Below are 55,890 nucleotides of genomic sequence, written 5' to 3' on the forward strand. Positions count from 1 at the left end.
GGAGCGACCGCAGGTCGCGATGGGCTGCAACGCAGCCCCAGCGGTATCAGCATCAATCATGGAGTACAGGGGCGCGCTGCGCACCCCATCGCGAGCTTCGGGCCTACAGGCGGGGATAATCGATGTAACCAACCGCACCGTTGCCATAAAAGGTTTCCGGGTGGGCTTCGTTCAACGGGGCATCGGCCGCCAGCCGCGCCGGCAGGTCCGGGTTGGCAATGAACGGCACGCCAAACGCCACTGCATCTGCCTTGCCGTTGGCCAGGGCTGCGTTGGCACTGGCTTTGTCGAAACGCTCGTTGACGATATAGGGGCCGCCGAATGCCTGCTTGATCAGCGGGCCCAGGCTGTCGTCGGCTTCGCGCTCGCGCGAGCAGATGAAGGCAATGCCGCGCTTGCCCAGCTGCTGGGCGACGTAGGTGAAGGTTTCTGCGCGGTCGGCATCGCCCATGTCGTGGGCGTCGGCACGGGGTGCCAGGTGCATGCCCACGCGCTCGGCGCCCCACACCTCGATAACCACATCGGTCACTTCCAGCAGCAGGCGCGCACGGTTTTCGAGTGAGCCGCCGTAGCGGTCGCTGCGCTGGTTGGTGCTGCTCTGCAGGAACTGATCCAGCAGGTAGCCGTTGGCACCGTGAATCTCCACCCCATCAAAACCTGCGGCCTTGGCGTTTTCGGCACCGCTGCGGTAGGCCTCGACGATGTCGCGAATTTCTTCGGTTTCCAGCGCGCGCGGGGTGGGGTAGTCGCTGAGGGGCCGCACCAGGCTTACGTGGCCTTTGGGCTGGATGGCGCTCGGGGCCACCGGCAGTTCGCCGTTCAGGTAGCTGGGGTGGGAAATGCGGCCCACATGCCACAGCTGCAGGAAGATGCGCCCGCCAGCAGCGTGCACCGCCTTGGTGACATTGTTCCAGCCGCGTACCTGCTCATCGTTCCAGATGCCGGGCGTGTCCGGGTAGCCGACGCCCATGGTGCTGACCGAGGTGGCCTCGCTGAGGATGAGCCCGGCACTGGCCCGTTGCACATAGTACTCAGCCATCAGTGCGGTGGGTACGCGGTCGGCGTCTGCCCGGCAGCGGGTGAGAGGGGCCATGATGATGCGGTTGGGCAGTTCCAGGTCGCCCAGGGTGATTGGATCGAAAAGCGTGGTCATAGCGGTTACCTGCTGGTCAGAGGGCTTGGCGCAGTTGTTCGAGAAACGCCTTGATGGTGACTTCGTTGCGCTTGAAGAAGTGCCATTGGCCAATCTTCTGGCTGGTGATCAGCCCGGCACGCTGCAACGTGGCCAGGTGGGCAGAAACGGTGGACTGCGACAGTGCGCAGCGCTGGTCTATCTGCCCGGCACACACACCGTTGTCGGTGCTGTGGTACTGGTCCGGGAAGTGCGTGGCCGGGTCTTTCAACCAACCGAGGATTTCTCGCCTGGCCGGGTGTGCCAGTGCTTTTATGATGTCGTCGAGATCGAGTGGCATGGTGTGGCTCGTGCTGTAGCGGTCTATCGCGATAGGGCGAAACTTACATCGGTATTTCGCGATATACAAATATGAAAGCGTTATCAGCTGATCGCTGATCGGTATATCGCCCTCCAGCGATATACGTGTGCCGGGGTGCTAGACTGCGGCCATGAATTATCTTGCACACCTGCACCTTGGGGGCTCCGAACCCCAGCAAATGCTCGGCAGCCTGTACGGCGACTTCGTCAAGGGCTCGCTGGAAGGGCGTTTTCCACCCACGCTGGAAGCGGCCATTCGCTTGCACCGCCGTATCGACAGCTACACCGACCAGCACCCCTTGGTACTCGCCGCGCTGGCGCGCTTTCCGCGTGAGCGTCGGCGCTTTGCCGGGATTGTGCTGGATGTGTTCTTCGACCATTGCCTGGCGCGGCACTGGCACGATTATGCCAAGCAGCCCCTGGCCGAGTTCACTGCGCAGTTCTATCGGGTACTGCTGGCCGAGCCTGAACTGCCGGGGCGGCTGGGGCGCATCGCGCCTTCCATGGCAGCCGATGACTGGCTGGGGGCATACGGAGATTTTGCGGTGCTTGAGCACGTCTTCAATGGCATCGCCCGGCGGCTGTCGCGCCCGGAAGGCATGGAAGGGGTGATGGGGGAGCTTGAACGGTTGTATGAGCCGTTGTTGGCGGACTTCCGAGCGTTTTACCCGCAGCTGCAGGGTTTTGCGGCGCTGCAGTTGGAGGTGGGCAGGTAGGGGGAATGCGCCACGTTTGCGGCGCATCGCGAGCGACGGGGCGATTTGCTCAAGCGGCCTTTGGCTGGCGGCGTGGGGCTGCTGCTACGACTTCGAAGCCGAACAATGCCACCTGGATGGCTTGTTGTGCCTGCAGGGCCAGCACCGCGCGCTCCTTGCCCGCACTCTGAACCGGTGGTAACAGGTGGATGTGTACCTGGCTGCGTGGCTGTGCGAACAGGCGCATGAGGTGGGACACCAGATCATCATCGCCAATGAACGGGGCAACAGGGTCAGGCTTGCCGTCGCGCAGATACTCGATGGCAACCGGCTGCACCGCCACGCCCTGGTCAATTGCCCCGGCCAGCAAGCGGCCATGGAAGGTGCGCAATTGGGAACCATCCGTGGTGGTGCCTTCGGGGAAAATCAGCAGCGGCCTGGCCTGGCCCAACTGCTCGCTGATCTGCTCGCGCAGGCGCTGGCCATCGCCCCCGCCACGGCGGATGAACAGTGTACCGGCCTGCTCGGCCAGCCAGCCGGCGACCGGCCAGTGCCGCACTTCGGCCTTGGACAGGAACGACAGCGGCAGCAGCATGCCCAGCAGTGGGATATCGGTCCAGGACACGTGGTTGCTGACCCACAGCATCGGCTGGCGCGGCAGTTGGCCGCGTACCTGCACGTCGAAGGGCAGGGCAGCCACCAGGCGCTTCATGAATATGCAGCTCCAGCGCTGGCGGCGTTCAAGGTTGGCTTTTACGCCAAGGCGTTCGCCCACAGCGATCACGCTTGCCATCAGCATGCCCAGTACTACCACCATCAGCAGCCGGCACAGGCGGGCCAGCACCCGCAGCCTGGTCATCAGACTGCCGCCTTGAAGTGGCGGGCATAACGCGGGCACAACTCGTCGCGTTTGAGCAGGATGAACACATCGGCCACCTGGAAGTCCTGGTCCCAGCACGGTTCACCGCAGATCTTCGCCCCCAGGCGCATGTAGGCCTTGAGCAGGGGTGGCATTTCTGCGATCACGTTGCTGGGCAAGGCCAGTTTGGGCAGCGGGTTACGTGGCTCGGCACGCAGGTGCTCGGTGCACAGGTAGCGCTCGCGCAGGCGCTGCATCACCGCGTGAGCCTGGATACCGCCGTCCTGCATGGGAATGCTGGCGCAGCCCATCAGGTAGCTGTAGCGCCCCTCGTTGAGCACTTCGGCCAGTTCACCCCACAACACGGCGATGGTGCCGCCGTTGCGGTAGTCGGGGGCAACGCAGGTACGGCCCAGTTCCAGGATCGGGCCTTGCAACTGCACCAGGCCATGCAGGCTGAACTCTTCTTCGCTGTAGAAGCGGCCCAGGCTGCTGGCGGCCTGGTGGTCGAGCAGGCGAGTGGTAGCCACCAGCTTGCCGGTATTCAGGTCACGCACACCAATGTGGCGGCAGTGAACGTCGTAGTCATCCCTGTCCAGGCCGTGCTCGGCACCTTTGAGCTTGGCTTTGAACTCCGCGCTGAATACTTGATAGCGCAAGGCCTGGGCTTCTTGAAGGGCCGCTTCGCCTACCAGGCGTTCGGCTTGCAGACGGCGTTCGGTGCTGTTGTCGCCAGTGTGAGCGATCCGAGTCATTGCGAGTCTCCATAAGCCAGCCATGGAAGAGCGGCCGGTCGGCTTTGTTGTGCAAGGTCAGCCTAGGTAGACCCGGTGTCACCCCCATGAACCTTTGGTGATGCTTGCATGACACCCGCCAGCACTGCGCAACTGTCACGAAAGGGCCGTAGCCTGCTGCGCACATCATCGATGCCTGCTACAGAGAGCCCGAACCGCAATGCTCAAAGGCCTGTTGCTGTTTCTATGCATCACCACCGCCCAGGCTGAGCCGTGGCCTGATGCGCACTGGCAGCGCGCACCCGATACGCTGGACTGGCAAGCGGTGGACGCCTATGCGTTCCCATCGCGCACCGGTGCCGGGCGTGATGGCGTCCGCACCGATGCCCTGCTGATCGTCCGCGACGGGCTCATCGTTCACGAACGTTACGCCGCGCCAACCACCGCCAGCACTGCACACCTCACCTGGTCGGTGAGCAAAAGCGTGCTCGCCACCGTGCTTGGGGTGGCCTACGGGCAAGGCCGCTTCCATTTGCAGGACCCGCTGGCGCGCTTCTATCCCGCCATGGCCGCGCACCCGGACGTGCGCATGGCGGACCTGCTGCATTGGGCCAGTGGGTTGCAATGGCAGGAGGATTACGAATACGCGCCGCTCAAGTCTTCGGTGGTGGCCATGCTGTACACCCGAGGCCGCAGCGATATGGCGGCCTATGCGGCCAGCCACGAGGCGGCAGCGCCGGCTGGCCAGCAATTTATATACTCCAGCGGTGACAGCAACCTGTTGGCCGCCGGCCTGCGCGGCATGCTGGGCACCGCGCAGTACCCGGATTACCCCTGGCAGGCCTTGTTCACGCCGCTGGGCATCGACAGCGCGGTGTGGGAGCGTGACGCTGCCGGCACCTTCGTTGGCTCCTCCTACCTGTACTTGACTGCCCGCGACCTGGCCCGTATCGGCCTGCTGATGCTGCGCGATGGCCGCTGGCATGGCCGGCAGTTGCTGCCCGCTGACTGGGTGGCGTTCAACCGCACGTCATTTGCCAATGCCCGCCGTGAGCCCGGTGAGCCCAGCCCCGGCGGCCACTGGTGGCTGAACCAGCCAGACGCCGATGACCAACGGCCCTGGCCGAGTGCACCGGCAGGTACCTACGCCGCCTTGGGGCATTGGGGCCAGGCGCTGTATGTGGTACCGGAGCAGAACCTGGTCATCGTGCGCTATGCCGATGACCGTGACGCCAGCTACCGGCATGACGCGTTGCTCAAGCGCGTGCTGGCGGCGTTGGCAGGGCCGGGCGGATGAAGCGGGTAGCATGGCTGTTGGTAGTGGCGCTGTGCGGGTGGGCCTGGAGTGAACGCCAGGCGCTGGGCGATTTCCCGGGTATCCTTGCCGCCTACTCGGCCAAGGAGTACTGCTCGTGTCGCTTCGTCATGGGGTTCACGCCTGAATACTGCGGTGCCTATGTCAAACAGTGGTTGCCCTTGAGCCATCTACAGGAAAACACCCTGCAGCGGCAGATCACTGCCGAGGGCCTGGGCCAACGTGCACAGGCGCGCTGGCAGGGCCCACGTGCAGGCTGCCGCTTGCTGCCATGAAGAGCGGCGCGGTAAGGTTGGCGGCCTGGTTTTACGAGATCCGTCATGTTCAAACTGCCCCGCCTGCTGCCGGCCTTGCTGCTGGCATTCTGCGTACCTGTACAGGCCAACTGGCACCTCGACGGGGAATCGTCACGGTTGTCCTTCATTACCGGCAAGAACGGCGACACGGCTGAAGTGCACCGTTTTCTCGTGTTGCATGGGTCGGTCGACCGCAAGGGTGTTGCAGGGCTGCGCATCGAGATGGATTCGGTCAGCAGCGGCATCCCGTTGAGGGATGAGCGTATGCGCGACGACCTGTTCGAAGTCGGCCGCTTTGCCGAGGCGCAGGTACAGGCGCAACTGGACCTGCGGCCCATCAACGACCTGGCCGACGGTGCGCAGATCGAACTGCGCCTGCCGGTGACGGTGACCTTGCATGGCCAGTCGCACAACTACGATGCCCTGTTGCTGGCAACGCGCCTGGACCAGCGGCGTTTTCAGGTGGTGACCCTGGAGCCGCTGGTGCTGCGTGCCGAAGACTTCGGCCTGCTGCCAGGGCTGGAAACCCTGCGCAAGTTCGCCAAGCTCAAATCCATCAACCCCTCGGTGCCGGTCAATGCGGTGCTGATCTTCACCGCCCGCTGACATGCCGGGGCCAGTCTTCCCCTGGCGGGATGGCAACCAGTTCGAACTGCTGATCGATGGCCCCGAATTTTTCCCGCGCATGCTCGCGGCCATCAGCGGGGCCCAGACCCAAGTCGACCTTGAGTTGTACCTGGTCGAAGCAGGCACCTGCGCCGAGGCCGTGGTCCAGGCCCTTGAACACACCGCCCGGCGCGGTGTGCGGGTGCGCTGCCTGTTCGATGACTACGGCTCCCTGGCCTTCAACAGCGCGTTGCGCCAGCGCCTGGTGGATGCCGGTGTATACCTGCGCTGGTACAACCGCCTGCACTGGAAGCGCGGTTTGCGCAACCTCTACCGCGATCATCGCAAGTTGCTGTTGGTGGACGAGCGCTGGGCGGTGGTGGGCGGCACGGGTGTGACCGACGAATTCTGGCGGCCAGACGCTGCCGCCAGCGATTGGCATGAAGTGATGGTGCAGATACAGGGCCCGGTGGTGAGCGACTGGCAGTTGCTGTTCGACCGCCAGTGGCAGGCCAACCACCGTCGCACGGCCTGGCGCCCTGCCGAAGGGTTTGGCCTGCCGCGCTTGCCCAAAGTGCCGGCGAAGGGGCAGGGTCTGGGCCGGGTAGCCTATGCCGACGCCCGCCAGCACCAGGACATCCTGCACGCGCTGGTGCGCGCGCTTAACAGCGGCACCCAGCGGGTGTGGCTGGCCACGCCATATTTTCTACCTACCTGGAGCGTGCGCCGCTCGTTGCGCCGCGCCGCTGGCAAGGGGGTGGATGTGCGCCTGCTGCTGACCGGCCCGCGTACCGATCACCCGTCGGTCCGCTATGCCGGGCACCGCTACTACCCCCGCCTGTTGCGTGCCGGCGTGCGGATCTTCGAATACCAGCCGTGTTTCCTGCACCTGAAAATGGTGGTGGTGGATGACTGGGTAAGCATCGGTTCGTGCAACTTCGATCACTGGAACCTGCGCTTCAACCTCGAAGCCAACATCGAGGCTCTGGACCCGGCACTGACGGCCGCCGTGGTCGCCAGCTTCGAGCGCGATTTTGCGCAAAGCCAGGAAGTCGACCTGGACCACTGGAATGCGCGGCCGCTGTGGCGACGGGTGAAGCAGCGCGTCTGGGGCTGGCTGGACCGGCTGGTGGCCAACCTGCTCGACCGCCGCGACTGAGAGCGGCTATGGTGGGATGACAGTTCACAGGCAATGGATGGAGCGGATGCGATGACGGCGAAGAAGATTCTCATGCTGGTGGGCGACTACGTGGAAGATTACGAGGCCATGGTGCCGTTCCAGGCGCTGAGCATGGTCGGCCATACGGTGCATGCGGTGTGCCCGGAAAAGGTCGCAGGGCAGACCGTGCGCACAGCCATCCACGACTTCGAGGGCGAGCAGACCTACAGCGAAAAGCCCGGGCACCATTTTGCCCTGAACCACGACTTTGTGCGGGCTCGCCCCGAAAGCTATGACGCCCTGCTGATCCCCGGCGGCCGGGCCCCTGAATACCTGCGCCTGAACGAGAAGGTGCTGGACCTGGTGCGCGCCTTCGACCAGGCCGGCAAGCCGATTGCCGCCGTGTGCCATGGTGCGCAACTGCTGGCGGCCGCGGGGGTGCTCAAAGGCCGCGAGTGCAGCGCCTACCCGGCGTGTGCGCCGGAAGTGCGCCTGGCAGGGGGCACATTCATCGACATCGCGGTCGACCAGGCCCATGTGGATGGCAACCTGGTCACCGCGCCTGCCTGGCCTGCGCACCCGGCGTGGCTGGCGGCCTTCCTGAAAGTGCTGGGCACCCGCATCTCGTAAGCGCGTGGCTCAGGCAACCTGCTCGACCCAGTCGTTGAGGTTGTAGTAGTTGGTCACGCGGGCAATCTTCCCGCAGTGGATGTAAAAGAAGGCTCCGGCCGGTAGCACGTAGGTCTGCCCCTTGGCGGCCGGCAGGCCTTCATCGGCTTCCAGGTACTGGCCGTGCACGGTGAACTCGGCGGCCGCGCGGCTGCCGTCGGCGTTCTGCATGACGACGATGTCGGCCAGGCGCTCGCGGTAGCAGCGGTTCATCTTGCCCATGAAGGCCGCGAAGCTGGCCTTGCCCATCTGCCGCTCACCCTGGTTGATGTCGTGGATCACGTCTTCGCTGAGCAGCGCGAGAAAGGCTGGCATGTCGCCCGCATTGAAAGCGGTGTAGTAAGCATTTACCAGTTCGGTAGCGGTCATGGAACAATACCTGTCGTGTAGGGAAAAGGCGCGTCGTTGGCCCGGATGATAGGGTTTCCCCTCAAGCCCGGCTTAGCCGAGCGCGTCATCCACATCGACAAAACGACCGCCAAGCATGGAAATACGCCTGTTGCACGGCGCCGCTATCGCGCCTTACATCGATGACCTCGCTCGTCTGCGCCTGAACGTGTTCCGCGAGTTCCCCTACCTCTACGACGGCTCGCCCGAGTACGAAGCCGACTACCTCGCCACGTATGCCCGCTCTGGGCGCAGCCTTGTGGTGCTGGCACTGGACGACGGCAAGGTGGTGGGCGCCTCCACCGGCCTGCCGCTGGTGGATGTGGCACCCGAGCTGCAGCAGCCGTTTCTGGCCCAGGGGCGTGACCCGGCCAGCGTCTATTACTTCGGTGAATCGGTGGTGCTGCCCGAGTACCGGGGGCAGGGCCTGGGTGTGCGCTTTTTCATCGAGCGTGAGTCTTACGCGCACAAGCTGGCCGAGTTCGACTACTGCGCGTTTTGCGCCGTCGAACGGCCTGGGGTGCACCCGCGAAGGCCGGCTGACTACAAGCCACTGCATGGCTTCTGGCGCAACCGGGGGTTTCTGCACGACCCATCGTTGCGCACTCGTTACGCATGGCGTGACCTGGATGAACCGGAAAGCTCCGACAAACTGATGTCGTTCTGGCTCAAGGAATTGCCACTGTGATCCGCGTTGCGGCTTGCCAGTATGCAATCGAGCTGCACGAAACCTGGGACGCCTATGCCGGCCACCTGCAGGCGCTGTGCGCCGAGGCCGTGGACGCTGGCGCCCGCCTGCTGCTGTTACCGGAATACGCCGGGCTGGTACTCAGTGGCCAGCTTTCGGCGCGGCAGCGGGGCGACCTGGGCACATCAATTGCTGCCATGGGGCCGCTGATCGAGCCGTGGAAGGCGCTGTGCGCGGGCATCGCCAAGCGCTGGAATGTGTACCTGCAGCCGGGCACGCTGCCGGTGCTGGACGATGACGGGTTGTACCGCAACCGCGCCTGGCTGTTCGGCCCGCAGGGCTGCCTGGGGTATCAGGACAAACTGATGATGACCCGCTTCGAGCGGGAGCAGTGGGGGATTGCCGCCGGGCAGGGTTTGCAGGTGTTCGATACCGAGCTGGGGCGCCTGGGCATTCTGGTCTGCTACGACAACGAGTTCCCCCTGCTGGCCCGTCGGCTGGCTGAACAGGGGGCCGACCTGATCCTGGCGCCGAGCTGCACCGACACCGAGGCGGGTTACCACCGGGTGCGCATCGGTGCCCAGGCGCGTGCGCTGGAAAACCAGATTGCCGTGTTGCAAAGCCCCACGGTAGGCCGTGCGCCGTGGTCGCCGGCGCTGGACGAAAACATCGGCCGGGCAGGGCTGTTCGTACCGCCGGATCACGGCATGCCGGGTGATGGGGTGATGGCTTTGAGTGAAGGGCTTGACCCGGTCGGCAGCCAGTGGCTGGTGTGTGACCTGGACCTGGAAGAGGTGCGGCGGGTGCGGCGGGAAGGGCAGGTTTTTACCTGGCGGGACTGGCCGGAGCAGTTTGAAAGAATGCTGTGATGACCGTGATGCTCGCATCGCAGTCAGGCCCGCTCCCACAGGGGTAACGCAATGGGAGCGGGCTTGCCGGCGAGGCAGGTTTTACTTCACTTCGACTGCCAGGCTCTGGGCAATCTTGCTCTGCCACAGGGCAGGGCCCGTGATGTGCACAGACTCACCGTTACTGTCTACCGCGACGGTAACCGGCATGTCCTTGACCTCGAACTCGTAGATCGCTTCCATGCCCAGCTCGGCGAAGGCCAGCACCTTCGACTTACGGATGGCCTGGGCCACCAGGTAGGCAGCGCCACCCACGGCCATCAGGTACACGGCCTTGTTGTCCTTGATCGCCTCGATAGCGGTCGGGCCGCGCTCGGACTTGCCGATCATGCCCAGCAGGCCGGTCTGCTCAAGGATTTGACGGGTGAATTTGTCCATCCGCGTAGCGGTGGTCGGGCCGGCTGGGCCAACGACTTCGTCACCCACCGGGTCGACCGGGCCCACGTAGTAGATGAAGCGGCCTTTCAGGTCGACCGGCAGCGCTTCGCCACGGTTGAGCATTTCGACCATGCGCTTGTGGGCAGCGTCGCGGCCGGTGAGCATCTTGCCGTTGAGCAGGATGGTTTCGCCCGGCTTCCAGCTGGCGACTTCTTCCGGGGTGATGTCGTCGAGGTTGACGCGGCGAGCGCTTGGGCCAGCTTCCCAGACGATTTCCGGGTAGGCGTCCAGCGACGGGGCTTCCAGCTCAGCCGGGCCCGAGCCATCGAGCACGAAGTGGGCGTGGCGGGTGGCGGCGCAGTTGGGGATCATGCACACCGGCAGCGAAGCGGCGTGGGTCGGGTAGTCCATGATCTTGACGTCGAGCACGGTGGTGAGGCCACCCAGGCCCTGGGCACCGATGCCCAGTTGGTTGACCTTTTCGAACAGCTCCAGGCGAATTTCTTCCAGGCGGTTCTGCGGGCCACGGGCCTTGAGCTCGTGGATGTCGATGGATTCCATCAACACTTCCTTGGCCATGACGGCGGCCTTCTCGGCGGTGCCGCCGATGCCGATGCCGAGCATGCCAGGCGGGCACCAGCCGGCGCCCATGGTCGGCACGGTCTTGAGAACCCAGTCGACGATGGAGTCGGATGGGTTGAGCATGGCCATCTTCGACTTGTTCTCCGAACCGCCACCCTTGGCGGCCACGTCCACTTCAACCTTGTCGCCGGGGACGATGGAGTAATGGATAACGGCCGGGGTGTTGTCCTTGGTGTTCTTGCGAGCGCCGGCCGGGTCGGCCAGGATCGATGCACGCAGCACGTTTTCAGGCAGGTTGTAGGCGCGGCGCACACCTTCGTTGATCATGTCGTCGACGCTCAGGGTGGCGCCGTCCCAGCGCACGTCCATGCCCACGCGCACGAACACGGTGACGATACCGGTGTCCTGGCAGATCGGGCGGTGGCCGGTGGCGCACATGCGCGAGTTGATCAGGATCTGGGCGATGGAATCGCGTGCAGCCGGCGACTCTTCGCGCAGGTAGGCCTCGTGCATGGCCTGGATGAAATCGACGGGGTGGTAGTACGAAATGAATTGCAGGGCATCGGCGACGCTCTGAATCAGGTCGTCTTGCTTGATCACGGTCATGCAGCGCGCTCCTCTTGAAGACGGGAACATTCATTACGGCGCTCGACGGTGCCGACCAGCGTGTCGAAGCGCCTTGCAGGCGCCGGCAGGTCAGGCCGACGTAAAAAGGCGCGGCAGTATAGCGCGCATCAGGGCGTGGCACACCTGCAGCCGATGGGGACCTTGGTCGGTCGCTGGCCGGCATCCTTTTTGCTGCCGTAGAATCGGCCTACACCACCCCATTCACCGGAGACTGTACCGAACATGCCCGAACTCTGCGTGGGGGAGCACCGCTGGACAGTACCGAACGGCAGCAACCTGCTGGACGCCCTGAACGACGCTGGCCTGAACGTGCCCTACAGCTGCAGGGCCGGTAGCTGCCATGCCTGCCTTGTGCAATGCCTGGCCGGACAAGCGCTGGATGCGCTCCCCGAGGCCCTGGCCTTGGACAAGCATGCCCAGGGCTGGCGGCTGGCCTGCCAGTGCCGGGTAGTCGAGAACTTGCAGGTGGCGTTGTTCGACCCGCGCCAGCATGGCGTGACGGCCACGGTGGCCGCGCTGGGCTGGGCAGGCACGGTGCTGCGCCTGCAACTGCGGCCGGAGCGGCCGCTGCGCTACCAGGCCGGGCAGCACGTGGTGCTGTGGCTGGGCGGCGTGGCACGGCCCTATTCCCTCGCCAGTTTGCCGGGTGAGGACGAATGCCTTGAATTTCATATCGACTGCCGTCACCCCGGCGCGTTTTGTGACCTTGCCCGGGCTGTGCAGGTGGGTGACCCGGTGCGCTTGGGCGAGCTGCGCGGCGGGGCCCTTCATTACGACCCGGACTGGCAGGCGCGGCCGCTGTGGCTGCTGGCGGCAGGCACGGGCCTGGCCCCGCTGTGGGGTATCTTGCGCGAGGCGCTGCGCCAGGGGCATCAGGGTGAGATCAGGCTCGTGCATGTGGCGCACGACGGTGCCGGGCATTATCTGGCTGATGCACTGCGCAAGGTGCAGGGGGTGAGTGTGGAGTTGGTGCTGGCAGAGCACATGGACGAGGCGCTTGCCGGCTTGCGCCTGCCGTCGCGGCAGACTGTGGCGCTGGTGTGCGGTGGGCAGGCGCGTGTGGAACGCTTTGCCCGCCGGCTGTTCATCGCCGGGGTGCCACGGGGGCAGGTGTACGCCGATGTGTTTGTGGGGCATGCCTGACGGGAGGCTTGCCTGCGATAGGGCCGCGAAGCGGCCCCTGACGCGTTGCTGGATCAACCGACCAGCGGATCACCCACATGCAGGATCTTCATGCCATTGGTGCCACCGATGGTGTGGTAGCTGTCGCCTTTGGTCAGGATCACCCAGTCACCCTGTTCCACCAGGCCACGCTTGAGCAGTTCGTCGACCGCTGCCTGGCTGACCTTGTCGGCCGGCAACGATGCCGGGTCGAAGTCGATCGGGTACACACCGCGGAACATCGAGGCGCGAGCCTGGGTGGCACGGTGTGGCGACAGGGCGAAGATCGGCACATGCGAGCGCAGGCGCGACATGATCAACGGGGTGTAGCCACTTTCGGTCAGGGCAATGATCGCCTTTACCCCAGGGAAGTGGTTGGCGGTGTACATGGCCGCCAGCGCGATGCTTTCGTCACAGCGCTCGAAGGTGGTGTGCAGGCGGTGGCTGGAGCGCTGGCTGGTCGGGTGCTTTTCAGCGCCCAGGCAGATGCGCGCCATGGCTTGCACGGCCTCGATCGGGTAAGCGCCGGCGGCACTTTCGGCCGACAGCATGACCGCGTCGGTGTTGTCGAGCACGGCGTTGGCCACGTCGGACACTTCGGCACGGGTGGGCATCGGGTTCTGGATCATCGACTCCATCATCTGGGTCGCCACGATCACCGCTTTGTTGTTGCGGCGTGCGTGCTGGATGATCTTCTTCTGGATGGCGATCAGTTCGGCGTCGCCGATTTCCACACCCAGGTCACCGCGGGCAACCATCACCGCGTCGGAGGCAGCGATCAGCTTGTCGAGGGTTTCGTCGTCGGCAACCGCCTCGGCGCGCTCGATCTTGGCGACCAGCCAGGCGCTGCCGCCCGATTCGTCACGCAGCTTGCGGGCGTATTCCATGTCGCTGGCATCGCGCGGGAAGGAAACGGCCAGGTAATCCAGGTCCATCTCGGCTGCCAGCTTGATGTCGGCCTTGTCCTTCTCGGTCAGGGCCGGGGCGGTCAGGCCACCACCTTTGCGGTTGATGCCCTTGTGGTCCGACAGCGGGCCACCGATGATCACCACGCAGTGCAGGGCGTCTGCGGTGGCGGTTTCAACGCGCATGACCACGCGGCCGTCGTCGAGCAGCAGTTCGTCACCTACACCGCAGTCCTTGACCAGGTCGGGGTAGTCGATACCGACGATATCCTGGTTGCCTTCGGTCAGCGGGTGGGCGGTGGAGAAGGTGAACTTGTCACCGATCTTCAATTCGATGCGCTTGTTGGCGAACTTGGCGATGCGGATCTTCGGGCCTTGCAGGTCGCCCAGCAGTGCGACATGGCGGCCGTTCTTGGCGGCGATGTCACGGATCAGGCGGGCGCGGGCCTTGTGCTCGTCCGGGGTGCCGTGAGAGAAGTTCAGGCGTGCCACGTCCAGGCCAGCGTGGATCAGTTGTTCGATCACTTCCGGCGAATTGCTGGCTGGGCCAAGGGTGGCGACGATTTTGGTGCGGCGGATGGTCATGCACAGACTCCTGTATTGAAGCGCAGCGAAAGGCTACTCCTGAATCTTGCTGTAGTCATTTTTCCGTTTCACTACCTGATGCTCTACCCACAGCCCGTCGCGCCATGGCTGAAGAAACGCCGGCAGCGGCCGATAAGCTGGACAGCAAAGGAGACACCCATGCGCACCCTGATCGTTTTAGCCCTGGCCGCCAGCGCCGTCGGTTGTACCCGCTGGTCGATGGACCATCACCTGAACAACGCCTACCGCGCTTACGACCGTGGCGACTGCCAGCGGGTCATGCTCGAGTTGTCCCAGGTCGACCGTGCCAGCCGGGCCCGCCCGTTCATCCACCCCGAGGTTGCATTGCTGCGTGGCCAGTGCCTGGAGCGTCAGGCGCTGTACGTGGATGCTGCTCAAACCTACCAGTACCTGATTCAGCGCTACCCCGGCAACGAATACGCCTACCGGGCGCAAGCGCGCCTGCAGACACTGGAGCGGCTCGGCCATTATCGCAGTGGCGAGCCCGCCATCGCCAAGCCGGCGACGACTGCACCTTGGCGATAATGCCAAGGTGTGTTCTATTTTGTGAGAGTTACCAGGCGCCCTGCGCTAATCTGTAACTCAGCTGTTACAAAAACCGCCAGTTCCACGCATTCCTGGCCAGGAACGGACTGCATCAACCGCCATGTTCAACAAGCGCAATATACAACGCCATCAATTACCCTTCGTTCTTCAGGTCTTCAACCGTTTTACCGGTCAGGAGATCGGCCTTTTGGGGAACGCGTCGGAGGCCGGGTTGATGGTCATCAGTGAGCTGCCCGTGCTGGTAGGCCCTGATTACGAACTGCAATTACGCTTGCCGTTGCAGGGCGGCGGGCACCAGTTCGTCAACCTAACGGCCAGTTGCCTGTGGTGCCGTGAGGACCAGACCCCAGGGCACTACGATTCGGGCTTCATGCTGCTGCAGGCGCCGCGCGAATTCGACGACTTTGTGAATTCACTGCAGGAATACTTCAGCTTTCGCGCCGCCAACGCCCCCGTCTGACCTGCCGTAGGCGCCCTTGAGCCTCGGCATGGGGGAATCGCGTTAGAATCGGGTCGACCCCGCTACAGGACGACCCCGTGACCGCAAGCATTTTCTGGCACGACTACGAAACCACCGGTATCAACCCGCGCTGCGACCGCCCTTTGCAGATGGCCGGGCTGCGCACCGATTTCGAGCTGAACGAAATCGACGAACCCATCAACCTTTACTGTCGGCCGTCCGATGACATCCTGCCGCACCCAGCGGCCTGCCTGGTGACCGGTATTACCCCGCAGCAGCTCGTCGAGCAGGGTCTGTGCGAAGCTGAGTTCATGTCCCGGGTGCATGCACAGCTGGCTCAGCCCGGCACCTGTGGGGCTGGCTACAACACCCTGCGGTTCGACGATGAAGTGACGCGCTATAGCCTTTACCGCAACTTCTTCGACCCCTACGCCCGTGAATGGCAGGGGGGTAACAGCCGCTGGGACCTGATCGACGTGGTGCGCACCGCTTATGCGCTCAGGCCTGAGGGGATTGAATGGCCGCAACAGGAGGGGCGTACCAGCCTGCGCCTCGAGTTACTGACCAAGGCAAACGGGATTGACCATGGCCATGCCCACGAAGCGCTTTCCGACGTACGGGCCACCATCGCCCTGGCGCGCTTGATTCGCCAGCAACAGCCAAAGTTATATGAATGGCTTTTCCAGCTGCGCAGCAAGCACAAGGTGATGGAGCAGATACGCTTGTTGCAGCCGCTGGTGCATATATCGGGTCGCTTTTCTGCCGCCCGTAATTATTTGGGGGTGGTGTTGCCACTGGCGTGGCATCCGCACAACCGCAATGCACTGATTGTGTGCGACCTGCATCAGGAAACCTCACCGCTTGTGTGGGAAACTGCTGAAACTTTGCGCCAGCGCTTGTACACCCGGCGTGATGAATTGGTAGAGGGTGAATTACCGGTCCCGCTCAAACTAATACAGATCAACCGTTGCCCGGTAGTGGCGCCGCTTTCAGTGTTGCGCCCTCAGGACCAACTACGGCTGGGCCTGGATGTGCCGATGTTACAACGCCGTGGCGAAGACTTGGCCAACCAGCAGGCGCAATGGCAGGAAAAGCTTCAACTCATCTATGGCAAGGAAGCGTTTGCACCGAGTGCAGACCCTGAGCAGCAACTGTACGACGGTTTTCTGGGCGAGCGTGACCGCCGCCTGTGCGAACAAGTGCGTACCTCGGAACCTGCCCAGCTGGGGCGTGGGCAGTGGATGTTCGATGACCCACGGTTGCCCGAATTGTTGTTCCGTTACCGGGCGCGTAATTTTCCGGATACCTTGAATGGGCAGGAACAGCAACGCTGGCAGGATTTCTGCCGACAGCGCCTGCTTGACCCGCAGTGGGGCGCGCCGAACACCCTTGGCGATTTCGCCAAGGCCCTGGAGCTCGCATGGCCGGGGGGGGACGCAGCAGGGCAGCAGGTGTTGCAAGCCTGGCAGTTGCACGCCCGGCACTTGCAAGCGCAATTGGCCATCGCTTAAAACCGCCCAATAAAAAAACGCCGGTAATATACCGGCGTTTTTTATTGGGCAAGCGTGCGGTGCAGGACAATCAGTCCAGCAAGGTGGCCCAGCTTTCAACCACATCACCACCCCAATTGGCTTTCCATTCTTTCAGGGTTTTGTGGTTGCCGCCTTTGGTTTCGATGACTTCACCGTTGTGCGGGTTTTTGTATTGCTTGACCTTGCGGGCACGCTTGGTAGCGGTTGGCTTGACGGCGCCACGCGGTGCTTTGCTCAGTTTGGAATCCGGGTCGAGCAGGGCAATGATGTCACGCAGCGACTTGGAATATTCACCCATCAAGGTGCGCAGTTTGCCTTCGAACTCCAGTTCTTTTTTCAGCTTGTCATCCTGGGACAGGTTGGCCAGGCGGGCCTGAAGTTCCTTGATGGCTTCTTCGGTGGCGCGGTACTCGTTGATCAGGGACATGGAGTGTTCCTTAATGCGTGTTCGGAAATGTGTGGGGCAATAATAGACAGGCGATACTCGCAAGTAAACATGTTATTGCGGCATTAACTGTTAATTAAGCTGTGACAACATATCTCTGGGTGAACAAAAATTTACATTAAGCGACGGTCTCGTCTGCCCACCTTGTCAGACAATGCCTTGATTCACGTGGTCAACGATTCGGGCCCGCCCCGTCAATCATTACTGCGTTTTTTCTGGCGGGCCGCTAGAATGTGCGCCTTTGCGAAGTTCTGGAGTCTTATTCATGCGCACCTACCGTCTGGTGATCGCTTGCCCCGACCGCGTCGGCATCGTGGCGAAAGTCAGTAATTTCCTGGCGTTGTACAACGGCTGGATCAACGAAGCCAGCCACCACTCCGACGTGCAGAGTGGGTGGTTCTTCATGCGTCATGAAATCCGCGCAGAATCCTTGCCCTTTGGTATCGACGCCTTCCGCGAAGCCTTTGCGCCGATTGCCGAAGAGTTTTCCATGATGTGGCGCATTACCGATTCGGCGCAAAAGAAACGCGTCGTGTTGATGGCCAGCCGTGAGTCCCATTGCCTGGCCGATTTGCTGCACCGCTGGCACACGGATGAACTCGATTGCGATATCCCCTGTGTCATCTCCAACCATAACGACCTGCGCAGCATGGTCGAGTGGCACGGTATTCCATTCTTCCATGTGCCTGTAGACCCTGCGGACAAGGCGCCAGCGTTCGCCGAAGTGTCGCGCCTGGTTCAGGAGCACGCGGCCGATGTGGTGGTGCTGGCCCGCTATATGCAAATCCTGCCGCCACAGCTGTGCCAGGATTACGCCGAGAAGGTCATCAACATCCACCACAGCTTCCTGCCGTCCTTCGTGGGTGCCAAGCCGTATCATCAGGCTGCTCTGCGTGGTGTGAAGCTGATCGGCGCCACCTGCCACTACGTTACCCAAGAGCTGGACGCCGGCCCGATCATCGAACAGGACGTGGTGCGGGTGAACCATGCCGACAGCATCGAGGATATGGTCCGCTTCGGCCGGGACGTAGAAAAGATGGTGCTGGCCCGCGGCTTGCGTTATCACCTGGAAGACCGGGTACTGGTGCACGGCAACAAGACTGTCGTGTTCGATTGAGTCTGGCAGGGGAGCGGTGACACATGGCCCGGCAGCGCAATGCCCCGACCGCCTCGTTACCGCCCACACTGGGTGAGGGTTGCCTTGCCCGTTTCGACCCCGAGGCTCTGGAACCAACCGACGGCACCGATTTTCCCGGTGCCGCGGCGCTCTGGCAGCAGCTCAACCCGCCTGACGGCGCCAGCGCTCCAGCAGCGGGCGAGCCAGTAGAGCCACAAACACCGGCCCTCCCGCCAACAGGTAAAAGTAGTACGTGACAGCCCGCCACAGCAGGATGGCCGCCGCTGCCGTCGAGCTGCCCAGCATCGGCGTCAGCAGGCTGGCCGACGTCAGTTCGGCTGCCCCGGCACCACCGGGCATCATGCTGAACTGGCCGGCACTGAGTGACAGCATCTGCACCAGAAAGCTGGGGATCCAGCCCAGGTCCGTGCCCAGGCCCTTCACCACTAGGTACAGCACACTGTAGCGCAGGCCCCAATGGGCACAGGTGAGGGTGAATACCAGCGCAAGGGTGCGCTTGGGCAACTGCCAGGTCTGCGCCAGGGCCTGAGTGAAGTGCAGCAGCTTGCGGGCCCAGCGCCGCTTGCGTGGGGCACTGACGCCCAGCCGCTGTATCAGCCTGCCATTGGCGCGCATTACCGGGCGCCTATAGCGCAACAGCACTACCACAGCGGCCAGCGCCGCACATAACAGCGCAGCGCTGCCCAACAGCATGCTCAGCTGGCTGCGGCCCAGGCTGTGGAACAGTGCATAGCCGGCAATCGCCAGCATGGCGCAGAAGAAGAACACCAGGTCATTCAGTTGGTCGGTGGCGAAGACTGCGCCGCTGCGTGCGGGGCTGATGCGGTCCCGGGCGAGCAGGGCCATCAGCGTCAACGGGCCGCCACTGCCCCCGGGAGTGGTGCAAATGGCAAATTCGGTGGCCATCACCACGCCCAGGGTGCGCACAGGGGTAACGTGCCGGGCTTGTTCGCCCAATAGCAGGCGCAGGCGTAGTGCATTCAGAACCCAGCACAGCACGATCATGCCAACCAAGGTCAGCAGCAATTGCGGGTCGAAACGGCTGAGCCTGGGCAGCAGTTCGGTGCCGCCCAGCAGTGCCGGTACCAGCGCTGCGCCCAGCAACGCCAGCGCCAGCCAGACCCAGCGGTTCATGCGGCTACCTGGCGCTCCAGCCAGGCGGATTTGGTCAAGGGCTGGCGCCCGTCTTCAAGCAGCTTCTGCAACGTGCGCAGCCAGTACTCGCGGGACGAACGGTGGCGCATGTCCACCGGGTGCAGCCCCAGCCGCAGCGTGTTGGCGCCCTGCCAACGGCGGCACTGCCAGTTGCAGAGCACGCGTGACAATTCCCGGCGCCAGGCACTACGTGCGCTCCACACCAGCCCGGGTGAATCTATCGCGGTGAAGTCCGGCAACCGGTAGAGGTGTTGAGGCGTGCTGGTGTACTTGAGGGGCAAGCGACGCAGTGCCTGGCGCGTGCCTTCACTCATGAGCCACGCCGGGGCCACGAACCCTGCCACTGGCCAGCCCTGCTGTGCAAACAGGGCCAGGCCATCTTGCAGGCGGGCCAGGGCCTGCTGCTCGTCCAGCCCATAGAACTCACCCTCGTGGGTATAGATACGGCGCATGAAGTACTCGACGGGCGTGCGCGGCAGGGGCCCTTCGTCGGCATGTGCATAACCGTGCAAGGCCAGTTCGTCGCCCGCCGCCAGGCGATGTTCAAGCATCTGGCAGAACGCAGGTGCCTGGTGCAGCGGGTTGCGTCGATGAAAGTCCGGCACTACCAGCCAGGTCATGGGTACATCACCCAGCGCGTCCACGGCCTGTACGAACGGCTCGTAGTCTGGCCAGGTTTCTGGCGCTACGTCATGCAATACCAGCATCAGGCTGCGAGGGTTGGCAGACGCTTCAGGCATGGGCGCGCACCTGCAACGGGTGGCCGAGTACGGCGTGATAGTGTTGCAGCAGGCCACTGACCACGCTGTCCCATGAGTAGCAGGTTTCCACGTGTTGACGGGCCTGGGCGCCGAGTTTACGCACGCCGGCCTCAAAGGCTTCACGCACAGCGGCGGCCATGGCTAGCGCATCGTTGGGCTGGCACAGCCGGCCGCACTGGTCGTTGACGATTTCCCCGAACGCACCGGCGCGTACCGCGACCACTGGCGTGGCGCTGGCCATGGCTTCAAGGATCACCAGGCCGAAGGTTTCCTGGTCCCCTGCATGCACCAGCAGGTCGGCACTGGCCATCAGCCGCGCCACCTCGTGTGCCGGGCAGAACTGGCCAATCACGCTAACGTTGTCGGGCACGTTGCTGGGCATGTTCGAGCCTACCAGCAGCAGGTGGTAGCCACGCCCAAGCTGGCGCATGCACTCCAGCAGCACCGGCAGGTTCTTCTCCCGTGAGCCACGGCCTGCGTAGATCAACAGGCGGCTGGTGTCGGCGATACCCAACTCGGCGCGTACCTGTGGGTCGCGCCGTGAAGGGTTGAAGGTGGCCAGGTCTACCCCTAGGGGCTGGACGTGCACATCGCGCACGCCCAGGCGCTTGAGCTTGTCGGCCATCACCTTGCTTGGGGCGAGCACCCGGTCGAAATTGCCATACAGCTTGCTGACGTAGGCTTCCACATTAGGGGTAAACCAGTTGCCCATGCGGTTGCTTACCAACAGGGGCAGGTCGGAGTGGTAGAAGCCGATGACAGGCACATCCAGTTTACGCCGCGCCTCCAGGGCCGCCCAGGCGGTGAGGTAGGGGTCGCCCACTTCGATCAGGTCAGGTTGCAGGTCGCGCAGCACATTGCACCAGGGCGCCAGGCGTACCGGGAAACGGTAGCCCTTGCCGAATGGCAGGGGTGGGGAGGGCACGTGGTACACGCCGTCTGCGTGGGTGGCGCTGGCGCCGGGTATCAGCAGGCTGTGGCGCACACCCTGCAGTGCGTCCAGGCGATGGTGTTTGGCATCAAGGTACGTCCGTACGCCGCCGCTGGCCGGGGCGTAGAACATGGTGATGTCGGCGATGTGCACGATCAGCATCCCTCCGGGATCGTATTCGGGTCTGTCATCCGGCAGTGATTAGCCGGCGATGACACGCCTAAAGTTGACCTTGTGGAAGGATGGTTTGTTCGATCGGCCGCTGATGGGCTGATGGCCAGCAGCAGGCCACATGCCTGCCGCTGGTGGTTGGCTGTCAGATTCTGAACGTGCCGACCAGGTGCTTGAGGCGGCTGGCTTGTTGCTCCAGGTCGGAGCAGGCGCGCAGGGTGGCCTGCAGGTTTTCCACGCCTTCCTGGTTGAGCATGTTGATCTCGTTGATGTCCATGTTGATCGCCTCGACGACGGCAGTCTGCTCCTCGGTTGCAGTGGCAACCGACTGGTTCATGCCGTCGATCTCGCCGATACGAACAGTAACGCTGTCCAGGCGCTCGCCGGCCTGGTTGGCGATCTGCACGCTTTCGGTGCTGTGCCGCTGGCTCTGGTCCATGGTGTCGACCGACTCACGGGCGCCCACTTGCAGTTCCTCGATCATGCCCTGTACCTGCTGCGCCGATTCCTGGGTGCGGTGGGCCAGGTTGCGCACCTCATCGGCTACCACCGCAAAGCCGCGGCCGGCTTCACCGGCACGGGCCGCTTCGATGGCCGCGTTCAGAGCCAGCAGGTTGGTCTGCTGGGAAATGCTGGTGATCACCTCGAGAATCTGGCCGATATTCACCGTCTTGCCGTTCAGCGTTTCGATGTGGCCACTGGAGGTGACGATCAGGTCGGACAGGCGGTTCATGGCGGCAATGCTGCGCTCCACCACCTGCTGGCCCTCTTCGGCCAGCAGCCTGGCCGAGCTGGCGTGCTGCGAGGCCTGGGCGGCATTGCCGGCGATCTCCTGGGCGGCTGCGCCCAGCTCGTTGATGGCGGCGGCCACGCTGTTGGTGCGGTTGGATTGCTCGTCGGAGTTGGTCATGGACGAGTTGGAGGCGCTGATCACCCGCAATGCCACTTCGTTGACCTGCTCGGTGGCCGAAGACACCTCGCGGATCGAGGCATGGATGCGTTCGACGAAGCGGTTGAAGGCGGTGCCCAGAATGCCGAATTCATCGTGGTTGTGAATGCGCAGGCGTTTGGTCAGGTCGCCTTCGCCTTCGGCGATGTCTTCCATGGCGCGGGTCATGGTGTGCAGCGGCTGCAACAGCACGCGGATCAGCAGGCCAAGCAGGCCGATGATAATGACCACCGCCACCACCGTGGCGATCACCGCCGAGGTGCGGAAGGTGGTGAGCATGGCGAAGGCCTTGTCCTTGTCGATCGACAGGCCGATGTACCAATTGGCCGACGGCAGGCCGGTCACCGGGGTGAAGGTGAGCAGGCGGGTCTGGCCCTCGCTCTGTACCTCGGTGAGGTCTGCGGTCAGTTTGGGTGCGTGTTCGGGGAACAGGTCCGACAGCGACTTCATCACCAGGCCCTGATCAGGGTGCACCAGGATCTTGCCCTGGTCGTTGACCAGGAAGGCATAGCCCATGCCGCCGAAGTTCAGCGAGTTGATGATCTGCACCAGGCCGTCCAGGGCCAGGTCACCGCCCACCACACCAATGTCGTTGGCGACCTTGCTGAGGATGCCAATGACCATCTTGTTGGTGGTCATGTCGATATAGGGCTCGGTCAGCATGGCCCCGCTGGCGTTCATGCCGTCCTTGTACCAGGGGCGGGTGCGGGGGTCGTAGCCGTCCGGCATCTTCGCGTCCGGGCGCACGCTGAAGCCACCGTCTACCTTGCCCAGGTACACCGTGAGAAAACTGGACACCAGGGCATTCTGCCCCATCAGCGTTTCGGCACTGGCCGGCTGCTGGGCAATGTTCTGTGCCAGGTTTTCCACCAGTTTGATACGGCCCTCGAACAAACTGCGGATGTTGGTCGACGTGGATGCGCCCATTTCAGCCAGGTAGTTCTGAAGGTCCTCGCGAATCGCATTACGCTGCAGGTAATCGTTGTAGAGGGTAAAAAGGCTGAAGGCGAGTATCACGATCAGTGAGGCTGCCAATAGAATCTTGTGGCTGAAACGAAGGCTTTTGTTCATGGCGTTATCGATTCCGCTAAGGTGTTGTATCAGGTGTTCGCACCTGTCGAGCACAGCGAGTGCAACATCCCGAAAAGTCCCTTTTCGGTTTTTTCTCTCTATGTAAGGCAAATATCACCCCGAGGTATCGGCCGACCCCAGGCAAAGCTTGAGCAGAGGATTAAACAGATGTCGGAATCTTCAACCATCGTTGTAGGGGCCGGGCTAGACGGCCTGCCGGTCGGGCAGGCGCTGAAGCTGGCCAACCGTCATGGCCTGGTGGCGGGCGCCACAGGTACTGGCAAGACCGTGACCCTGCAGCACCTGGCCGAGGCCTTCAGTGACGCCGGTGTCGCCGTGTTCGCTGCTGACGTTAAAGGTGACCTGTGCGGGCTGGGGGCGGCCGGTGCGCCGCAGGGCAAGGTGGCCGAACGTATCGCCGGCATGCCCTGGCTGCACCACCTGCCGCAGGCGTATCCGGTCAGCCTGTGGGACATTGCCGGCAAGACCGGCCACCCCCTGCGTACCACGTTGACCGAGATGGGCCCATTGCTGCTTGGCAACCTGCTGGATCTAACCGATAGCCAGCAGGCTGCACTGTATGCCGCGTTCAAGGTGGCTGACCGGGAAGGGCTGCTGCTGCTGGACCTCAAGGACCTGAAGGCGCTGCTCGCGCATCTCAAGGACAACCCGCAACTGCTGGGTGAAGACAGCGCGTTGGTGACCGTTGCCTCTACCCAGGCGTTGTTGCGCCGGTTGGCCACCCTGGAGCAGCAGGGTGCCGAGGCATTGTTCGGCGAGCCGGCCCTGCAACTGGACGACCTGTTGCAACCGGCTGCAGGTGGTAAGGGCCGCATCCACCTGCTTGATGCCAGCCGCCTGGTGCACGAGGCCCCCAAGGTCTACGCGACTTTTCTGTTGTGGTTGTTGGCCGAGCTGTTCGAGCAATTGCCGGAGCGAGGGGATGCCGACAAGCCGGTCCTGGCGCTGTTCTTCGATGAAGCCCACCTGCTTTTCAAGGGCACACCCAAGGCGTTGCAAGACCGGCTGGAGCAGGTGGTGCGGCTGATCCGCTCCAAGGGGGTGGGGGTGTATTTCGTGACCCAGTCACCCGCAGACCTGCCGGACGCTGTGCTGGCCCAGCTGGGCCTGCGTATCCAGCACGGGCTGCGTGCCTACACCGCCAAGGAGCAGAAAGCGCTGCGGGCGGTGGCCGAGGGCTTTCGCCCGAACCCGGCCTTCGATGCCCTGGCGGCATTGACCGAACTGGGTATTGGCGAGGCGCTGGTGGGCACATTGGAAGAAAAGGGCACGCCTGCCACGGTGCAGCGCGTACTCATAGCGCCACCCCAGTCCCGTATCGGGCCGCTGAGTGACGCTGAGCGCGCTGCCCTTATCGCGGGTTCTCCCTTGCTCGGGCGTTACGACAAGCCCGTGGACAGGGAGTCTGCCTATGAGCTACTGACGCAGCGCAAGGGCGAGGCGGTAGAGCCCGCGCCGCAGCCCAAGGCCGACGAAAGCAGTTTTGCCGACAAGGCAGGTGAGTTTTTGCAGAGTGCGGCAGGGCAGGCGATCAAGTCAGCGATGCGCCAGGCGGCCAACCAGTTTGGGCGGCAATTGGTGCGCGGCTTGATGGGGTCGTTGCTGGGCGGGAAGAAGAAGTAGCGGGTAGTCGCCTGTGTTGGTGCAGGAGCCAGGGCGGCTCCTGCACCTGGCACTTTAGCTGAGCGCTTTGGAGGCCAGCCAGAACAGGCCGGCGGCCAGGCCCATGGACGCTGGCAGGGTGAGCACCCAGGCCAGCAGGATGGTTTTCACCGTGCCGCCCTGCAAGCCGCTTTTGTTGGCGACCATGGTGCCGGCCACACCGGACGACAGCACATGGGTGGTGGATACCGGCAGGGCGAACACGTTGGCCATGCCGATGGCGCAGGCTGCGGTGATCTGGGCCGACATGCCCTGGGCATAGGTCATGCCCTGCTTGCCGATTTTTTCACCCACGGTAAGCACCACCCGTTTCCAGCCGACCATGGTGCCCAGGCCGAGGGCCAGTGCCACAGCCACGATCACCCAGAACGGTGCGTATTCGGTGGTGGCGGTCAGGTCTTTGCGCAGTTTTTCCAGGTCTGCTTTTTCGCGTGCGTCCAGCCCTGGCAACTTGCCGACCTTTTTCGCCGTGTCGTCCAGGCACAGCAGGTAGCGGCGCACTTCGACACGCTTGTCGGCGTCCAGTGCCCGGTAGTCGGTCACGCCCTGCAGGGAAGACTGCAGCGCCGCGATGGTCGGTTCGGTCTGCTGCGGGTTGCAGCTGAATTTCTCCGGCAGGTCGCTGGCCTTGGCTTTGCCCAGTGCCAGGAACTCGCCCAGGGTGGCGGCGTTGCGCTGGTAGAACTGGCTCATGTGCAGCGTCGCGTCACGGGTACGCTCGATCTGGTAGGTGGTGCTGTTCAGGTCGAGCACGAACTTGGCCGGGACGATGCCGATCAGCACCAGCATGATCAGGCCAATGCCTTTCTGGCCATCGTTGGAGCCGTGCACGAAGCTCACGCCCATGGCTGAGATCACCAGCACCAAGCGGTTCCAGAAGGGCGGGTGTTTCTTGTCGTCGAGCTTGCGGCGCTGTTCAGGCGTCTTGTGCATCTTCGACAGCGGGCGCCACCATTTCAGGCCGATCAGCACCAGTGCGGCAACGGCGAAGCCGGCGATGGGGGAGACCACCAGCGACATGGCAATGTCGATAGCCTTCTGCCAGTTGACGCCATCACCCAGCGGGATGTCGTTGATCAGGGCATTGGCCAGGCCTACGCCCAGAATGGAGCCGATCAGGGTATGCGAGCTGGAGGCCGGAATGCCGAAGTACCAGGTACCCAGGTTCCAGGTGATGGCTGCCGCCAGCAACGAGAAGACCATGGCCAGGCCGTGCCCGGTGTTCACATTGATCAGCAGCTCGACCGGCAGCAGGTGGACGATGGCATACGCCACCCCGACCCCGCCCAGCAGCACGCCGAGGAAGTTGAACACCCCGGAGAAGAACACGGCGAGGTGTGGCGGCATGGCTTTGGTATAGATGACGGTGGCTACCGCGTTGGCGGTGTCATGAAAGCCATTGATGAACTCGAAGGCGAGCACGAAGGTGAGGGCAAGCAGCAGGCTCACCAATACCCAGGCATCCAGTCCGCTGAATAAATCGATCATGAAGGTTGTCTGGCGGTCATAGGGGGGCCGGATTATGCCAGAAAACCTTGGCAATCGATGCACCCGTTACGCACGGTTCATCCCCTCCTGACGGCTTTCACCCCACTGCCCGGCGGCGAGTGACTAAAAGCTCCAGCTCATAAAAACGCTTAAAAGCAACGATTACCGTCGAAAACGCAACGAATAGGTCGATCTCGATCAATTCAAACGTTTGTATGAAATTTGTGTAATTCCATTTCATGATCAGCGGGCGCAGCTTCTGCGCCCCTTGCCCAGGCGTGCCGGGCAAGGGGCTTTATCAACTGCGCTACGGGGAATCTTCGCTGCGCAGTTCTTTTTCCATGCGCTCGAGTTCCTGGTTGAACGCCTGATCCTGAACAGTGGCACGTTTGCGCCAAGGTTTGCGTTCGGGTTCTGTTTGCGCGGCGTAGGTCGTGACCTCGCCACCGTATACATCCTTGTAACGTTCTGCCTGGCGCTCGAGTTCTGCGCGCAGTTCTTCTTTCGTCACATGCAGTACCTGAATGAGTGTAATAACCGCGGAGTGCGTGTTCCTGCATGCCAGTAAGCGGCCGCTGGAACAAGCACAGTATATCAATAGGAAGTTTGCCAACCATCGTGACATGCAGGGCGCGTGTAAAGGTGGCGCAGGCGAGATCAAACTGGCCCTTGCAGGTTTGAGAACTGGCCAGATGGAAAGTTCGTTGCAGTGTATGTACAGCGCCGCATGAAAAACGGCCTCGCCCTGAGACGAGGCCGTTGCCTGAGACTTCTACGGTGGGTACCTGACCAGTCTCTCCAAAGAAGCCACAAGTGGCCTGAGAAAGGTATAAGCAAACGTGTCGGCGGTCAATTGCGATTATCGGCCGTTTGTTCGATAATCGCACGAACCGGCGTTTTTTTTGAGGTGTGCGATGAGTGATGAACTAGCAGCCAATGATCCTTCCAACCCCGCCTCGGCCCGCGGGGCGACAACGGCGCTGGCGCCACCCATCGTGGCCTCGCCGGCCAAGCGTATCCAGGCCTTTACCGGTGACCCGGATTTCATGACCTCGCTGGCACGGGGCCTTGCTGTGATCCAGGCGTTCCAGGAGCGCAAGCGCCACCTGACCATCGCCCAGATCAGCCACCGCACGGAAATCCCCCGGGCAGCCGTGCGCCGTTGCCTGCACACCCTCATGAAGCTGGGCTATGCCACCACCAATGGGCGTACCTACTCGTTGTTGCCCAAAGTGCTGACCCTGGGCCATGCCTACCTGTCGTCCACGCCGTTGGCAATTTCCGCTCAGCCCTACCTTGACCGGATCAGCGATCAACTGCATGAAGCCGCGAACATGGCCACCCTTGAAGGTGACGACATCCTCTACATCGCGCGGTCAGCCACAGTGGAGCGGCTGATTTCGGTCGACCTGTCCGTGGGCGGTCGCTTGCCAGCCTACTGCACGTCGATGGGGCGTATTCTGCTGGCGGCAATGGACGACACCAGTCTTCGTGAGTACCTCGAGCGCGCTGACCTCAAGCCCCGCACCACGCGCACCTTGCATGATGCCGAATCACTGTTCGCCTGCATCCAGCAGGTGCGAGCCCAAGGGTGGTGCGTGGTCGATCAGGAGCTTGAGCAGGGCCTGCGTTCGATAGCCGTGCCGGTCTACGACGCCTCCGGGCAGGTGCTGGCGGCATTGAACGTAAGTACCCATGTGGGGCGGGTCACGCGCAGTGAGCTGGAACAGCGTTTTCTGCCGATTCTACTGGCGGCAAGCCGTGACCTCTGCCATCAGTTGTTTGGCTGACCCTGCGTTTGTTGTGCGATAAACGCACAATCTCGCCGGCAGTGAATTGCGCCACCCCGGTTTGCTGATTAATGTCTCTCGCAACGGTCGGCCAAGCCGACCGAACAACAAAAATACAAGAGGCACCTCCCATGCACACTGTCCCCAGGCTGCAGCGGGCCTACCCGTACGCAGTGCCGTTGTCCCCAGGCTGACACAGCGCCCTCCCTTCGCAACTAACGCACTCTGCGCCGAATGCTCGCGTGCAGTGGCCTGGCTGTGCCTCCTTCTGGATAACAACAATGAATCAAGCGCAAACCGGTGTCGGCAAAAGCCTCGACGTCCAGTCACTGATCAATGAACAACCCCTGTCCCGCTACCAGTGGCGGGTTGTGTTGCTGTGTTTCCTCATCGTCTTCCTCGATGGCCTGGACACCGCTGCCATGGGCTTTATCGCCCCAGCGCTGTCCCAGGACTGGGGTATCGACCGCGCCAGCCTCGGGCCAGTGATGAGTGCCGCGTTGATCGGCATGGTGTTCGGTGCCCTGGGTTCCGGGCCGTTGGCCGACCGCTTTGGCCGCAAGGGCGTGCTGGTGGGTGCCGTGCTAGTGTTCGGCGGTTTCAGCCTGGCTTCGGCCTATGCCACCGACGTCAATCAACTGCTGGTGCTGCGCTTTCTGACTGGCCTGGGGCTGGGCGCAGGCATGCCGAATGCCACAACGCTGCTGTCTGAATACACCCCTGAGCGCCTCAAGTCGCTGCTGGTAACCAGCATGTTCTGTGGTTTCAACCTGGGCATGGCGGGGGGCGGTTTCATTTCTGCCAAGCTGATCCCGGCCTATGGGTGGCACACCTTGCTGGTCATCGGCGGTGTACTGCCGTTGCTGCTGGCCGTGGTGCTGATGGTGTGGTTGCCGGAGTCGGCGCGTTTTCTGGTGGTGCGCAACCGCGGTACGGAAAAGGTGCGCAAAACCCTGGCCCCCATCGCGCCGCGCATCGTGGCCGAGGCGGGCAGTTTCAGCGTGCCGGAGCAGAAGGCCGTGGCGGCGCGCAACGTGTTTGCCGTGATCTTTTCCGGTAGCTACGGGCTGGGTACTGTCCTGCTGTGGCTGACCTACTTCATGGGCCTGGTAATCGTGTACCTGCTGACCAGCTGGCTGCCCACACTGATGCGCGACAGTGGTGCCAGCATGGAACAGGCCGCGTTCATCGGTGCGTTGTTCCAGTTTGGCGGTGTGCTGAGCGCGGTGGCTGTGGGCTGGGCCATGGACCGCTTCAACCCGCACAAGGTGATTGGCCTGTTCTACCTGCTGGCGGGGGTGTTTGCCTACGCCGTGGGCCAGAGCCTGGGCAATATCACGCTGCTGGCCGTGCTGGTGCTGGTGGCCGGCATGTGCGTCAACGGTGCGCAGTCGGCGATGCCATCACTGGCAGCACGCTTCTACCCGACCCAGGGCCGTGCCACGGGGGTGTCGTGGATGCTGGGTATCGGCCGCTTCGGGGCGATTCTGGGGGCGTGGAGCGGTGCGACCCTGCTGGGCCTCGGCTGGACGTTCGAGCAAGTGCTGACTGCACTGCTGGTGCCTGCGGCACTGGCAGCCGTTGCCGTCGTCATCAAAGGCATCGTCAGCCACGCCGACGCCACCTGACAGGCCCAGGGCGGCATCGCGGCCGCCTTTTGGGAGAGATGAATAGAAAGGTAACAAATGGTTCGATAACCGCCCCAATAGTCGATTATCGGATTGTAAGCCCCGGGTCATTCTCCCTAATCTGAACCCCATAGAAACACCCTGACCAGGAGCCTCCAATGGCTACAATTTTCTCGCTCAACAAGGCCGTGAAGCAGTTCGTCCGCGACCTTGAAGCCCGTACCGCTGCGGCCCACGGCCAAGCAGCAGGAGCAGTCTGATGCGCGACGTATACATCTGCGATGCCATTCGCACCCCTATTGGCCGTTTTGGCGGCGCTCTGGCCGCCGTGCGTGCGGACGACCTGGCTGCTGTGCCCCTCAAGGCGCTGATCGAGCGTAACCCTGGCGTGCAGTGGGACCAGTTGGACGAAGTGTTTTTCGGCTGTGCCAACCAGGCTGGTGAAGACAACCGCAACGTGGCGCGCATGGCGCTGCTGCTGGCCGGCCTGCCCGAGAGCATTCCCGGCGTCACCCTGAACCGCCTGTGCGCTTCGGGCATGGATGCCATCGGCACAGCGTTCCGTGCCATTGCCAGCGGCGAGATGGAACTGGCCATTGCCGGCGGCGTGGAGTCGATGTCGCGCGCCCCCTTCGTGATGGGCAAGGCCGAGAGCGGCTATTCGCGCAGCATGAAGCTGGAAGACACCACCATCGGCTGGCGCTTCATCAACCCGCTGATGAAAAGCCAGTACGGGGTGGACGCCATGCCCGAAACGGCCGACAACGTGGCAGACGATTACCAGGTTTCTCGCGCTGACCAGGATGCCTTCGCCGTGCGCAGCCAGCAGAAGGCTGCAGCTGCCCAGGCCGCCGGGTTCTTCGCCGAAGAGATCGTGCCGGTGCGCATTGCTGGCAGAAAGGGTGAAACCGTGGTCGAGCAGGACGAGCACCTGCGCCCAGACACCACCCTGGAAACCCTGGCCCGCTTGAAACCGGTCAATGGCCCGGACAAAACCGTCACGGCAGGCAACGCTTCGGGAGTCAACGATGGTGCGGCGGCGTTGATCCTGGCATCGGCAGAGGCGGTAAAGAAGCATGGCCTGACCCCACGTGCCCGTGTACTGGGCATGGCCAGTGCCGGTGTGGCGCCGCGTGTCATGGGCATCGGCCCGGTGCCTGCAGTTCGCAAGCTGACCGAGCGGCTGGGTGTGGCGGTGAGCGATTTCGACGTCATTGAGCTCAATGAAGCCTTTGCCAGCCAGGGCCTGGCGGTGTTGCGCGAGTTGGGGGTAGCGGACGATGCCCCGCAGGTGAACCCCAACGGTGGCGCAATTGCCTTGGGCCACCCGCTGGGCATGAGTGGTGCACGGCTGGTGCTCACGGCGTTGCACCAGCTTGAGAAGAGCGGCGGGCGCAAGGGCTTGGCGACCATGTGCGTAGGCGTAGGGCAAGGCCTGGCGTTGGCCATCGAGCGCGTGTGAAGGGTAGGGGCCTGCTCGCGCACTGTGCGCCGACAGGCCCTTGCTGTTAGACACAAGGCCTATTGGCGGCCACTTGGTGGAACATGTGTGTTACTAGGTATGTCTAGACTTACCTTGTACCCTCCAGGAGCAAAACCCTCATGACCTCAAGCTATTACACCGGTGAAGAGCGCAGCAAGCGCATCTTTGCCATCGTCGGTGCCTCATCAGGCAACCTGGTGGAATGGTTCGACTTCTATGTCTACGCCTTCTGTGCGATCTATTTTGCTCCGGCCTTCTTCCCCTCCGACGACCCTACCGTGCAGTTGCTGAACACTGCTGGTGTATTCGCCGCCGGGTTCCTGATGCGCCCGATCGGCGGCTGGATTTTCGGCCGCCTGGCCGATCGGCATGGCCGCAAGAACTCCCTGATGATCTCGGTGCTGATGATGTGCTTCGGTTCCCTGATGATCGCCTGCCTGCCCACCTACGCCAGTATCGGCACATGGGCCCCGGCGCTGCTGTTGCTGGCGCGGCTTATCCAGGGGCTTTCGGTGGGTGGCGAATATGGCACCACGGCCACCTACATGAGCGAGGTGGCCTTGCGCGGGCAGCGCGGCTTCTTCGCCTCGTTCCAGTACGTGACCCTGATCGGCGGCCAGTTGTTGGCTGTGCTGGTGGTGGTGGTCCTGCAGCAGTTGCTGACCGAGGACGAACTGCGCGCCTGGGGCTGGCGCATCCCCTTCGTGGTGGGCTCCATCGCCGCGGTGATTTCGTTGATGCTGCGCCGCTCGCTGCATGAAACCAGCAGCGCCGAAACCCGGCAGGACAAGGACGCAGGCAGTATTCGCGGCCTGTTTGGCAACCACCTGGCGGCATTCATTACCGTGTTGGGCTACACCGCCGGTGGCTCGCTGATCTTCTATACCTTCACTACCTACATGCAGAAATACCTGGTGAACACCGCCGGCATGACCGCGAAGAACGCCAGCTACGTGATGACCGGCGCGCTGTTCCTGTTCATGGTGCTGCAGCCGTTCTTCGGCATGCTTTCCGACCGTATCGGGCGGCGCAATTCCATGCTGCTGTTCGGCGCGTTGGGCACGCTGTTCACGGTGCCGTTGTTGATGGCGCTGAAAACCGTGAGCAGCCCGTTCATGGCCTTCGTATTGGTCAGCCTGGCGCTGTGCATCGTCAGTTTCTACACCTCGATCAGCGGCCTGGTTAAGGCCGAGATGTTCCCGCCACAGGTGCGGGCATTGGGCGTGGGGCTGGCCTATGCGGTGGCCAATGCTGCCTTTGGCGGGTCGGCTGAATACGTGGCCCTGGGCCTGAAGACCCTGGGCATGGAAAACACCTTCTACTGGTATGTCACGGCCATGATGGCAATCGCCTTCCTGTTCAGCCTGCGCCTGCCCAAGCAAGCGGAATATTTGCACCACGATCATTAAGGACGTTGCATGACCAACCAGTTGTTCGATGCCTACTTCACCGCGCCGGCCATGCGCGAGGTGTTCTCCGACCGCGGTCGCCTGCAGGGCATGCTCGACTTCGAAGCCGCCCTGGCGCGGGCCGAGGCGGCGGCAGGGCTGGTGCCGCAAAGTGCGGTGGCTGCGATTGAGGCGGCCTGCAAGGCCGAACGCTATGACGTGGGGGCGCTTGCCGAGGCGATCGCCACGGCTGGCAATTCGGCCATCCCACTGGTGAAGGCGCTGGGCAAGGTGATCGCCACGGGTGTACCGGAAGCTGAACGCTACGTGCACCTTGGCGCCACCAGCCAGGACGCCATGGACACTGGCCTGGTGCTGCAGCTGCGCGATGCGTTGGCGCTTGTCGAGGCTGACCTGGCTGCACTGGCCGACACGCTGGCCCGCCAGGCGCTGCTGCACGCCGATACGCCACTGGTGGGCCGCACCTGGTTGCAGCATGCAACCCCGGTTACCCTCGGCATGAAACTGGCTGGCGTGCTGGGCGCGCTCACACGCCACCGCCAGCGCCTGCAACAGTTACGGCCGCGGTTGCTGGTGCTGCAGTTCGGGGGCGCCTCTGGCAGCCTAGCGGCGTTGGGCAGCAAGGCACTGCCGGTGGCCGAAGGCCTGGCTGAACAGTTGCAACTGACGCTGCCGGAGCAGCCGTGGCACACCCAGCGTGACCGCCTGGTGGAGTTCGCCTCGGTGCTGGGGTTGATCGCCGGTAGCCTGGGCAAGTTCGGGCGTGACGTCAGCCTGCTGATGCAGACCGAGGCAGGGGAGGTGTTCGAGCCTTCCGCACCGGGCAAGGGCGGCTCGTCGACCATGCCGCACAAACGTAACCCGGTGGGCGCCGCTGTGCTGATTGGCGCGGCTACGCGGGTACCGGGCCTGGTTTCGACGCTGTTTGCGGCCATGCCGCAGGAGCACGAACGCAGCCTGGGGCTGTGGCATGCAGAATGGGAAACCCTGCCTGAGATCTGCTGTTTGGTTTCCGGGGCGCTGCGCCAAGCCCAGATCATTGCCCAGGGCATGGAAGTGGACGCCCCGCGCATGCGCCGTAACCTGGACCTGACCCAGGGGCTGGTACTGGCCGAGGCTGTAAGCATCGTGCTGGCCCAGCGGCTTGGCCGCGACAGTGCCCACCATTTGCTGGAGCAGTGCTGCCGCCGTGCGGTCGCCGAGCAGCGCCATTTGCGCGCAGTGCTGGGCGATGAACCGCAGGTCACGGCGCAGTTGTCTGCCGAAGAACTGGACCGCCTGCTGGACCCCGCGCATTACCTGGGCCAGGCCCGGGTGTGGGTAGCGCGTGCTGTGTCCGAACATCAACATTTCACTGCCTGAAGGAGACCGCTGTGGCGCACGTGCAACTGGCCGATGGCGTTTTGAATTACCAGATCGATGGCCCCGAAGCGGCGCCGGTGCTGGTCTTGTCCAACTCGTTGGGTACCGACCTCGGCATGTGGGAGACCCAATTGCCGCTGTGGCGCCAACACTTTCGTGTGCTGCGCTACGACACCCGGGGGCATGGCGCATCGTTGGTCACGGCCGGCCCGTACAGTATCGAGCAACTGGGCCGTGACGTGCTGGCCCTGCTGGATGCCCTGGATATCCAGCAAGCGCATTTTGTCGGCCTGTCAATGGGCGGCCTGATCGGGCAGTGGCTGGGCATCAATGCCGGCCAGCGCCTGCGCAGCCTCACCTTGTGCAACACCGCCGCTCAGATCGGCACTGCCGAGGTGTGGAACAGCCGCATCGACACCGTGCTCAAGGGCGGGCAACAGGCGATGGTCGAGCTGCGTGATGCCTCTATCGCCCGCTGGTTCACCCCGGGCTTTGCCCAGGCCCAGCCCCAACAGGCGCAGCGCATCTGTCAGATGCTGGCGCAGACCAGCCCGCAAGGCTACGCAGCCAATTGTGCGGCGGTACGTGATGCGGACTTCCGCGAGCAAGTAGGCGGTATTCAGGTGCCTACCCTGATTGTTGCCGGTACCGAGGACGTGGTGACCACGCCAGCCCACGGCCGCTTCATGCAGGCTGCCATCCAGGGTGCCGACTATGCCGAGTTCCCGGCGGCGCACTTGTCCAACGTGGAGATCGGCGAAGCGTTCAGCCGCCGCGTGCTCGACTTTCTGCAGGCTCACTGAGTACTTGACCATGGACGAGAAACAACGTTACGACGCCGGCATGCAGGTACGCCGTGCGGTACTGGGTGATGCCCACGTGGACCGCAGCCTCGAGAAGCTGAACGACTTCAATGGCGAGTTCCAGGAAATGATCACCCGCCACGCCTGGGGCGACATCTGGACCCGCCCGGGCCTGCCACGTCACACCCGCAGCCTGATTACCATCGCCATGCTGATCGGCATGAACCGCAACGACGAGCTGAAACTGCACTTGCGCGCGGCGGCCAACAATGGCGTGACCCGTGAAGAAATCAAGGAGGTGCTGATGCAGAGCGCCATCTACTGCGGTATCCCGGCAGCCAATGCCACGTTCCACCTGGCTGAGTCGGTGTGGGATGAGCTGGGCGTGGAATCGCGCGGCTGACCCTTTGGCCGAACGCCGCAGCATGCGATACGCCGTGGGGGGGCTGAGGGGTGTTCGCCGTAGCAGTGATTGCGCCTATGAGATCGAGCGCCGCCCGCGCGGCGCATCGCGAGCTTTGCTCGCTCCTACGTTTGTTTCGGGCCCGTCACGCCTGGTGCATACGACACGATATCGCGCCATGCGCCAAGGCGTACGCGCGCCAATGGCGCAGGCCTAATTGGCCCGAAACAAACGTAGGAGCGAGCGCAGCTCGCGATGCGCCGCGCGGGCGGCGCTCGATCTCACAGGCAAAAAAACCCTCAAGGCAGGCCCCTGGCGGCCCTCACGCAACCTCAATCCGTATCAATGCTGCGCTTGAGGGATGAGCGCAGGCCCAGCATGAACGCCGCTTCAGCCACCACGAACAGCGGGCCGATGATCAGGCCGCTGACGTCATCGACGAATGCCGGTTTGCGCCCCTCGTAGTAATGCCCCACGAATTGGATCACCCAACCCACCACGAATGCACCCAGGCCGGCCATAAGCCACACCGCAGTGGCCTGCACCGCCAGCGCCTGGCCTGCCCACAGGCACAGCCCCAGCAACAGCCCCATCACCAGGCCGAACGGGATATCCAGGCGCAGATAAAACCAGACAGCAGCCACCACCGCGAGCAGGGCAGGGGACAGCCACACACCGGCTACCTCCCAGCCAGGGCGCGACAGCAGAATGGCCACGGCCAGCACGATCATGGGGATGCCGATGAAATGGGTGGCGATGTTGCGCGGGTCGCGGTGGTAGCTGGCGTACTGGCTCAGGTGCTCGGCGAGGGTTTTCATTGTTGTGCCTCCTGTCGTGCCTGATCGGGATGTTGCTCCCGATATAGCTCAGGATAGCCCCAGGCTCCACCATCATCAGCCAGACGAATGGCGAGCCCGCACCCGGCAAGCGGGGCGGGCCTTGTGCAGCCAAGCGCTTACAGAAGGTTGAGGGGATAGCTCACGATCAGCCGGTTCTCATCGAACGCGTTGGTGCTGAAGTCACGGCGCATGGTGGAGTTTCGCCATTTCAACGACAGGTCCTTGAAGGTGCCGGCCTGGATCACGTAGGCCAGTTCGGTCTCCCGGGCCCATTCCTTGCCGTCATCCACACGGCCCGCTGTGACGTTGTCACCTTTGATATAGCGGTTCATCAGGGTCAGCCCCGGTATGCCGACAGTGGCAAAGTTGAAGTCATGGCGAACCTGCCACGAGCGCTCCTTGGCATTGTCGAAGCTTGAGTTGTAGCTGTCGTTGGCCAGGGTGCCGCCGCTGGTGCCGTTGACCCGCATCCAGGCGTTGTCGCCGCTGACCTTCTGCAGGCCGACGTAGAAGGTATGGCCTTGGTAGCGTGCCGAGAGCATGGCCGAGGCGGTGCGGTTGTCCAGCTTGCCGGCGCGCTCGGAGCCATCTTCCTTGCCGATGAAGTAGCCCAGGTTGGCACCCAGGGTCCAGTCGCCCAGCGGCTGGCTGTGCACCAGGTTGAGGTACTGCTGGCGGTAGATGTCCTTGAGCTGTGCATCCCACAGGCCGATCATCGTGCGCTTGTCGTTGAAGGTGTACTCACCACCGGCGAAGTTGAAGCGGTCAGAGGTGATGGCGGCGCGGCCGGTGAGCGACATGTCGTCCATGCTCGCATCGTTGCGCGGGCTGTTGCCGCGGAACTGCCCGGCGTACAGGGTCAGCCCAGCGATTTCCTTCGAGGTCAGTTGGCCGCCACGGAAGGTCTGGGGCAACGAGCGACCATCGTCCGAGCGCAGGATCGGTAGCACCGGCATCCACTCACCGACTTTCAGTTCGGTCTGGGACAGCTTGGCCTTAAGCGCTACGCCAAGCCTGCCGAAGTCGTCGGCCGGGCGGCCGTCATCGTGCACCGGCAGCAGCTGAGTGTTGGTGGTACCCCTGCCACCGTCGAGCTTGACCGAGTACAGCCCCAGTACATCCACACCGAAGCCGACGGTGCCCTGAGTGAAGCCGGAGCGGGCATCCAGAATGAAGCTTTGCGTCCATTCCTCGGCCTTGCCCTGAGCATGTGCCGGGTCGACGAAGTTGCGGTTGATGTAGAAGTTGCGCAGGTTGAGCGTGGCCTTGGCGTCCTCCATGAACGCCCCTTCGGCGGCGTACAGAGGGAAAGCGCAGGACATGGCCAACAGGCCGGGCAGCAGCTGGCGTGCGGGTGGCAAAGTGCTCATGTGTCGTGGATCTCTTGTTTTTATGGGCGAATCGGTGCCTTGCAGGCGCAGGCCGGCTGAGGCGGTCGGTATTCCGTAAACCGGGGCAACGTTGCGTGGGGAAGATGGTGCGGGGTGGTGCGGGGGAGAGGCAATTCGCCGCAGACGGAATGGGGCGATAATCGAACGGAATGTTCCAGTTAGTTAATTGTTTTACGCAAGCGCGGCGGGCGCCACGCCTGCGTAAAACAATGGCGTCAGCCTTGGGGCGTTTGCACCGCCGCTTGCTGGTTGGCCTGGCCGGTGCGCTCATACCAACCGCCGCCCAGCGCCTTGTACAGGTTGACCTCGCTGGTCAGCTGCGAAAGGCGGTCACCGATCAGCGCTTGCTGGGCACTGAACAGGGTGCGTTGAGCATCGAGGTAGGTCAGGTTGCTGTCGATGCCGATGCGGTAGCGACGCTCGGCCAGGCGGTAGTAATCCTGGTTGGCCTGCACCAGGTCACGTTGCGCCTGCAGCTGCTCTTCGAAGGTCTTGCGCGCCGCTAGGCCATCAGAGACTTCCTGGAAGGCGGTCTGGATGGTCTTTTCGTACTTGGCGACGTTGATGTCCTTCTGGATCTTCGAGTAATCCAGGCTGGCCCGGAGGCTGCCGGCGTTGAAGATCGGCAGGTTGATCTGCGGCTGGAACAACCAGGTACCCGAACCGCCCTTGAACAGCCCGCCCATGTCAGGGCTGAGCGTGCCCGCGTTGGCGGTCAGGCTGATGCTCGGGAAGAACGCAGCCCGCGCGGCGCCGATGTTGGCGTTGGCGGCCTTGAGCAGGTGCTCGGCCTCCTGGATGTCCGGGCGCCGCTGCAGCAGGTCCGAAGGCAGGCCAGCCGGCACGTCGGCCAACTGATCGGCATCCAGCTTGAGCGGCTCAGGCAGGTTGTTCGGGATACCGGTGCCCAGCAGCACGGTGAGGCTGTTCACATCCTGGGCAACCAGGCGCTGGTACTGGGAATACTTCACCCGCGCGCCCTCGACGGCGGTGCGTGCCTGGCTCAGGTCCAGTGCCGATGCCACGCCCACTTCGTTGCTGCGACGCGTGAGGTTGAAGCTTTCCTGGTAGTTCTTGAGGGTATCCTCAGTCAGCTTGAACAGGGCCTGGTCGGCCTGCCAGGTGTAGTAGGCATTGGCCACGCTGGCCACCAGGCTGATCTGCGTGGAGCGGCGTGCCTGCTCGCTGGACAAGTACGTTTCCAGAGCCTGTTCGGAAAGGCTGCGAACACGGCCGAACAGGTCCAGTTCGTAGGCGCTCACACCCAGCGTGGCCGAGTACTGGCTGGTGATGGCCGACTGACCCGTCTGCGACATGTTGGCCGGCACGCGCTGGCGGTTACCGCTGCCGGTGGCCGACACCGCAGGGAACAGGTCGGCGCGCTGGATGCGGTATTGCGCACGGTAGGCGTCGATGTTCAGGGCTGCCACACGCAGGTCGCGGTTGTTCACCAGCGCGGTCTGGATCAACTGCTGCAGCGCTGGGTCGTTGAAGAACTGACGCCAGCCTTGTTCGGCGGCGGCAACGTTGGCCGACTGGGTTGGCGAGTACGCCGGACCTTGTGGCCACTGGGCAGCCACCGGCGCTTCCGGGGTTTTGTAATCGGGGATAAGCGAGCAGCCGCCAAGCACGAGAGCGGTAACTGCCAGGGACAACAAAGACTTGGTCATTGCCCAGCCTCATAACGTGGGGTTTCAGGGGTATCGTCCTTTTTCGGCTCTTTGCTGCCGAACAGCGACGACACTGCGACGAAGAATAGCGGTACCCAGAAGATTGCCAGTACGGTGGCGCTGATCATGCCGCCGATCACGCCAGTACCGATGGCGTGCTGGCTGCCGGCCCCGGCGCCGCTGGCGATGGTCAACGGTACCACGCCCAGAATGAACGCCAGCGAGGTCATGATGATCGGGCGCAGACGCATGCGGCAGGCCTCGATGGCTGCGTCATACAGGCTGCGGCCCTGTTCGTGCAGTTCCTTGGCGAACTCGACGATCAGAATGGCGTTTTTCGCCGCCAGACCGATGGTGGTCAACAGGCCCACCAGGAAGTACACGTCGTTGGACAGCCCGCGCAGGCTGGTGGCGATCAGCGCACCGATGATACCCAGCGGCACCACCAGCACCACCGCGATAGGGATCGACCAGCTTTCGTACAGCGCTGCCAGGCACAGGAACACGAACAGTACCGAGAGGGCGAACAAGGCCGGCATCTGCGAACCGGACAGTTTTTCCTCGTAGGACATGCCGGTCCAGGCGAAGCCGACACCGCTTGGCAGCTCGCCGGCAATCCGCTCGACCTCGGCCATGGCCTCACCCGTGCTGTAGCCAGGGGCCGGGGCACCGAGGATCTCCATGGCCTCTACACCGTTGTAGCGCGACAGCTTGGGCGAACCGTAGGTCCATTCACCCTTGGCGAACGAGGAGAACGGCACCATTTCGCCTGCGCCATTGCGCACGTACCACTTCTGCAGGTCTTCCGGGCTCATGCGGGCATTCGCCTCACCCTGGATGTACACCTTCTTGACCCGGCCGCGGTCGATGAAGTCGTTGACGTAGCTGGCGCCCAAGGCAATCGACAGGGTGTTGTTGATGTCGGAGATGGTCACGCCCAGGGCGCTGGCACGTTCGTCATCGATGGTCAGCTGGTACTGCGGCTCATCGTTCAGGCCGTTGGGGCGCACGCCGGCGAGGATCTTGCTTTGCGACGCCTTGGCCAGGAACTGGTTACGCGCCTCCATCAGCTTGGCGTGGCCGACGCCACCACGGTCCTGCAGGAACACGTCGAAGCCGGTGGCGTTACCCAGCTCGAGCACGGCAGGCGGGGCGAAGGCGAACACCATCGCGTCACGGAAGCTGAAGAAGTGCTGCTGGGCACGCTGGGCCAGGCCGAACACGCTGTTTTCGGCCGAACGCTCACCCCACGGCTTGAGCATGATGAACGCCATGCCCGAGCTCTGGCCACGGCCGGCAAAGTTGAAGCCGTTGACGGTGAACACCGACGAGACCGTGTCGGCTTCGTCCTTGAGCAGGTACTCGCGCATCTGGTCGACCACCGCCTGGGTGCGCTCGGCACTGGAACCGGCCGGGGTCTGTACCTGGGCAAACAGTACACCCTGGTCTTCTTCAGGCAGGAACGCCGTTGGAATGCGCGTGAACAGCCAGATCATGCCCACCACGATGAGCACATAGGCCAGCAGGAACGGGATCTTGTTGCGCAGGATGGTGCCCACGCTGCGCTCGTAACCGTTCACGCTGCGGTCGAAGTTGCGGTTGAACCAGCCGAAGAAGCCACCTTTGGCCACGTGGTGCTCGCCCTTTTTCAGCGGCTTCAGCATGGTGGCGCACAGGGCCGGGGTGAACACCAGCGCCACCAGCACCGACAGGCCCATGGCCGAGACGATGGTGATGGAGAACTGCCGGTAGATCACCCCGGTGGAGCCGCCGAAGAAGGCCATGGGCAGCAGTACCGCCGACAGCACCAGGGCGATACCCACCAGGGCCCCCTGGATCTGCTCCATCGAACGCTTGGTCGCCTCCTTGGGCGGCAAGCCTTCCTCGGACATGACCCGCTCGACGTTCTCGACCACGACGATGGCGTCGTCCACCAGCAGACCGATGGCCAGCACCATGGCGAACATGGTCAAGGTGTTGATGCTGAACCCCGCTGCGGCAAGGATGCCGAAGGTGCCCAGCAACACCACCGGTACCGTCATGGTAGTGATGATGGTGGCGCGGAAGTTCTGCAGGAACAGGTACATCACCAGGAACACCAGAACCACGGCTTCGATCAGGGTGTGGATAACCCCGCTGATCGATTCGGTGACCACCGGCGTGGTGTCATACGGGAATACGGCCTTGACCCCCGGCGGGAAGAACGGCTCCAGGTCGGCAATGGTCTGGCGCAGCGCCTTGGCAGTGTCCAGGGCGTTGGCACCGGTGGCCAGCTTGACCGCAAGGCCCGACGCCGGCTTGCCGTTGAACTGGGCACTGACGGCGTAGTTTTCACCACCCAGGCCAACGTCTGCGACGTCGCCCAGGCGTACTTGGGAGCCGTCGCTGTTGACCTTGAGCAGAATCTTCTTGAACTGCTCGGCGGTTTGCAGGCGGGTCTTGCCGATGATGGTGGCGTTGAGCTGGGTACCCGGCATGGCCGGCAGGCCGCCGAGTTGGCCGGAGGAAACCTGCACGTTCTGCGCGGCCACGGCGGTTTTAACGTCCACCGGGGTCAGCTGGAACTTGTTCAGCTTGGCCGGATCCAGCCAGATACGCATGGCGTACTGGGCGCCGAACACCTGGAAGTCGCCCACACCTGCGGTACGCGAGATCGGGTCCTGCATGTTGGAGACGATGTAGTTGGCCAGGTCGTCCTTGGTCATGCTGCCGTCTTCGGACACCAGGCCGATCACCAGCAGGAAGTTCTTCACTGCCTTGGTGACGCGGATACCCTGCTGCTGCACTTCCTGCGGCAACAGGGGCGTGGCCAGGTTCAGCTTGTTCTGAACCTGAACCTGCGCGGTGTCAGCGTTGGTGCCCTGTTCGAAGGTGGCGGTGATGGTCATGCTGCCGTCTGAGTTGCTTTCAGACGACACGTACCGCAGGTTGTCGATACCGTTGAGCTGCTGCTCGATCACCTGCACCACGGTGTCCTGCACGGTCTGCGCCGAGGCGCCCGGGTAGGTCACGGCGATGGCGATGGCCGGTGGCGCAATGCTGGGGTACTGGTTGATCGGCAGCTTCAGGATCGACAGGGCGCCGACCAGCATGATCACCAAGGCGATCACCCAGGCGAAGATCGGGCGATCAATAAAGAACTTCGACATGGTTTACTCCGCTTTGGCGTCAGCTGGCGCTGCGTTGCCCTGTTCAGGGCTACCCGGCTTCTTGACGTTGGTGGCGTCGCTGACCTTGACCTCGACGCCAGGGCGCACGTACTGCAGGCCTTCGGTGATCAGGCGGTCGCCCGGGTTCAGGCCTTCCTCGATCAGCCAGTCGCTGCCCAGGGTACGGTTGGCCTTGAGCTGGCGCAGCTCGACCTTGTTGTCCTTGCCGACCACCAGCGCTGTAGGTGCGCCCTTGAGGTCGCGGGTTACACCCTGCTGCGGGGCGAGGATGGCATTGGCGTTGACGCCGGCCTTGAGCCGCGCGTGCACGAACATGCCTGGCAGCAGCGTGTGGTCAGGGTTGGCGAAGATGGCGCGCAGGGTGACCGAGCCGGTGGTTTCGTCCACGGCCACTTCCGAGAATTCCAGGCGGCCTTCCTGCTTGAACAGGCTGCCGTCCTCCAGCACCAGTTGCACCGAGGCGGCGTTATCGCCGGCCTTCTGCAGTTGGCCGCTTTCAAGGTCACGGCGCAATTTGAGCAGTTCGGCAGTGGACTGGGTGACGTCGACGTAGATCGGGTCCAGTTGCTGGATGGTGGCCATGGCGTTGGTCTGGCCATTGTTCACCAGCGCGCCCTCGGTCACCGCAGAACGGCCGATACGGCCGCTGATCGGTGCCATGACCTTGGTGTAGCGCAGGTCGATCTGGGCGCTCTTGAGCGACGCTTCTGCCTGCAGGCGCTTGGCGTTGGCGTCATCGTATTCCTGCCGGGAAACCGCCTGTTCATCGATCAGCTGCTTGTAGCGATCGGCCAGCGAGCGGGTTGCCTGAAGGTCGGCCTGGGCATTGGCCAGGTTCGCCTCGTACACCGCAGGGTCGATCTGGTACAGCTGCTGGCCCTGCTTCACCTCGCTGCCTTCCTTGAACAGGCGCTTGAGGATGATGCCATTGACCTGCGGGCGCACTTCGGCAACCCGGTAGGCGGTGGTGCGACCCGGCAGCTCGGTGGTCAAGGTGAAAGCCTGGGGCTGAAGGGTGACGACGCCGACCTGAGGAGCCTGCGCTGCGGGCGCTGACGCTTCTTCTTTCTTGCAGCCACTGAGCAGGGTTGCCAGGGCGACGGCGGAAACCAGAGCGGTAACGGCTGGCTTGAATTGCATGAGTATCCTCGGGGCGCTGGAGCAGGGAGACGCTCAAGAGTAGTGGAAGAGTCTTGATCCGGATAACAGGTTACCCGGTGGATAAATAGCTTGCTAAGGAATATACTTACATTCATGGTTGTTTGTAAATACCGCTGAGTTGTACTCCGTTACCACTACAGCCCTTGATTAGCTTGATCCGTGAGGCCCCCAGCAGAGGTGCCCCGGAGCCTTCCCGCACGCAGTCTCACGTGTGGGCCAGATGAGGTTGTACTGCCATGGTCCGTCGAACCAAAGAGGAAGCCCAGGAAACTCGCGCCCAGATCATCGAGGCAGCGGAAAAGGCTTTCTACAAGCGCGGGGTCGCGCGAACCACCCTCGCCGACATCGCCGAACTGGCGGGTGTGACGCGCGGGGCGATCTACTGGCACTTCAATAATAAAGCCGAACTGGTGCAGGCGTTGCTCGATAGCCTGCACGAAACCCATGACCATCTTGCACGCGCCAGTGAGAGCGAAGACGAAATGGACCCGCTCGACTGCATGCGCAAGCTGTTGCTGCAGGTGTTCAACGAGCTGGTGCTCGACGCCAGAACCCGGCGTATCAATGAGATTCTGCATCACAAGTGCGAGTTCACCGATGATATGTGCGAAATCCGCCAGCAGCGCCAGGCGGCGGTACTGGATTGCCATAAAGGCATCACCCTGGCCCTTGCCAATGCCGTGCGCCGTGGCCAACTGCCCGAAGGGTTGGACGTGGAGCGCGGGGCGGCTGCGATGTTTTCTTACATCGACGGCCTGATCCGGCGCTGGCTGCTGCTACCCGAAAGCGTGGACTTGCTTGGCGACGGTGAAAAATGGGTTGATGCCGGGCTGGATATGCTGCGCTTGAGCCCGGCGATGCGCAAATAACACTTTGTTAAGGTTTGTGAGGGCATATTTCCCCCTGCTCTCGTGATGGCTGCTAGTGACCGCGTAATTGACGGTCCGGCAGCGCCACCGCTACCAGCACCCCCACCAGCCCGACGACTGCGCTGCCCATCAACAGGTGGCGGAACGTGGTCAGCAAGCGTGCCTGGGTGTGCGGGTCTACCTGACCGGCCTTGAGGCTGCCCAGCAGCGGATTGTCCAGCAGTGCGAAACCGCCCTGGTGCAGCAGGGCGAGCAGCAGGCTGGACATGCACGCCACACCCATGGCGCCCCCAAGCGAGCGGAACAGGTTGGTGGTGCTGGTTGCCACGCCGATGTCCCGACTATCTACCGCACTTTGCGTACCCACCAGCGAAGTCGGAAATTGCAGCCCGCAGGCGATACCGGTGATCAGCATGAACAGCGCACTCAACAGCCCCGCCTGGGGTGGGGTCAGCGCCATGGCGAAGATGGCGCACGGCATCATCAGTGCGCCGGCAAGAATCTGCGGCTTGTAGCGCCCGGTCAGGGAGGTCAGGCGCCCGCCGGTAAATGCACCGATGGGCAAGCCCATGGCCAGGGGCAGCAGGTGCAGGGCCGCACTGTCGGCGCCACTGCCGGTGATGCCCTGGTAGCGCAGGGGCATGAGCATGGTCAGTGAAATGGACTGGAAGCTGGCGAAAAAGATCACCGCCCAGCACAGCACCGCCACCCGGTTGCCGAACAGCGCCAGGGGCAGCAATGGCTCGGCGCAGCGGCGTTCATGGGCTACGAACAGGGCCAGGCCCATTACCGCACAGGCGAACAGTGTCAGCACGGCGGGGTCGGCCCAGGCGTGGCCTTGCCCGACCAGGGTTATGCCCAGCAACAGGCTGCCCAGGCCGAGGATCAGCAGCACGGCGCCCAGGTAGTCCACCTGAGCCTGGCGGTGCTGCACCGGCATGCCAGCCAGTGCCCGGTGGATCGCCCAGAGCGCCACCGCCCCCAGTGGCAGGTTGATCCAGAACACCCAGCGCCATGACAGGTATTCGGTCAGCCAGCCGCCCAGCACTGGCCCGGCGACGCTGGCGACCGCGTACATGCTGCTGAAATACCCCTGGTAGCGGCCACGCTCGCGCGGTGGCACGAAATCGCCGATGATCGCCTGGCTTACCGACACCATGCCGCCGGCGCCAACCCCTTGCAGTACCCTGGCCAGTACCAGTTGCTGCATGTCCTGGGCCAGGGCGCAGGCGATCGAGGCCAGGGTGAACAGGCTGATGCCGGTCAGGATCATGCGCCTGCGCCCGTACAGGTCTCCGAGCTTGCCATAGATCGGCACCGCGACGGTCATCGCCACCATGTACCCCGAGATGACCCAGGCCAGCAGGCCGACGTCGTCGAACTGGGCAGAGATGGCCGGGAGCGACACGGCCACGATGGTCTGGTCCAGTGCGCCCAGGAAAATGGCCAGCATCAGGGCGGTGAGCACGTTGCGCAAAGCGGCAGGGGGGAGGGCGGCGGTCACGAATTTACCTTGTCTGTCGATGGCAGGCTTCGACACGCAGTGGTGCGTTGAAGGACGCTGAATTGTAACCCGACTTAGGTAGCTTCCTATGTACTATCAGCATCGCCTATGCAAGATCGGCATTGGCGCATTCATCCAGTGCACCATGGCCGCGTGATATCGTTGGTATGCCAGAAGCCCCAGAGGCCGCGTATTGCACCAGCTTGGTGCGTTATTGCAGGTCATCGCCGAGGTCCCTGGCTCCCGCACCTATTATTCCTCTGCCTGCATGTCGAACATGGCCTTGCGCTGATGGCAAGGTTCGATACAGGTCAGGCAAACCCGATTCAGGGGTCTGTAGTTACCGTTCAAATTTCTTCAATAGTGGAGTGATCATGCCCAAGGCTTCCCATCAAGATCTGCGTTTTGCCTTCCGCGAGCTGCTCGCTTCAGGTTCTTGCTACCACACCGCTTCGGTGTTCGACCCCATGTCGGCGCGCATTGCCTCTGACCTGGGCTTTGAGGTGGGCATTCTGGGTGGTTCGGTTGCCTCGCTGCAGGTGCTGGCTGCACCTGACTTTGCCCTGATCACCCTGAGCGAATTCGTCGAGCAGGCCACCCGCATTGGCCGGGTGGCGCAGCTGCCGGTGCTGGCCGACGCGGACCACGGCTATGGCAACGCGTTGAATGTGATGCGTACCGTGATCGAGCTGGAGCGGGCAGGGGTTGCCGCGCTCACCATCGAGGACACGCTGCTGCCCGCGCAGTTCGGGCGCAAATCCACCGACCTGATTTCGGTCGAAGAAGGGGTGGGCAAAATTCGTGCGGCCGTGGAGGCGCGCGTTGACGCGTCGCTGTCGATCATCGCCCGCACCAATGCCGGGGTGCTCAGCACTGAAGAAATCATCGTGCGTACCCAGAGCTACCAGAAGGCCGGTGCCGATGGCATCTGCATGGTGGGGGTAAAGGACTTCGAGCAGCTGGAGCAGATTGCCAGCCACCTGACGGTGCCGCTGATGCTGGTCACCTACGGCAACCCCAACCTGCGCGATGACGAGCGCCTGGCGCGCCTGGGCGTGCGCATCGTGGTCGATGGCCATGCCGCCTACTTCGCGTCGATCAAGGCCACCTACGACTGCCTGCGCCTGCAGCGCGGCCAGCAGAACAAATCGGAAAACCTCAGCGCCACCGAGCTCTCGCACACCTACACCCAGCCTGAGGACTACATCCGCTGGGCCAAGGAGTACATGAGCGTCGAGGAGTGACCTTGCGCCGCTGGCGCGGGGTCAGAGGTCTGCGTCCCACGCCGGCTCGTCCTTGAAGCGCTGCGCAAGAAAATCCAGCATGCTGCGCAGCGTTGCGGGCATGTGCTTGCGCGAGGTGTAGACCGCATTCAGGCTCAGCTCCCGTGGCTTGGCCTTGGGCACCAGGCGAATCAGCTGCCCGTTGCGCAAGGCATCGGCAGCCTGATAGGTGGGCAGCATGGCGATGCCTGCACCGGCAAGTGTGGCCTTCTGCAGCGTCATTGCCTCATTCGCGCTGATATTGCCCGACACGGGTATGGCCACCTGCTGCCCGCCCACCTCGAAATGCCACAGGCCATGGCCGAAGTAGGCATGGGTTAGGCAGTTGTGGCGGGTAAGGTCTTCGACGCGCTGGGGCGCGCCGTGCTCACTGAGGTAGGACGGTGCGGCGCAGATCACCGACCGGCACACGCTGAGCCTGCGGGCAATCAGGTTGGGGTCCAGATCATTGCTGGTGCGTATCGCCAGGTCGATGCGTTCGTCCACCAGGTTGACGGTGCGGTCGAGCATCTGCAACTCCACGTTCACCCCTGGGTAGCGGCGCACGTAATCGGCCACTGCATCGGCCAGCTGAGCCTGGCCAAACGAGGTGCTCACGCTGATGCGCAGCGCACCGCGTGGCGCGTCATCGGGCTGCTGCACGGCGCTTTGCAGGTCTGTGGCCATGGCCAGCATCTGCCGGCAGCGTGGCAGCACCTCCTCGCCGGCGGCGGTAAGGCTCAGCTTGCGCGTGGTGCGCTGCATGAGCCGCGCGCCCACCCAGGCTTCCAGCTCTGCCAGGTAGCGTGACACTACCGGCCGCGACAGTTGCAGATGATCGGCCGCCGCTGATTGGCTACCCAGGTCGACCACGGTGACGAAAACGCGCATTGCGGTAAGGCGGTCCATGATTTGCTCGATTCCAGAAACAAACTATGTCGCAGGATCGCATTTTTTGTACTGGTTACGGCAACTATGCTGTTGGGCATTGCCAATCTGAAAGGTTTCCCCGATGCCCCTTCTCAACCCCTTGCGCGTGATGCTTGTGGCCTGCCTGGCGCTGGCCGGGCAGGCACTGGCTGCAGCCCCTTTGCAGGTGGACGTCTACAACCCCGGCGAGCAGGCCATCTTCCCGGTGAGTTCGGTTATCGTCAGCGGCGAGCACGATGCCGTGCTGGTGGACGCCCAGTTCGGCAAGGCCCAGGCCGAGCAACTGGTGCAGCGCCTGCGCACAAGTGGCAAGCGCCTGACCGCCATCTACATCAGCCATGGCGACCCCGACTACTACTTTGGCCTCGACACGCTGACCCGGGCCTTCCCGCAGGCCAAGGTGCTGGCATCGGCGCCGACCGTGGCGCATATCCGCCAGACCATGGCTGCCAAGCTGGCCTACTGGGGGCCACAAATGGGCGCGGACAAACCTGCAAAGCTGATCGTGCCGCAGGTGCTGGCAGGTGATCGCCTGATGCTGGAAGGCCAGGCCCTGGAGGTGCGCGGCCTGGGCGGGCCGCAACCGGACCGCAGTTACGTCTGGATACCTTCGATCAAGGCCGTGGTGGGCGGGGTGGTGGTGTCTGAAAACATCCATGTGTGGATGGCTGATACCCAATCGGCGCAGTCCCACCAGGCCTGGCTGGCGACCCTGGCCGCTATCGAGGCGCTGGCGCCCGAAACGGTTGTGCCCGGCCACTACCTGGGCACCGGCAGCCGGTCACTGGCAGCTGTGCGCTTCACTGCAGACTACATACGTGACTTCGATGCCGAAACGGCCAAGGCCCACGATGCTGCGCAACTGATCGACGCCATGAAACAGCGTTACCCGGGGCTGGCCGACGAGAGTTCGCTGGCGCTCAGTGCCAAGGTCGCCAAAGGCGAGATGACGTGGTAACCCGAACTTACTGAAGGAGCATGACCCATGAGCAACATTGCAATCATCGGTGCGACTGGCCGTGCCGGCAGCCAGTTGGTGGCGGAAGCCTTGCGCCGTGGCCACAGTGTGTTGGCCATCGCGCGAAACCCATCGGCCTTGCAGGGCCGTGAAGGAGTCACGGTGCAGGCGCTGGACGTGAACGACAGTGCTGCGTTGCAGGCAGCGCTGACGGGCGTGGACGCGGTGCTCAGCGCTGCACACTTTGCCAGTATCGAACCCGAGGCCATCATTCAGCCGGTCAAGCGCGCAGGTGTGAAGCGGCTGTTGGTGGTGGGTGGCGCCGGTAGCCTGCTGTTGCCTTCCGGGCAGCGGGTAATCGACAGCCCGGATTTCCCGGAAGCCTACAAGGCCGAGGCCAGTGGTGGGGTGCGGTTTCTTGAGGCGTTGCAGCAGGAAACCGACCTTGACTGGACCTTTTTGTCGCCCTCGGCCGAGTTCGTCGAAGGCGAACGTAGCGGGCACTACGTGCTCGGCAAGGACCACTTGCTGATCGGGGCCGACGGCAAAAGCTGGATTACCTTTGCCGATTATGCAATTGCCTTGCTCGATGAACTGGATACCCCCCGGCATTCGCGTCAGCGCTTCACGGCCGGGTATTGATCCGCAGGGTCAGTGCTGGCACAGGCCTGCAGCCACGCCAGCAACTCGACCAACCCAGGTGCCAGGCCCTTGGCCTGGCTGACCAGGTAATAGCCCTTGCCGGTCATCACCCTCAAGGCGAACGGCGTACACAGGCGCCCTGCGCGCAGGTCTTCGCCGATCAGCGCCCAGTCACCGATGGCAACGCCCGTGCCTTGCGTAGCCATGGCCATGGCCATGTCCAGCGTCTCGAAATGCTGTTTGTGCCCTCGACCGCTCAGGGTCACCCCGGCGGCCTGCAGCCAGGCATGCCAGTCCCGCTCGTCCCGCGACGGATGCAGCAGCATGTGCTCGCCCAGGTCCTGGGGCTGCAACAAAAGGGGTAGGCCTTCGCGTAGCGACGGCGCGCAGACCGGGGTGAGTTGCTCATCGAACAGCTTGTACGCCCGCAGCCCCTGGGGCGGTGCAGCGCCATAGACCACTGCGGCATCGAAGCCTTCCCGGTGCAGGTCCACGCCATGCTGCACGGTGGTGGTCAGTTCCACCGGCACCTCCGGGCGCAGGGCCTGCCATTGCATCAGGCGCGGCAGCAACCAGCGCATCACACAGGTCGGCGCCTTGAGTTGCAGGGTGCTGCTGTGCCCAGCCACCTCACGTACACCCTGCTCGATGAGGGTAAACACCTGCTGTACCCGAGGCAGCCAGTCGAGGCCTTCGCGGGTCAGGCTCAGGCCTCTGGCCTGGCGCTGGAACAGCGGGTAACCCAGGTGTGCTTCCAGGGCCGCGATCTGGCGGCTCACAGCCCCTTGGGTGATATGCAGCTGCTGGCCAGCGCGGGTGAAATTGCAGTGCTGGGCAGTGACCAGAAACGTGTGCAGTGCAGGCAGGGGAGGTAAGCGATTCATAGGAAGCAGCCATGATTTCAGGACATGGCAAGTATGTGTATTTTTGCATTGTGCGGGTAGGCCATCGTTGCGTCCAATAAGCCCTTGTCCGAAGCAAGAACAGGGTGGAAGCGCATGGCAACTTGTGGCGAAGTGTTGGTGAAGTGGCTCGAAGCTTATGGCGTGGATCATGTTTTTGGCATTCCCGGTGTGCATACCGTCGAGCTGTACCGTGGCCTGGCGGGTGCTGCCATCACGCACATTACGCCACGCCATGAGCAAGGCGCAGGCTTCATGGCCGACGGGTATGCACGTACCCGGGGACAACCTGGGGTGTGTTTCATCATCACCGGGCCAGGCATGACCAATATCATCACGGCCATGGGCCAGGCCTATGCGGACTCCATCCCGATGCTGGTCATTTCCAGTGTGCAGGCCCGCAACCAACTGGGCGGTGGCCGTGGCAAGCTGCACGAGTTGCCCGATCAGGGCGCACTGGTCGCGGGCGTGGCTGCGTTTTCCCACACCTTGATGAGTGCGGGCGAGCTGCCCGCGGTGCTGGCGCGGGCGTTTGCGGTGTTCGAGGGCGCGCGGCCACGCCCTGTTCACATCGAGATCCCCTTGGACGTGCTGGTCGAGCCTGCCGACCACTTGCTGCCGGCAAGGCCGGTGCGTACCCACAGGGCGGGCCCCGCGCTACAGCCCTTGCACCAGATGGCCGAGCGCCTGGCAGTGGCCAAGCGGCCGCTGCTGCTGGTAGGGGGCGGTGCCCTGGCGGCCAGTGAGGCGCTGGTGCGGTTGGCCGAGCATTTGCAGGCGCCCGTGGCCTTGACCATCAACGCCAAGGGCCTGTTGCCTGCGGCCCACCCGCTGCTGATCGGTTCGACACAGTCGCTGCAGGCCACCCGTGCACTGGTGGCGGAGGCCGATGTAGTGCTTGCCATTGGCACCGAGCTTGGCGAAACCGATTACGACGTGACCTTCCAGGGAGGCTTCGAAATCCCAGGCAGTCTGCTGCGCATTGATATCGACCCTGATCAGACCGTGCGTAACTACATGCCAGCGCTTGCCCTGGTGGCAGACGCCAGGTTGGCCCTGGAGGGGCTGATCGCTGCCCTGCGTGGCCGGCAGCCGGTGTACCAGGCGGGGTGGGGTGCTGGCCGGGTGGCAGCACTGCGCATGGCCGTGGCTCGGCAATGGGACCAGGCTACCTTGAGCCAGACGCGCTTGCTGACAGCCACGCTGCAAAGCTTGCCGGACGCCATTCTGGTGGGCGATTCGACCCAGCCGGTGTACACCGGCAATTTCACCTTGGACATGGACCGACCACGGCGCTGGTTCAATGCATCGACCGGCTACGGCACCCTGGGTTATGCACTGCCTGCCGCGATGGGGGCGTGGCTGGGTAGTGCGGTCAAAAGCCAAGACCGCGCGCCAGCGGTGTGCCTGATTGGCGACGGCGGGTTGCAGTTCACCTTGCCGGAGCTGGCCAGTGCGGTGCAGGCACAGGTGCCGCTGATCGTGCTGTTGTGGAATAACCAGGGCTATGAAGAGATCAAGAAGTACATGGTCAACCGGGCCATCGAGCCGGTCGGGGTAGACATTCATACCCCCGACTTCGTCGCCGTGGCACAGGCGCTGGGGGCGGCGGCTGAACACGTGGCCGATGTGTCGCAATTGCACACAGCGCTGGCCCAGGCGGCCAGACGCAGCGGCCCGACGCTGCTGCACATCGACCAGCAGCAGTGGCAGCAGGCTGTGCCAGGCTGAAGGCCGGCGTGCCTAGCCGGCACTGGAGCGCAGGCGTGCCACGTCACGGATCGGTGGCGCGCCATACAACCGGCTGTATTCGCGGCTGAACTGCGAGGGGCTTTCATAACCCACCCGATAGGCCGCCACGGCGGCTTCCAGCCCGTCATTGAGCATGAGCCTGCGGGCCTCCTGCAGGCGCAGCTGCTTCTGGTACTGCAGCGGGCTCATGGAGGTCACTGCCTTGAAGCGGTGGTGCAAGGTGGAGATGCTGAGGTTGACCTCGCGGGCCAGGTCCTCGATGCGCAGCGGCAGCTGGAAGTTTTCATTGAGCCAGCTGATTGCCTGGCACACCCGGTGGGTCTGGCTGTTGGCCAGGGCGATTTCGTACAGCCGATAGCCTTGGGGCCCGCGCAGTAAACGGTACAGGATTTCCCGGCGAAACAGCGGCGCCAGCATGCCGATATCCCGTGGGCTGTCCAGCAGGCGGATCAGCCGCAACAAGGCATCGAGCAATGCAGCGTCGGTCTTTTCCACATACAAACCCCGCCCCGAGGGCCGGTTAGGCACCAGCATCGGCCCGCTTTCGGCGATCAGCTGGCTGATCTCGGCAGGGTCCAGGTCCATGCGCAGGCCCAGGCTGGGGTTCTGCGGGCTGGCATCGAGCTTTACCGCACTGAGCGGCAAGGTCACCGACACCACCATGTAGTGCAGCGGGTCGTAGGCATATTGCTCGTCGCCCAGAAACAGGCTTTTGCTGCCTTGCGCCAGGATGCACAGCGCAGGTTGGGCCAGCGTGGGCACCGAGCGGACGTTCTCGGTGTAGCGCACCAGGTACAGGTTGTCGATGGCCGAGGCGGGCCCGTGGGGATCGCCGGCATGGCGGCCGATCAGCGCGGCCAGCTCCTGGCGATGGGTTTCCAGATGCGGGTCTAGGGGCGGGGCGGTGGTCATGGTGGCGTTCCTCTGCTGACCGACGCAGCATAGGTTTGGGCAACACATGAAGCTAGTCGAATACTGCACGCCGATTGCCTGATCCTGCCGCGCGGCAGGATCAGGCAATCGGCGTGCAGTATTGGCCTAACGTGAACGGCCGGTGGCGCTCTAACCTTGCCAGCCTGGCTTACCCGACCGCCGCTTCAGGGAGATGGTGCAATGACGCTCAAACAACCGGTCACCCACCTTGCTTTCATCCGCGCCAGTAACGGCCGCTCGGCCGAGCTGGGCGCCCGCTTGCGTGACTTGCTCGAACCTTCACTGGGCGCCCCGGGTTGCCTAAGCTTTACCGTGCAGCGCTCCCAGGCCGATGCCGACCTGTGGTTACTCAGCGGCAGCTGGCAGGACCAGCAGGCGATGAACGGCTACTTCGCCTCGCCTACCCTGCAGGTGTTCGGTGAGCTGGTGCAGGCCGAAGTGGTCAGCAGCCTCGACCTGCACACCTTTGGCTGACCGGTGGCACGCGACAGCCGCGTTGCCGGGCTGCTTGGCGTAACATGACGGCTCTTTCAACCACGCGGAAAGCACTATGGCACGTAGGGAGTTTGCACAGTTCGAGGCGGTTTCGGCGATGGTGCCGGTGGACGGCGGGGGCTACCACGCGGCCATCGCGGTGAAGGCGCTGGGCATGGGCGGCGCACCGCGCTTCCACAAGGTGCTGGAGGGGCAGGTATTCAAGGGCGCCGTGGCTGCCGATGAAGCGGCCACGGCCCAGTTGCAGCGCCTGCGAGGTGTGAGCGGAGCAGGCGAGCTGATCTGGTGATCAGGCCTGCGGCCTGGCCATCTTGAACAGGTTGCCCAGTTCGAAATAGTCCGCCGGGCCGCCGCCACGCAGGATGGGTTCGGCGGCAGCGGTGTCGTAGATGCCGTCCTTGAGCAGGTGCTCGGCAATATGCACGGCCACCACCTCGCCCAGGATCAGCCAGCTGGGCACCGGCTGCTGGTCAGCACGCTGCAGTTGCACGATCTGGGTTACCTTACACTCGAAGGCCACCGGCGTTTCGCCTACCCGCGGCACCTTGACGATGCGCGACGGGGCGGCCGTGAGCCCGCTCAGTTCGAACTCGTTCACTTCCGGCAGTACTGCCGCACAGCTCTGGTTCATCTGCTCGGCCAACGGCCGGGTTGCCAGGTTCCAGACAAACTCCCCAGTCTGCTCAATGTTGTTCAGGCTGTCTTTGCGCCCCACGCTACAGAAACCGATGATCGGCGGGATGTAGTTGAAGGCGTTGAAGAAGCTGTAGGGCGCCAGGTTCAGGCGGCCCTGGCGGTCCTGGGAGGAGATCCAGCCGATCGGGCGGGGGCCAACGATGGCGTTGAAGGGGTCATGCGGCAGGCCGTGGCCTTGTGCGGGTTCGTAGTAGTACATCGGTGCTGGGCTTGCCGGCCCACCTCCTGGGTTGACGGGCCCCTAGTGTGCCAAGGCTGCGGCCGCCTGCAAATCATCAGGCAGCGCTGTAGGGTCAGCTGATGCGATGGCCATGGGTGCGATCGAAGCCATCTTCCGCGAAGCGCTGGGCACCGGTGCGGTCAAAGCCGTCTTCTGCGTAGCCGGACGCCTGTGCGTGAGGCGCTGCAAAACCGTGCGCCTTGGTACGGTCGAAACCGTCTTCGGCATAAGCGCCAGCAGCAGACAACGACAGAACGAAGGCAAGAAGGGTGTGGATTTTCATAAGGGTTACTCCAATGAATGGGTGACTGTGTAGGTATGCATCACATTTTACGCCTACAATATTGATTGTTAAGCGCATAATATTGCGTTAAATAATCGTATTATTAGATGTATTGACGTACTCAAATGCCTGCTTTCGCGTGAGCGGCGGCGATTATCAAGGTGCTGGGGCAAATGATTATTCAGCCTGGGCAGTATCTGGCTGTGGAATTAATCGAGTATTAAGGGGTAGGCACAACGAAAAAGGGCGCTCCATCACTGGAGCGCCCTTTTTCGTTGTTACCGGCAGCGATCAGTCGGTGGTGATCCGGGAGTGCTGCTTGGTGTCTTTCATGGTGGCGTACACCAGCAGGGAGCAGGCGATGCACCCTGTGACGTACCAGTAGAACCCGCTTTCCATACCCGCGCTCTTGAACCACAGCGCCACGTATTCAGCGGTACCACCAAAGATCGACACCGTCAGGGCGTAGGGCAGGCCGACACCCAGGGCGCGGATTTCGGTGGGGAACAGTTCGGCTTTTACCACCGCGTTGATCGAGGTGTAGCCGCTGACGATGATCAGCGCCGCCATGATCAGGAAGAACGCGCCCCACCACGTCTGGATGGTGTGCAGGGTGCTGAGGATCGGTACGGTGAACAGCGTGCCCAGTACACCGAAGGCAATCAGGATGGGGCGGCGGCCGATCTTGTCGGACAACCCGCCAATCACCGGTTGCAGGCACATGAACAGGAACAGCGTGGCGGCCGAGATGGTGGTGGAGTCACTGATGCTCATGCCCACCGTATTCACCAGGTATTTCTGCATATAGGTGGTGTAGGTGTAGAACGCCAGGGTGCCGCCCATGGTCAGGCCGACCACGGTCAGCAGTTCCTTGGGGTGGCGCATCAGGGTGCGCATCAGGCTTTCCTTGGCCTTTTCCTTCTTGGTGAAAGAGGCGG

At 63.2% G+C, this 55,890-nt stretch carries 53 protein-coding genes and 2 pseudogenes (1 of these 55 only partly in view); 28 read left to right on the forward strand and 27 right to left on the reverse strand.

From position 1 onward, the window contains the following. Positions 1–103 precede the first annotated feature (103 nt). Both IAE33_RS14585 and IAE33_RS14590 read right to left on the reverse strand, forming a co-directional pair. Positions 104–1,153 carry an alkene reductase gene (locus tag IAE33_RS14585; protein WP_201164016.1) on the reverse strand — a complete coding sequence of 350 codons (1,050 nt, stop codon included), beginning with the start codon at positions 1,151–1,153 and terminating at the stop codon, positions 104–106. A gap of 16 nt (positions 1,154–1,169) precedes the next feature. Next, positions 1,170–1,472 (reverse strand): ArsR/SmtB family transcription factor, encoded by a 303-nt coding sequence (locus IAE33_RS14590; protein WP_028635143.1) that lies wholly within the window; start codon positions 1,470–1,472, stop codon positions 1,170–1,172. Between the two features lie 151 nt (positions 1,473–1,623). Here IAE33_RS14590 and IAE33_RS14595 point away from each other — a divergent pair, with 151 nt between their 5' ends. After that, on the forward strand, positions 1,624–2,208 hold the full coding sequence (locus tag IAE33_RS14595; protein ID WP_201164017.1) for an acyl carrier protein phosphodiesterase: 585 nt from the start codon (positions 1,624–1,626) through the stop codon (positions 2,206–2,208). A gap of 49 nt (positions 2,209–2,257) precedes the next feature. On the opposite strand, the gene IAE33_RS14600 is transcribed toward IAE33_RS14595, so the two are convergent. Further along, on the reverse strand, positions 2,258–3,046 hold the full coding sequence (locus IAE33_RS14600; RefSeq protein ID WP_201164018.1) for a lysophospholipid acyltransferase family protein: 789 nt from the start codon (positions 3,044–3,046) through the stop codon (positions 2,258–2,260). Continuing rightward, entirely contained in the window at positions 3,046–3,801 is a 756-nt protein-coding gene (gene olsB, locus IAE33_RS14605; protein ID WP_028635140.1) for an L-ornithine N(alpha)-acyltransferase, read from the reverse strand. Before olsB ends, IAE33_RS14600 begins: the two co-directional genes overlap by 1 nt. A gap of 199 nt (positions 3,802–4,000) precedes the next feature. Here olsB and IAE33_RS14610 point away from each other — a divergent pair, with 199 nt between their 5' ends. Genes IAE33_RS14610 through IAE33_RS14630 form a run of 5 tightly spaced genes read left to right on the forward strand, consistent with a single transcriptional unit; the run spans position 4,001 to position 7,786 of the window. Further along, positions 4,001–5,077, forward strand: coding sequence for a serine hydrolase domain-containing protein (locus IAE33_RS14610; RefSeq protein ID WP_201164019.1), 1,077 nt, complete (start codon positions 4,001–4,003; stop codon positions 5,075–5,077). Then, positions 5,074–5,370 carry an amidase gene (locus IAE33_RS14615; RefSeq protein WP_201164020.1) on the forward strand — a complete coding sequence of 99 codons (297 nt, stop codon included), beginning with the start codon at positions 5,074–5,076 and terminating at the stop codon, positions 5,368–5,370. Before IAE33_RS14610 ends, IAE33_RS14615 begins: the two co-directional genes overlap by 4 nt. A gap of 45 nt (positions 5,371–5,415) precedes the next feature. Continuing rightward, on the forward strand, positions 5,416–5,997 hold the full coding sequence (locus tag IAE33_RS14620; RefSeq protein WP_201164021.1) for a YceI family protein: 582 nt from the start codon (positions 5,416–5,418) through the stop codon (positions 5,995–5,997). A gap of 1 nt (position 5,998) precedes the next feature. Continuing rightward, entirely contained in the window at positions 5,999–7,156 is a 1,158-nt protein-coding gene (locus tag IAE33_RS14625) for a phospholipase D-like domain-containing protein (RefSeq protein WP_201164022.1), read from the forward strand. Between the two features lie 51 nt (positions 7,157–7,207). Then, positions 7,208–7,786 (forward strand): DJ-1/PfpI family protein, encoded by a 579-nt coding sequence (locus tag IAE33_RS14630; protein ID WP_060482479.1) that lies wholly within the window; start codon positions 7,208–7,210, stop codon positions 7,784–7,786. 9 nt (positions 7,787–7,795) lie between these two features. Here the strand turns inward: IAE33_RS14630 and IAE33_RS14635 are convergent, their stop codons facing one another. Continuing rightward, the gene (locus IAE33_RS14635) at positions 7,796–8,194 is read right to left on the reverse strand and encodes a nuclear transport factor 2 family protein (protein ID WP_201164023.1); all 399 of its coding nucleotides are present in this window, start codon (positions 8,192–8,194) and stop codon (positions 7,796–7,798) included. Between the two features lie 115 nt (positions 8,195–8,309). Here IAE33_RS14635 and IAE33_RS14640 point away from each other — a divergent pair, with 115 nt between their 5' ends. Both IAE33_RS14640 and IAE33_RS14645 read left to right on the forward strand, forming a co-directional pair. Continuing rightward, the gene (locus IAE33_RS14640) at positions 8,310–8,900 is read left to right on the forward strand and encodes a GNAT family N-acetyltransferase (protein WP_028635133.1); all 591 of its coding nucleotides are present in this window, start codon (positions 8,310–8,312) and stop codon (positions 8,898–8,900) included. Further along, positions 8,897–9,769: a carbon-nitrogen hydrolase family protein gene (locus IAE33_RS14645; protein WP_201164024.1), complete on the forward strand. Its 873-nt coding sequence runs from the start codon at positions 8,897–8,899 to the stop codon at positions 9,767–9,769. Before IAE33_RS14640 ends, IAE33_RS14645 begins: the two co-directional genes overlap by 4 nt. Before the next feature lie 81 nt (positions 9,770–9,850). On the opposite strand, the gene IAE33_RS14650 is transcribed toward IAE33_RS14645, so the two are convergent. Continuing rightward, positions 9,851–11,374: a fumarate hydratase gene (locus IAE33_RS14650; RefSeq protein ID WP_009685641.1), complete on the reverse strand. Its 1,524-nt coding sequence runs from the start codon at positions 11,372–11,374 to the stop codon at positions 9,851–9,853. A gap of 243 nt (positions 11,375–11,617) precedes the next feature. Between IAE33_RS14650 and IAE33_RS14655 the strand changes: the two genes are divergently transcribed. Continuing rightward, complete coding sequence (locus tag IAE33_RS14655; RefSeq protein ID WP_201164025.1) at positions 11,618–12,538, forward strand: iron-sulfur-binding ferredoxin reductase; 921 nt, start codon at positions 11,618–11,620, stop codon at positions 12,536–12,538. 53 nt (positions 12,539–12,591) lie between these two features. On the opposite strand, the gene pyk is transcribed toward IAE33_RS14655, so the two are convergent. Continuing rightward, complete coding sequence (pyk, locus tag IAE33_RS14660; RefSeq protein WP_201164026.1) at positions 12,592–14,046, reverse strand: pyruvate kinase; 1,455 nt, start codon at positions 14,044–14,046, stop codon at positions 12,592–12,594. A gap of 159 nt (positions 14,047–14,205) precedes the next feature. On the opposite strand from pyk, the gene IAE33_RS14665 reads away from it, so the two are divergent. From IAE33_RS14665 to sbcB, 3 genes are all read left to right on the forward strand, one after another. Next, positions 14,206–14,592, forward strand: a complete 387-nt coding sequence (locus tag IAE33_RS14665) for a tetratricopeptide repeat protein (protein WP_028635129.1) — start codon at positions 14,206–14,208, stop codon at positions 14,590–14,592. 121 nt (positions 14,593–14,713) lie between these two features. Next, a complete protein-coding gene (locus IAE33_RS14670) occupies positions 14,714–15,073 on the forward strand; it encodes a PilZ domain-containing protein (protein ID WP_201164027.1) in 360 nt (119 codons plus the stop codon). Positions 15,074–15,150: 77 nt separating this feature from the next. Then, positions 15,151–16,584: an exodeoxyribonuclease I gene (sbcB, locus tag IAE33_RS14675; RefSeq protein WP_201164028.1), complete on the forward strand. Its 1,434-nt coding sequence runs from the start codon at positions 15,151–15,153 to the stop codon at positions 16,582–16,584. Between the two features lie 70 nt (positions 16,585–16,654). Here the strand turns inward: sbcB and mvaT are convergent, their stop codons facing one another. Further along, a complete protein-coding gene (mvaT, locus tag IAE33_RS14680) occupies positions 16,655–17,032 on the reverse strand; it encodes a histone-like nucleoid-structuring protein MvaT (RefSeq protein ID WP_028635126.1) in 378 nt (125 codons plus the stop codon). Positions 17,033–17,315: 283 nt separating this feature from the next. Between mvaT and purU the strand changes: the two genes are divergently transcribed. Then, a complete protein-coding gene (gene purU, locus IAE33_RS14685) occupies positions 17,316–18,167 on the forward strand; it encodes a formyltetrahydrofolate deformylase (protein WP_201164029.1) in 852 nt (283 codons plus the stop codon). A gap of 162 nt (positions 18,168–18,329) precedes the next feature. Here purU and IAE33_RS14690 read toward each other — a convergent pair whose 3' ends face one another. The 5 genes and pseudogenes from IAE33_RS14690 to IAE33_RS24970 all read right to left on the reverse strand — a co-directional run. Next, complete coding sequence (locus IAE33_RS14690) at positions 18,330–19,322, reverse strand: lysylphosphatidylglycerol synthase transmembrane domain-containing protein (protein ID WP_201164030.1); 993 nt, start codon at positions 19,320–19,322, stop codon at positions 18,330–18,332. Continuing rightward, the gene (locus IAE33_RS14695) at positions 19,319–20,083 is read right to left on the reverse strand and encodes a DUF2334 domain-containing protein (protein ID WP_201164031.1); all 765 of its coding nucleotides are present in this window, start codon (positions 20,081–20,083) and stop codon (positions 19,319–19,321) included. The genes IAE33_RS14690 and IAE33_RS14695 overlap by 4 nt, the downstream gene beginning before the upstream one ends. Next, positions 20,076–21,197, reverse strand: a complete 1,122-nt coding sequence (locus IAE33_RS14700) for a glycosyltransferase family 4 protein (protein WP_201164032.1) — start codon at positions 21,195–21,197, stop codon at positions 20,076–20,078. Before IAE33_RS14700 ends, IAE33_RS14695 begins: the two co-directional genes overlap by 8 nt. A gap of 154 nt (positions 21,198–21,351) precedes the next feature. Further along, entirely contained in the window at positions 21,352–22,116 is a 765-nt protein-coding gene (locus tag IAE33_RS24965; protein WP_442967378.1) for a methyl-accepting chemotaxis protein, read from the reverse strand. Between the two features lie 90 nt (positions 22,117–22,206). Beyond that, positions 22,207–23,226 (reverse strand): annotated as a pseudogene (locus IAE33_RS24970) (HAMP domain-containing protein); the annotation flags it as partial. A gap of 168 nt (positions 23,227–23,394) precedes the next feature. Here IAE33_RS24970 and IAE33_RS14710 point away from each other — a divergent pair. Continuing rightward, complete coding sequence (locus tag IAE33_RS14710; RefSeq protein WP_201164034.1) at positions 23,395–24,870, forward strand: helicase HerA-like domain-containing protein; 1,476 nt, start codon at positions 23,395–23,397, stop codon at positions 24,868–24,870. 54 nt (positions 24,871–24,924) lie between these two features. Here the strand turns inward: IAE33_RS14710 and IAE33_RS14715 are convergent, their stop codons facing one another. After that, positions 24,925–26,397 (reverse strand): inorganic phosphate transporter, encoded by a 1,473-nt coding sequence (locus IAE33_RS14715; RefSeq protein WP_028635119.1) that lies wholly within the window; start codon positions 26,395–26,397, stop codon positions 24,925–24,927. 307 nt (positions 26,398–26,704) lie between these two features. Then, the gene (locus IAE33_RS14720) at positions 26,705–26,908 is read right to left on the reverse strand and encodes a hypothetical protein (RefSeq protein WP_028635118.1); all 204 of its coding nucleotides are present in this window, start codon (positions 26,906–26,908) and stop codon (positions 26,705–26,707) included. A 403-nt stretch (positions 26,909–27,311) separates the two neighbouring features. Between IAE33_RS14720 and pcaR the strand changes: the two genes are divergently transcribed. The 7 genes from pcaR to pcaC all read left to right on the forward strand — a co-directional run bounded on the left by pcaR (position 27,312) and on the right by pcaC (position 35,275). Next, a complete protein-coding gene (pcaR, locus tag IAE33_RS14725; RefSeq protein WP_236406572.1) occupies positions 27,312–28,187 on the forward strand; it encodes a pca regulon transcriptional regulator PcaR in 876 nt (291 codons plus the stop codon). A gap of 281 nt (positions 28,188–28,468) precedes the next feature. Beyond that, a complete protein-coding gene (locus IAE33_RS14730; protein ID WP_201164035.1) occupies positions 28,469–29,815 on the forward strand; it encodes an MFS transporter in 1,347 nt (448 codons plus the stop codon). Positions 29,816–30,071: 256 nt separating this feature from the next. Next, the gene (gene pcaF, locus IAE33_RS14735) at positions 30,072–31,277 is read left to right on the forward strand and encodes a 3-oxoadipyl-CoA thiolase (RefSeq protein ID WP_201164075.1); all 1,206 of its coding nucleotides are present in this window, start codon (positions 30,072–30,074) and stop codon (positions 31,275–31,277) included. A 140-nt stretch (positions 31,278–31,417) separates the two neighbouring features. Next, positions 31,418–32,707 (forward strand): MFS family transporter, encoded by a 1,290-nt coding sequence (locus IAE33_RS14740; RefSeq protein ID WP_201164036.1) that lies wholly within the window; start codon positions 31,418–31,420, stop codon positions 32,705–32,707. 9 nt (positions 32,708–32,716) lie between these two features. Further along, a complete protein-coding gene (locus IAE33_RS14745) occupies positions 32,717–34,069 on the forward strand; it encodes a 3-carboxy-cis,cis-muconate cycloisomerase (RefSeq protein WP_028635113.1) in 1,353 nt (450 codons plus the stop codon). Between the two features lie 11 nt (positions 34,070–34,080). Next, positions 34,081–34,872, forward strand: coding sequence for a 3-oxoadipate enol-lactonase (gene pcaD, locus IAE33_RS14750; protein WP_201164037.1), 792 nt, complete (start codon positions 34,081–34,083; stop codon positions 34,870–34,872). A gap of 10 nt (positions 34,873–34,882) precedes the next feature. Further along, complete coding sequence (pcaC, locus tag IAE33_RS14755) at positions 34,883–35,275, forward strand: 4-carboxymuconolactone decarboxylase (RefSeq protein WP_060482466.1); 393 nt, start codon at positions 34,883–34,885, stop codon at positions 35,273–35,275. A gap of 332 nt (positions 35,276–35,607) precedes the next feature. Here the strand turns inward: pcaC and IAE33_RS14760 are convergent, their stop codons facing one another. The 5 genes from IAE33_RS14760 to IAE33_RS14780 form a co-directional block, all read right to left on the reverse strand. Beyond that, positions 35,608–36,093 carry an Mpo1 family 2-hydroxy fatty acid dioxygenase gene (locus IAE33_RS14760; RefSeq protein ID WP_201164038.1) on the reverse strand — a complete coding sequence of 162 codons (486 nt, stop codon included), beginning with the start codon at positions 36,091–36,093 and terminating at the stop codon, positions 35,608–35,610. 137 nt (positions 36,094–36,230) lie between these two features. Then, a complete protein-coding gene (locus tag IAE33_RS14765; RefSeq protein WP_201164039.1) occupies positions 36,231–37,484 on the reverse strand; it encodes an OprD family porin in 1,254 nt (417 codons plus the stop codon). A gap of 236 nt (positions 37,485–37,720) precedes the next feature. Then, positions 37,721–39,175 (reverse strand): AdeC/AdeK/OprM family multidrug efflux complex outer membrane factor, encoded by a 1,455-nt coding sequence (locus IAE33_RS14770; RefSeq protein ID WP_201164040.1) that lies wholly within the window; start codon positions 39,173–39,175, stop codon positions 37,721–37,723. After that, positions 39,172–42,324, reverse strand: a complete 3,153-nt coding sequence (gene ttgB / locus IAE33_RS14775; protein ID WP_201164041.1) for a multidrug efflux RND transporter permease subunit TtgB — start codon at positions 42,322–42,324, stop codon at positions 39,172–39,174. Before ttgB ends, IAE33_RS14770 begins: the two co-directional genes overlap by 4 nt. Positions 42,325–42,327: 3 nt before the next feature. Beyond that, positions 42,328–43,485 carry an efflux RND transporter periplasmic adaptor subunit gene (locus IAE33_RS14780; RefSeq protein WP_028635106.1) on the reverse strand — a complete coding sequence of 386 codons (1,158 nt, stop codon included), beginning with the start codon at positions 43,483–43,485 and terminating at the stop codon, positions 42,328–42,330. Between the two features lie 257 nt (positions 43,486–43,742). Here IAE33_RS14780 and ttgR point away from each other — a divergent pair, with 257 nt between their 5' ends. Then, positions 43,743–44,375, forward strand: coding sequence for an efflux transport transcriptional regulator TtgR (gene ttgR, locus IAE33_RS14785; RefSeq protein ID WP_201164042.1), 633 nt, complete (start codon positions 43,743–43,745; stop codon positions 44,373–44,375). A 52-nt stretch (positions 44,376–44,427) separates the two neighbouring features. Here ttgR and IAE33_RS14790 read toward each other — a convergent pair whose 3' ends face one another. Next, positions 44,428–45,879 (reverse strand): MDR family MFS transporter, encoded by a 1,452-nt coding sequence (locus tag IAE33_RS14790; RefSeq protein ID WP_201164043.1) that lies wholly within the window; start codon positions 45,877–45,879, stop codon positions 44,428–44,430. Positions 45,880–46,253: 374 nt separating this feature from the next. On the opposite strand from IAE33_RS14790, the gene IAE33_RS14795 reads away from it, so the two are divergent. Next, complete coding sequence (locus tag IAE33_RS14795; protein WP_028635103.1) at positions 46,254–47,123, forward strand: isocitrate lyase/PEP mutase family protein; 870 nt, start codon at positions 46,254–46,256, stop codon at positions 47,121–47,123. A 21-nt stretch (positions 47,124–47,144) separates the two neighbouring features. On the opposite strand, the gene IAE33_RS14800 is transcribed toward IAE33_RS14795, so the two are convergent. Further along, complete coding sequence (locus IAE33_RS14800; protein WP_201164044.1) at positions 47,145–48,050, reverse strand: LysR family transcriptional regulator; 906 nt, start codon at positions 48,048–48,050, stop codon at positions 47,145–47,147. Between the two features lie 103 nt (positions 48,051–48,153). Here IAE33_RS14800 and IAE33_RS14805 point away from each other — a divergent pair, with 103 nt between their 5' ends. After that, a complete protein-coding gene (locus IAE33_RS14805) occupies positions 48,154–49,029 on the forward strand; it encodes an MBL fold metallo-hydrolase (RefSeq protein ID WP_201164045.1) in 876 nt (291 codons plus the stop codon). Between the two features lie 27 nt (positions 49,030–49,056). Beyond that, positions 49,057–49,671, forward strand: a complete 615-nt coding sequence (locus IAE33_RS14810) for an NAD(P)-dependent oxidoreductase (protein ID WP_028635100.1) — start codon at positions 49,057–49,059, stop codon at positions 49,669–49,671. Here the strand turns inward: IAE33_RS14810 and IAE33_RS14815 are convergent. Next, positions 49,647–50,555, reverse strand: a complete 909-nt coding sequence (locus tag IAE33_RS14815; protein WP_201164046.1) for a LysR substrate-binding domain-containing protein — start codon at positions 50,553–50,555, stop codon at positions 49,647–49,649. The two genes, IAE33_RS14810 and IAE33_RS14815, sit on opposite strands and share 25 nt — an antisense overlap. A gap of 114 nt (positions 50,556–50,669) precedes the next feature. Here IAE33_RS14815 and IAE33_RS14820 point away from each other — a divergent pair, with 114 nt between their 5' ends. After that, a complete protein-coding gene (locus IAE33_RS14820; protein WP_201164047.1) occupies positions 50,670–52,304 on the forward strand; it encodes a 5-guanidino-2-oxopentanoate decarboxylase in 1,635 nt (544 codons plus the stop codon). 12 nt (positions 52,305–52,316) lie between these two features. On the opposite strand, the gene IAE33_RS14825 is transcribed toward IAE33_RS14820, so the two are convergent. Beyond that, positions 52,317–53,237 (reverse strand): AraC family transcriptional regulator, encoded by a 921-nt coding sequence (locus IAE33_RS14825; protein ID WP_201164048.1) that lies wholly within the window; start codon positions 53,235–53,237, stop codon positions 52,317–52,319. Positions 53,238–53,438: 201 nt separating this feature from the next. Between IAE33_RS14825 and IAE33_RS14830 the strand changes: the two genes are divergently transcribed. Continuing rightward, a complete protein-coding gene (locus IAE33_RS14830) occupies positions 53,439–53,732 on the forward strand; it encodes a putative quinol monooxygenase (RefSeq protein WP_028635096.1) in 294 nt (97 codons plus the stop codon). Between the two features lie 76 nt (positions 53,733–53,808). Continuing rightward, entirely contained in the window at positions 53,809–54,042 is a 234-nt protein-coding gene (locus tag IAE33_RS14835) for a hypothetical protein (RefSeq protein WP_201164049.1), read from the forward strand. Here the strand turns inward: IAE33_RS14835 and IAE33_RS14840 are convergent, their stop codons facing one another. From IAE33_RS14840 to IAE33_RS14850, 3 genes and pseudogenes are all read right to left on the reverse strand, one after another. Beyond that, positions 54,043–54,648, reverse strand: coding sequence for a flavin reductase family protein (locus tag IAE33_RS14840; protein WP_028635094.1), 606 nt, complete (start codon positions 54,646–54,648; stop codon positions 54,043–54,045). It abuts the gene before it with no gap. Between the two features lie 97 nt (positions 54,649–54,745). Beyond that, a pseudogene (locus IAE33_RS14845) lies at positions 54,746–54,952 on the reverse strand (heme utilization protein); the annotation flags it as partial. 291 nt (positions 54,953–55,243) lie between these two features. Beyond that, positions 55,244–55,890: the end of an MFS transporter gene (locus tag IAE33_RS14850; protein WP_201164051.1), read on the reverse strand. Its footprint extends 673 nt past the window's final position; only the last 647 of its 1,320 coding nucleotides appear in the window; its start codon lies off the right edge, out of view; it ends in the stop codon at positions 55,244–55,246.

The sequence above is a fragment of the Pseudomonas sp. S60 genome (genome assembly GCF_016647865.1).
Lineage (GTDB): Bacteria > Pseudomonadota > Gammaproteobacteria > Pseudomonadales > Pseudomonadaceae > Aquipseudomonas > Aquipseudomonas parafulva.

Coding starts and splice junctions, on each gene's coding strand:
- IAE33_RS14770 (WP_201164040.1), bottom strand. CDS start 39,175: ATGACCAAGTCTTTGTTGTCCCTGGCAGTTACCGCTCTCGTGCTTGGC.
- IAE33_RS14600 (WP_201164018.1), bottom strand. CDS start 3,046: ATGACCAGGCTGCGGGTGCTGGCCCGCCTGTGCCGGCTGCTGATGGTG.
- IAE33_RS14650 (WP_009685641.1), bottom strand. CDS start 11,374: ATGACCGTGATCAAGCAAGACGACCTGATTCAGAGCGTCGCCGATGCC.
- IAE33_RS14665 (WP_028635129.1), top strand. CDS start 14,206: ATGCGCACCCTGATCGTTTTAGCCCTGGCCGCCAGCGCCGTCGGTTGT.
- IAE33_RS14840 (WP_028635094.1), bottom strand. CDS start 54,648: ATGTACTACTACGAACCCGCACAAGGCCACGGCCTGCCGCATGACCCC.
- IAE33_RS14670 (WP_201164027.1), top strand. CDS start 14,714: ATGTTCAACAAGCGCAATATACAACGCCATCAATTACCCTTCGTTCTT.
- IAE33_RS14760 (WP_201164038.1), bottom strand. CDS start 36,093: ATGAAAACCCTCGCCGAGCACCTGAGCCAGTACGCCAGCTACCACCGC.
- IAE33_RS14835 (WP_201164049.1), top strand. CDS start 53,809: ATGGCACGTAGGGAGTTTGCACAGTTCGAGGCGGTTTCGGCGATGGTG.
- IAE33_RS14655 (WP_201164025.1), top strand. CDS start 11,618: ATGCCCGAACTCTGCGTGGGGGAGCACCGCTGGACAGTACCGAACGGC.
- IAE33_RS14610 (WP_201164019.1), top strand. CDS start 4,001: ATGCTCAAAGGCCTGTTGCTGTTTCTATGCATCACCACCGCCCAGGCT.
- IAE33_RS24965 (WP_442967378.1), bottom strand. CDS start 22,116: ATGACCAACTCCGACGAGCAATCCAACCGCACCAACAGCGTGGCCGCC.
- IAE33_RS14615 (WP_201164020.1), top strand. CDS start 5,074: ATGAAGCGGGTAGCATGGCTGTTGGTAGTGGCGCTGTGCGGGTGGGCC.
- IAE33_RS14700 (WP_201164032.1), bottom strand. CDS start 21,197: ATGCTGATCGTGCACATCGCCGACATCACCATGTTCTACGCCCCGGCC.
- purU (WP_201164029.1), top strand. CDS start 17,316: ATGCGCACCTACCGTCTGGTGATCGCTTGCCCCGACCGCGTCGGCATC.
- IAE33_RS14825 (WP_201164048.1), bottom strand. CDS start 53,237: ATGACCACCGCCCCGCCCCTAGACCCGCATCTGGAAACCCATCGCCAG.
- IAE33_RS14710 (WP_201164034.1), top strand. CDS start 23,395: ATGTCGGAATCTTCAACCATCGTTGTAGGGGCCGGGCTAGACGGCCTG.
- IAE33_RS14625 (WP_201164022.1), top strand. CDS start 5,999: ATGCCGGGGCCAGTCTTCCCCTGGCGGGATGGCAACCAGTTCGAACTG.
- IAE33_RS14800 (WP_201164044.1), bottom strand. CDS start 48,050: ATGGACCGCCTTACCGCAATGCGCGTTTTCGTCACCGTGGTCGACCTG.
- IAE33_RS14595 (WP_201164017.1), top strand. CDS start 1,624: ATGAATTATCTTGCACACCTGCACCTTGGGGGCTCCGAACCCCAGCAA.
- mvaT (WP_028635126.1), bottom strand. CDS start 17,032: ATGTCCCTGATCAACGAGTACCGCGCCACCGAAGAAGCCATCAAGGAA.
- ttgR (WP_201164042.1), top strand. CDS start 43,743: ATGGTCCGTCGAACCAAAGAGGAAGCCCAGGAAACTCGCGCCCAGATC.
- IAE33_RS14805 (WP_201164045.1), top strand. CDS start 48,154: ATGCCCCTTCTCAACCCCTTGCGCGTGATGCTTGTGGCCTGCCTGGCG.
- pcaR (WP_236406572.1), top strand. CDS start 27,312: ATGAGTGATGAACTAGCAGCCAATGATCCTTCCAACCCCGCCTCGGCC.
- IAE33_RS14690 (WP_201164030.1), bottom strand. CDS start 19,322: ATGAACCGCTGGGTCTGGCTGGCGCTGGCGTTGCTGGGCGCAGCGCTG.
- pyk (WP_201164026.1), bottom strand. CDS start 14,046: ATGACCATCCGCCGCACCAAAATCGTCGCCACCCTTGGCCCAGCCAGC.
- IAE33_RS14695 (WP_201164031.1), bottom strand. CDS start 20,083: ATGCCTGAAGCGTCTGCCAACCCTCGCAGCCTGATGCTGGTATTGCAT.
- IAE33_RS14810 (WP_028635100.1), top strand. CDS start 49,057: ATGAGCAACATTGCAATCATCGGTGCGACTGGCCGTGCCGGCAGCCAG.
- IAE33_RS14635 (WP_201164023.1), bottom strand. CDS start 8,194: ATGACCGCTACCGAACTGGTAAATGCTTACTACACCGCTTTCAATGCG.
- IAE33_RS14730 (WP_201164035.1), top strand. CDS start 28,469: ATGAATCAAGCGCAAACCGGTGTCGGCAAAAGCCTCGACGTCCAGTCA.
- IAE33_RS14620 (WP_201164021.1), top strand. CDS start 5,416: ATGTTCAAACTGCCCCGCCTGCTGCCGGCCTTGCTGCTGGCATTCTGC.
- IAE33_RS14765 (WP_201164039.1), bottom strand. CDS start 37,484: ATGAGCACTTTGCCACCCGCACGCCAGCTGCTGCCCGGCCTGTTGGCC.
- IAE33_RS14795 (WP_028635103.1), top strand. CDS start 46,254: ATGCCCAAGGCTTCCCATCAAGATCTGCGTTTTGCCTTCCGCGAGCTG.
- IAE33_RS14815 (WP_201164046.1), bottom strand. CDS start 50,555: ATGAATCGCTTACCTCCCCTGCCTGCACTGCACACGTTTCTGGTCACT.
- IAE33_RS14740 (WP_201164036.1), top strand. CDS start 31,418: ATGACCTCAAGCTATTACACCGGTGAAGAGCGCAGCAAGCGCATCTTT.
- IAE33_RS14590 (WP_028635143.1), bottom strand. CDS start 1,472: ATGCCACTCGATCTCGACGACATCATAAAAGCACTGGCACACCCGGCC.
- olsB (WP_028635140.1), bottom strand. CDS start 3,801: ATGACTCGGATCGCTCACACTGGCGACAACAGCACCGAACGCCGTCTG.
- pcaC (WP_060482466.1), top strand. CDS start 34,883: ATGGACGAGAAACAACGTTACGACGCCGGCATGCAGGTACGCCGTGCG.
- IAE33_RS14585 (WP_201164016.1), bottom strand. CDS start 1,153: ATGACCACGCTTTTCGATCCAATCACCCTGGGCGACCTGGAACTGCCC.
- IAE33_RS14715 (WP_028635119.1), bottom strand. CDS start 26,397: ATGATCGATTTATTCAGCGGACTGGATGCCTGGGTATTGGTGAGCCTG.
- IAE33_RS14630 (WP_060482479.1), top strand. CDS start 7,208: ATGACGGCGAAGAAGATTCTCATGCTGGTGGGCGACTACGTGGAAGAT.
- IAE33_RS14640 (WP_028635133.1), top strand. CDS start 8,310: ATGGAAATACGCCTGTTGCACGGCGCCGCTATCGCGCCTTACATCGAT.
- IAE33_RS14820 (WP_201164047.1), top strand. CDS start 50,670: ATGGCAACTTGTGGCGAAGTGTTGGTGAAGTGGCTCGAAGCTTATGGC.
- IAE33_RS14780 (WP_028635106.1), bottom strand. CDS start 43,485: ATGCAATTCAAGCCAGCCGTTACCGCTCTGGTTTCCGCCGTCGCCCTG.
- ttgB (WP_201164041.1), bottom strand. CDS start 42,324: ATGTCGAAGTTCTTTATTGATCGCCCGATCTTCGCCTGGGTGATCGCC.
- IAE33_RS14745 (WP_028635113.1), top strand. CDS start 32,717: ATGACCAACCAGTTGTTCGATGCCTACTTCACCGCGCCGGCCATGCGC.
- IAE33_RS14830 (WP_028635096.1), top strand. CDS start 53,439: ATGACGCTCAAACAACCGGTCACCCACCTTGCTTTCATCCGCGCCAGT.